General features: G+C 34.2%; 56 protein-coding genes and 1 riboswitch (2 of these 57 running past the window's edge). Of the genes, 31 read left to right on the forward strand and 25 right to left on the reverse strand.

Annotation, left to right across the window (positions count from 1 at the left end; genetic code table 11):
- The 3 genes in view from ACF91D_RS10005 to ACF91D_RS10015 are tightly spaced (at most 14 nt apart) and all read left to right on the forward strand, a layout consistent with a single transcriptional unit that may run on beyond the window.
- Positions 1–244, forward strand: partial view of an ABC transporter ATP-binding protein gene (locus tag ACF91D_RS10005; RefSeq protein WP_119624429.1) — the end only. It extends 461 nt beyond the left edge of the window; the window shows 244 of its 705 coding nt (coding positions 462–705); its start codon lies beyond the left edge, outside the window; the stop codon is at positions 242–244.
- Positions 245–246: 2 nt separating this feature from the next.
- Positions 247–1392 carry an ABC transporter permease gene (locus ACF91D_RS10010; RefSeq protein ID WP_107526778.1) on the forward strand — a complete coding sequence of 382 codons (1146 nt, stop codon included), beginning with the start codon at positions 247–249 and terminating at the stop codon, positions 1390–1392.
- 14 nt (positions 1393–1406) lie between these two features.
- Positions 1407–2066, forward strand: coding sequence for a TetR/AcrR family transcriptional regulator (locus ACF91D_RS10015; protein ID WP_107526777.1), 660 nt, complete (start codon positions 1407–1409; stop codon positions 2064–2066).
- Positions 2067–2305: 239 nt separating this feature from the next.
- Here the strand turns inward: ACF91D_RS10015 and ACF91D_RS10020 are convergent, their stop codons facing one another.
- From ACF91D_RS10020 to ACF91D_RS10055, 8 genes are all read right to left on the reverse strand, one after another.
- Positions 2306–2776, reverse strand: a complete 471-nt coding sequence (locus ACF91D_RS10020; RefSeq protein ID WP_107526776.1) for a thioesterase family protein — start codon at positions 2774–2776, stop codon at positions 2306–2308.
- A 479-nt stretch (positions 2777–3255) separates the two neighbouring features.
- Positions 3256–4098: an urease accessory protein UreD gene (locus ACF91D_RS10025; RefSeq protein ID WP_107526775.1), complete on the reverse strand. Its 843-nt coding sequence runs from the start codon at positions 4096–4098 to the stop codon at positions 3256–3258.
- Positions 4098–4712 (reverse strand): urease accessory protein UreG, encoded by a 615-nt coding sequence (ureG, locus tag ACF91D_RS10030; RefSeq protein ID WP_042740408.1) that lies wholly within the window; start codon positions 4710–4712, stop codon positions 4098–4100. The genes ACF91D_RS10025 and ureG overlap by 1 nt, the downstream gene beginning before the upstream one ends.
- A gap of 16 nt (positions 4713–4728) precedes the next feature.
- A complete protein-coding gene (locus ACF91D_RS10035) occupies positions 4729–5418 on the reverse strand; it encodes an urease accessory protein UreF (RefSeq protein WP_042740407.1) in 690 nt (229 codons plus the stop codon).
- Positions 5411–5863, reverse strand: a complete 453-nt coding sequence (gene ureE / locus ACF91D_RS10040) for an urease accessory protein UreE (RefSeq protein WP_107511703.1) — start codon at positions 5861–5863, stop codon at positions 5411–5413. The genes ACF91D_RS10035 and ureE overlap by 8 nt, the downstream gene beginning before the upstream one ends.
- Before the next feature lie 17 nt (positions 5864–5880).
- On the reverse strand, positions 5881–7596 hold the full coding sequence (ureC, locus tag ACF91D_RS10045) for an urease subunit alpha (RefSeq protein ID WP_107526774.1): 1716 nt from the start codon (positions 7594–7596) through the stop codon (positions 5881–5883).
- Complete coding sequence (locus tag ACF91D_RS10050) at positions 7593–8000, reverse strand: urease subunit beta (protein ID WP_107526773.1); 408 nt, start codon at positions 7998–8000, stop codon at positions 7593–7595. The genes ureC and ACF91D_RS10050 overlap by 4 nt, the downstream gene beginning before the upstream one ends.
- 14 nt (positions 8001–8014) lie before the next feature.
- Complete coding sequence (locus tag ACF91D_RS10055; RefSeq protein ID WP_042740403.1) at positions 8015–8317, reverse strand: urease subunit gamma; 303 nt, start codon at positions 8315–8317, stop codon at positions 8015–8017.
- A 216-nt stretch (positions 8318–8533) separates the two neighbouring features.
- Here ACF91D_RS10055 and yut point away from each other — a divergent pair, with 216 nt between their 5' ends.
- The 8 genes from yut (at position 8534) to ACF91D_RS10095 (ending at position 16277) form a co-directional block, all read left to right on the forward strand.
- Positions 8534–9451, forward strand: coding sequence for an urea transporter (yut, locus tag ACF91D_RS10060; RefSeq protein WP_119624461.1), 918 nt, complete (start codon positions 8534–8536; stop codon positions 9449–9451).
- 67 nt (positions 9452–9518) lie between these two features.
- The gene (gene nikA / locus ACF91D_RS10065) at positions 9519–10997 is read left to right on the forward strand and encodes a nickel ABC transporter substrate-binding protein (protein ID WP_107526772.1); all 1479 of its coding nucleotides are present in this window, start codon (positions 9519–9521) and stop codon (positions 10995–10997) included.
- Positions 10994–11974, forward strand: a complete 981-nt coding sequence (nikB, locus tag ACF91D_RS10070; RefSeq protein ID WP_107526771.1) for a nickel ABC transporter permease — start codon at positions 10994–10996, stop codon at positions 11972–11974. The genes nikA and nikB overlap by 4 nt, the downstream gene beginning before the upstream one ends.
- Entirely contained in the window at positions 11971–12789 is an 819-nt protein-coding gene (gene nikC, locus ACF91D_RS10075; RefSeq protein ID WP_107526770.1) for a nickel transporter permease, read from the forward strand. The genes nikB and nikC overlap by 4 nt, the downstream gene beginning before the upstream one ends.
- Positions 12782–13558 carry an ATP-binding cassette domain-containing protein gene (locus tag ACF91D_RS10080; RefSeq protein ID WP_107526769.1) on the forward strand — a complete coding sequence of 259 codons (777 nt, stop codon included), beginning with the start codon at positions 12782–12784 and terminating at the stop codon, positions 13556–13558. The genes nikC and ACF91D_RS10080 overlap by 8 nt, the downstream gene beginning before the upstream one ends.
- Positions 13555–14244 carry an ABC transporter ATP-binding protein gene (locus ACF91D_RS10085; protein ID WP_107526768.1) on the forward strand — a complete coding sequence of 230 codons (690 nt, stop codon included), beginning with the start codon at positions 13555–13557 and terminating at the stop codon, positions 14242–14244. The genes ACF91D_RS10080 and ACF91D_RS10085 overlap by 4 nt, the downstream gene beginning before the upstream one ends.
- Before the next feature lie 204 nt (positions 14245–14448).
- Entirely contained in the window at positions 14449–15666 is a 1218-nt protein-coding gene (locus tag ACF91D_RS10090) for a CynX/NimT family MFS transporter (RefSeq protein ID WP_107526767.1), read from the forward strand.
- A 197-nt stretch (positions 15667–15863) separates the two neighbouring features.
- Positions 15864–16277 (forward strand): MarR family winged helix-turn-helix transcriptional regulator, encoded by a 414-nt coding sequence (locus tag ACF91D_RS10095; protein WP_107526766.1) that lies wholly within the window; start codon positions 15864–15866, stop codon positions 16275–16277.
- Positions 16278–16521: 244 nt separating this feature from the next.
- On the opposite strand, the gene ACF91D_RS10100 is transcribed toward ACF91D_RS10095, so the two are convergent.
- A complete protein-coding gene (locus tag ACF91D_RS10100; protein ID WP_107526765.1) occupies positions 16522–17958 on the reverse strand; it encodes an APC family permease in 1437 nt (478 codons plus the stop codon).
- Between the two features lie 249 nt (positions 17959–18207).
- Positions 18208–19029 (reverse strand): N-acyl homoserine lactonase family protein, encoded by an 822-nt coding sequence (locus ACF91D_RS10105; RefSeq protein WP_107526615.1) that lies wholly within the window; start codon positions 19027–19029, stop codon positions 18208–18210.
- A gap of 235 nt (positions 19030–19264) precedes the next feature.
- Here ACF91D_RS10105 and ACF91D_RS10110 point away from each other — a divergent pair, with 235 nt between their 5' ends.
- Both ACF91D_RS10110 and ACF91D_RS10115 read left to right on the forward strand, forming a co-directional pair.
- Positions 19265–19645, forward strand: a complete 381-nt coding sequence (locus tag ACF91D_RS10110) for a VOC family protein (protein ID WP_119624431.1) — start codon at positions 19265–19267, stop codon at positions 19643–19645.
- Between the two features lie 47 nt (positions 19646–19692).
- The gene (locus ACF91D_RS10115) at positions 19693–20496 is read left to right on the forward strand and encodes a Cof-type HAD-IIB family hydrolase (protein ID WP_107526617.1); all 804 of its coding nucleotides are present in this window, start codon (positions 19693–19695) and stop codon (positions 20494–20496) included.
- Between the two features lie 63 nt (positions 20497–20559).
- Here the strand turns inward: ACF91D_RS10115 and ACF91D_RS10120 are convergent, their stop codons facing one another.
- The gene (locus ACF91D_RS10120; RefSeq protein ID WP_107526618.1) at positions 20560–20982 is read right to left on the reverse strand and encodes a universal stress protein; all 423 of its coding nucleotides are present in this window, start codon (positions 20980–20982) and stop codon (positions 20560–20562) included.
- A gap of 103 nt (positions 20983–21085) precedes the next feature.
- On the reverse strand, positions 21086–22150 hold the full coding sequence (locus ACF91D_RS10125) for a quinone-dependent dihydroorotate dehydrogenase (protein ID WP_107526619.1): 1065 nt from the start codon (positions 22148–22150) through the stop codon (positions 21086–21088).
- Between the two features lie 243 nt (positions 22151–22393).
- Between ACF91D_RS10125 and ACF91D_RS10130 the strand changes: the two genes are divergently transcribed.
- Both ACF91D_RS10130 and ACF91D_RS10135 read left to right on the forward strand, forming a co-directional pair.
- Positions 22394–23257: a fructosamine kinase family protein gene (locus tag ACF91D_RS10130; RefSeq protein ID WP_107526620.1), complete on the forward strand. Its 864-nt coding sequence runs from the start codon at positions 22394–22396 to the stop codon at positions 23255–23257.
- 605 nt (positions 23258–23862) lie between these two features.
- Positions 23863–25077, forward strand: a complete 1215-nt coding sequence (locus ACF91D_RS10135; RefSeq protein ID WP_052495470.1) for an MFS transporter — start codon at positions 23863–23865, stop codon at positions 25075–25077.
- 509 nt (positions 25078–25586) lie between these two features.
- Here the strand turns inward: ACF91D_RS10135 and ACF91D_RS10140 are convergent.
- Both ACF91D_RS10140 and ACF91D_RS10145 read right to left on the reverse strand, forming a co-directional pair.
- Positions 25587–25820 (reverse strand): DUF896 domain-containing protein, encoded by a 234-nt coding sequence (locus ACF91D_RS10140; RefSeq protein ID WP_107526621.1) that lies wholly within the window; start codon positions 25818–25820, stop codon positions 25587–25589.
- Positions 25798–26775, reverse strand: coding sequence for an LLM class oxidoreductase (locus tag ACF91D_RS10145; protein ID WP_107526622.1), 978 nt, complete (start codon positions 26773–26775; stop codon positions 25798–25800). Before ACF91D_RS10145 ends, ACF91D_RS10140 begins: the two co-directional genes overlap by 23 nt.
- A 302-nt stretch (positions 26776–27077) precedes the next feature.
- On the opposite strand from ACF91D_RS10145, the gene ACF91D_RS10150 reads away from it, so the two are divergent.
- Entirely contained in the window at positions 27078–27875 is a 798-nt protein-coding gene (locus ACF91D_RS10150) for a trypsin-like serine peptidase (RefSeq protein ID WP_107526623.1), read from the forward strand.
- 118 nt (positions 27876–27993) lie between these two features.
- On the opposite strand, the gene ACF91D_RS10155 is transcribed toward ACF91D_RS10150, so the two are convergent.
- Positions 27994–28557 (reverse strand): TetR/AcrR family transcriptional regulator, encoded by a 564-nt coding sequence (locus ACF91D_RS10155; protein ID WP_042740385.1) that lies wholly within the window; start codon positions 28555–28557, stop codon positions 27994–27996.
- A gap of 166 nt (positions 28558–28723) precedes the next feature.
- Positions 28724–29653: a DMT family transporter gene (locus ACF91D_RS10160; RefSeq protein WP_338142298.1), complete on the reverse strand. Its 930-nt coding sequence runs from the start codon at positions 29651–29653 to the stop codon at positions 28724–28726.
- 237 nt (positions 29654–29890) lie between these two features.
- On the opposite strand from ACF91D_RS10160, the gene ACF91D_RS10165 reads away from it, so the two are divergent.
- The 3 genes from ACF91D_RS10165 to ACF91D_RS10175 all read left to right on the forward strand — a co-directional run bounded on the left by ACF91D_RS10165 (position 29891) and on the right by ACF91D_RS10175 (position 33066).
- Positions 29891–31249 (forward strand): amino acid permease, encoded by a 1359-nt coding sequence (locus tag ACF91D_RS10165; protein WP_107526625.1) that lies wholly within the window; start codon positions 29891–29893, stop codon positions 31247–31249.
- 53 nt (positions 31250–31302) lie between these two features.
- The gene (locus ACF91D_RS10170) at positions 31303–32244 is read left to right on the forward strand and encodes a nucleoside hydrolase (protein ID WP_107526626.1); all 942 of its coding nucleotides are present in this window, start codon (positions 31303–31305) and stop codon (positions 32242–32244) included.
- A 246-nt stretch (positions 32245–32490) separates the two neighbouring features.
- Positions 32491–33066 (forward strand): M23 family metallopeptidase, encoded by a 576-nt coding sequence (locus ACF91D_RS10175; protein WP_107526627.1) that lies wholly within the window; start codon positions 32491–32493, stop codon positions 33064–33066.
- A gap of 85 nt (positions 33067–33151) precedes the next feature.
- Here ACF91D_RS10175 and ACF91D_RS10180 read toward each other — a convergent pair whose 3' ends face one another.
- Positions 33152–33514 carry a DUF488 domain-containing protein gene (locus ACF91D_RS10180; RefSeq protein ID WP_042740380.1) on the reverse strand — a complete coding sequence of 121 codons (363 nt, stop codon included), beginning with the start codon at positions 33512–33514 and terminating at the stop codon, positions 33152–33154.
- A gap of 126 nt (positions 33515–33640) precedes the next feature.
- Here ACF91D_RS10180 and ACF91D_RS10185 point away from each other — a divergent pair, with 126 nt between their 5' ends.
- From ACF91D_RS10185 to ACF91D_RS10205, 5 genes are all read left to right on the forward strand, one after another.
- On the forward strand, positions 33641–34066 hold the full coding sequence (locus ACF91D_RS10185; protein ID WP_107526628.1) for a 6-pyruvoyl trahydropterin synthase family protein: 426 nt from the start codon (positions 33641–33643) through the stop codon (positions 34064–34066).
- Positions 34067–34212: 146 nt separating this feature from the next.
- Positions 34213–35256, forward strand: a complete 1044-nt coding sequence (locus ACF91D_RS10190) for a PTS sugar transporter subunit IIC (protein WP_107526629.1) — start codon at positions 34213–34215, stop codon at positions 35254–35256.
- 556 nt (positions 35257–35812) lie between these two features.
- Complete coding sequence (locus tag ACF91D_RS10195; RefSeq protein ID WP_107526630.1) at positions 35813–36574, forward strand: aggregation-promoting factor C-terminal-like domain-containing protein; 762 nt, start codon at positions 35813–35815, stop codon at positions 36572–36574.
- A gap of 123 nt (positions 36575–36697) precedes the next feature.
- Positions 36698–36806: riboswitch (SAM riboswitch) on the forward strand.
- A 66-nt stretch (positions 36807–36872) separates the two neighbouring features.
- Complete coding sequence (locus ACF91D_RS10200; protein WP_107526631.1) at positions 36873–38060, forward strand: aminotransferase class I/II-fold pyridoxal phosphate-dependent enzyme; 1188 nt, start codon at positions 36873–36875, stop codon at positions 38058–38060.
- Positions 38047–39045, forward strand: coding sequence for a D-lactate dehydrogenase (locus ACF91D_RS10205; protein WP_107526632.1), 999 nt, complete (start codon positions 38047–38049; stop codon positions 39043–39045). Before ACF91D_RS10200 ends, ACF91D_RS10205 begins: the two co-directional genes overlap by 14 nt.
- Positions 39046–39108: 63 nt before the next feature.
- Here ACF91D_RS10205 and copZ read toward each other — a convergent pair whose 3' ends face one another.
- The 3 genes from copZ to ACF91D_RS10220 form a co-directional block, all read right to left on the reverse strand.
- The gene (gene copZ / locus ACF91D_RS10210) at positions 39109–39315 is read right to left on the reverse strand and encodes a copper chaperone CopZ (protein WP_042740374.1); all 207 of its coding nucleotides are present in this window, start codon (positions 39313–39315) and stop codon (positions 39109–39111) included.
- 37 nt (positions 39316–39352) lie between these two features.
- Positions 39353–41740 carry a heavy metal translocating P-type ATPase gene (locus tag ACF91D_RS10215; protein ID WP_107526633.1) on the reverse strand — a complete coding sequence of 796 codons (2388 nt, stop codon included), beginning with the start codon at positions 41738–41740 and terminating at the stop codon, positions 39353–39355.
- A gap of 172 nt (positions 41741–41912) precedes the next feature.
- A complete protein-coding gene (locus ACF91D_RS10220; RefSeq protein WP_107526634.1) occupies positions 41913–43364 on the reverse strand; it encodes a SulP family inorganic anion transporter in 1452 nt (483 codons plus the stop codon).
- 222 nt (positions 43365–43586) lie between these two features.
- Between ACF91D_RS10220 and ACF91D_RS10225 the strand changes: the two genes are divergently transcribed.
- From ACF91D_RS10225 to ACF91D_RS10235, 3 genes are all read left to right on the forward strand, one after another.
- A complete protein-coding gene (locus ACF91D_RS10225) occupies positions 43587–44348 on the forward strand; it encodes an ABC transporter ATP-binding protein (RefSeq protein ID WP_042740371.1) in 762 nt (253 codons plus the stop codon).
- A complete protein-coding gene (locus ACF91D_RS10230) occupies positions 44338–46236 on the forward strand; it encodes an ABC transporter permease (RefSeq protein ID WP_107526635.1) in 1899 nt (632 codons plus the stop codon). The genes ACF91D_RS10225 and ACF91D_RS10230 overlap by 11 nt, the downstream gene beginning before the upstream one ends.
- 313 nt (positions 46237–46549) lie before the next feature.
- Positions 46550–47419, forward strand: a complete 870-nt coding sequence (locus tag ACF91D_RS10235; RefSeq protein ID WP_107526636.1) for an SDR family oxidoreductase — start codon at positions 46550–46552, stop codon at positions 47417–47419.
- Positions 47420–47963: 544 nt separating this feature from the next.
- On the opposite strand, the gene ACF91D_RS10240 is transcribed toward ACF91D_RS10235, so the two are convergent.
- Together ACF91D_RS10240 and ACF91D_RS10245 are read right to left on the reverse strand one after the other, a co-directional pair.
- Entirely contained in the window at positions 47964–48170 is a 207-nt protein-coding gene (locus ACF91D_RS10240; protein WP_042740368.1) for a hypothetical protein, read from the reverse strand.
- Between the two features lie 131 nt (positions 48171–48301).
- Positions 48302–49723 carry an SLC13 family permease gene (locus ACF91D_RS10245; RefSeq protein WP_119624433.1) on the reverse strand — a complete coding sequence of 474 codons (1422 nt, stop codon included), beginning with the start codon at positions 49721–49723 and terminating at the stop codon, positions 48302–48304.
- Between the two features lie 151 nt (positions 49724–49874).
- On the opposite strand from ACF91D_RS10245, the gene ACF91D_RS10250 reads away from it, so the two are divergent.
- Together ACF91D_RS10250 and ACF91D_RS10255 are read left to right on the forward strand one after the other, a co-directional pair.
- Positions 49875–51068, forward strand: a complete 1194-nt coding sequence (locus ACF91D_RS10250; protein WP_107526638.1) for a DUF819 family protein — start codon at positions 49875–49877, stop codon at positions 51066–51068.
- Between the two features lie 76 nt (positions 51069–51144).
- Positions 51145–51708, forward strand: coding sequence for a sugar O-acetyltransferase (locus tag ACF91D_RS10255; protein ID WP_107526641.1), 564 nt, complete (start codon positions 51145–51147; stop codon positions 51706–51708).
- Between the two features lie 56 nt (positions 51709–51764).
- Here ACF91D_RS10255 and ACF91D_RS10260 read toward each other — a convergent pair whose 3' ends face one another.
- On the reverse strand, positions 51765–52550 hold the full coding sequence (locus ACF91D_RS10260; protein ID WP_107526639.1) for a putative hydro-lyase: 786 nt from the start codon (positions 52548–52550) through the stop codon (positions 51765–51767).
- An 85-nt stretch (positions 52551–52635) separates the two neighbouring features.
- Positions 52636–53706 (reverse strand): acyltransferase family protein, encoded by a 1071-nt coding sequence (locus ACF91D_RS10265; RefSeq protein ID WP_107526640.1) that lies wholly within the window; start codon positions 53704–53706, stop codon positions 52636–52638.
- A 326-nt stretch (positions 53707–54032) separates the two neighbouring features.
- Here ACF91D_RS10265 and pruA point away from each other — a divergent pair, with 326 nt between their 5' ends.
- Positions 54033–55577, forward strand: a complete 1545-nt coding sequence (pruA, locus tag ACF91D_RS10270) for an L-glutamate gamma-semialdehyde dehydrogenase (RefSeq protein WP_042740363.1) — start codon at positions 54033–54035, stop codon at positions 55575–55577.
- Positions 55578–55841: 264 nt separating this feature from the next.
- Here the strand turns inward: pruA and ACF91D_RS10275 are convergent, their stop codons facing one another.
- On the reverse strand, positions 55842–56393 hold the full coding sequence (locus tag ACF91D_RS10275; protein WP_042740362.1) for a TetR/AcrR family transcriptional regulator: 552 nt from the start codon (positions 56391–56393) through the stop codon (positions 55842–55844).
- A 163-nt stretch (positions 56394–56556) separates the two neighbouring features.
- On the opposite strand from ACF91D_RS10275, the gene ACF91D_RS10280 reads away from it, so the two are divergent.
- A protein-coding gene (locus tag ACF91D_RS10280; RefSeq protein WP_042740361.1) for an MMPL family transporter crosses the window boundary here: on the forward strand, positions 56557–57671 show its 5' portion. Its footprint extends 1048 nt past the window's final position; only the first 1115 of its 2163 coding nucleotides appear in the window; the start codon lies at positions 56557–56559; the stop codon falls past the right edge of the window.

Consider the following 57671-nt stretch of genomic DNA (forward strand, 5'->3'; position numbering starts at 1 on the left):
GGATGAACCAACAGTTGGTATTGATCCTAAGTTAAGAAAGGCAATTTGGCAGGATTTAAATGAAGCTAAGACAGCAGGAAAAAGCATTCTCGTAACGACACATGTACTTGATGAGGCATCACGTTGTGATAAATTACTATTGATGAATCATGGTGAAATCATTGCGTCTGGTACACCTGAAGATATTAAGCGGCAATACGATGCTGAAACGATAGAAGATGTATTTCTAAAGATGGAGGGGTAATTATGCATGCATTCCAAATTGCCAAACGTATATTTAAGCAAACGGTCAGAGATGTAAGAACTTTAATGTTACTATTAGTTGCGCCAATTCTTATATTATCGCTGTTGTATTATATTTTTACAGTGTCAGATAATGCGAATGGTCTTAAAGTAGGTGTTCATCAAGTTTCAGATTCTTATTTAGAGCAGTTACATGATCAAGATATACAAACAAAACAGTATCATGATAATAATTCTATTGGACAGAAGATTAAAGATGACCAATTAACAGGATTCATCTATGAAAAAAATCATAAATTATATGTAACATATGCGAATGATAATCCTACAGAGACAGGCACATTAGCTTCAGCCAATCAAAAGTGGTTAATACAACATAATATGGCACAGATGAAAGATAACACAGAACAACTGCAACAACAGTTAAAATCAATTCAATCAAAGTTGCCCGATAATGTTATGGATGAGCAACAAACAAACACTAACAAAGCACAAGTCAATAAACCGGTTCAAATGACATCCGATTATTTGTATGCAAACAAAGATGCAACGTATTTTGACATGATCAATCCGATATTGATTGGTTTTTTTGTATTCTTTTTTACATTTTTAATTTCTGGCATAGGCTTATTGAAAGAACGTACATCAGGCACATTAGAACGTTTGCTAGCTTCTCCGATAAAACGGAGTGAAATTATCTTTGGATATATTATGGGTTATGGTTTGTTTAGTGTGATTCAGACAGTAGTCGTTGTGATGTATGCAATTTTTGTGTTGCATATCGCAATTGCAGGTTCAATCTGGCTCGTGTTAGCAACGACAATATTAACAGCACTTGTTGCTTTGACCTTTGGAATATTATTATCAACATTTGCTTCTTCAGAGTTCCAAATGATTCAATTTATACCGCTTGTTATTGTACCGCAAGTGTTATTCGCAGGATTAATTCCAATACAGTCTATGAATACGGGGTTACAGTACTTTGCCCACATCATGCCACTATTCTATACAGGTAATGCAATGCAATCAGTAATGATCAAAGGCTTTGGAATAGGTGATGTTTATCTTGATTTATGTATCTTGTTTGCAATATTTGTGGTGTTGTTAATATTGAATATTTTTGGCATGAAACGTTATAGAAAGGTTTAAAGGTCGTGGTTAAGATGAATCATACAGTGAAAGAAATAATGTCTGAGGTAATGCCTCAATTAGAACATTTAACAGAACGACAACGTAGAGTGATTGAGAGTGCGTTGATATTATTCAGTGAACAAGGCTATGATAAGACAAGTACGAGTGATATTGCAAAGAAAGCTGGCGTAGCTGAAGGAACAGTCTATAAACAATTTAAAAATAAAAAGGCGTTACTTTATGCTGCAATCTTACCTATCATCAGAGATAATGTTGCACCGGTAGTCGTTAAAGAATTTACTGAGACTTTAGATGAAAAAGAACACTTTAAAGCGTTTATCTATGCATTTGTAGACAACCGCTCAGAGTTTTTGTTTGATAATAGAGTGCTGTTGAAAGTTATTATTAATGAAGCAATGACGAACAAAGAAATACAAGCGATTATTTTTGATATCTTTAATCAGAGGATAGTTGAAAATTTAAAGCCAAGAATCGAATGCTATATAGAACAAGGTGAGATGAGGGCAGTAGATGTTGAATATTTCTTACGTACTGTTATTGCTCAAATATTTAATTTGAATATAAGTTATATCATCGACACAAACAAAGAACGAGATAATTCATACGAAACCTTTGCTACGTTTATTAAAGAGGGCTTATATCAGATGTTTAAGGCGAACGTAATAAATTAAAATAGGATGGTTTATTTGGAATGAGAAGTAAATGATACAGCCAAATATTTTAGAATGGTAAGCAATAAAATATTATGATAATAAAGCAAAAAAATAGAGGCTAAGTCATTGCTGACTTAGTCTCTAATTTGTTAATCACTTAGGTATCCTAAGGTGTATGAGTTAATTTCATGGAAATAGTATTAAAATAGTAGATCAATTTCAGTAGCTGATTGTAATTGTCTACTATTTATTGGTTACTACCTTTTAGGTATACCAATAACATGGCCTAATTGCTTAGGACTATCAAAGTTAGGTTGTTGCTTGAAATAGTTTGCAATCTTATCAAAAACCTCATCAGGGAATGGAGTGCTTTTTCTTGTTTGGAAATCAACGCCCATCATTATTACTTCGTATGTCGCACAACGCTCATCCTCGTCGTTATACATCGTCAAAAATAAATGTACACGCTTATAATCGTAATCATAAATATGTGCCTTAATATAAAATTTTTCATGTACTAACAATTCCTTTAAAAAGGAAATATGTGCTTCTAAGCTGAATGTTGTAATATTTAAATCATTACGATAATCTGTCGATAAGCCAACTGATTTAAAGAAGTCAACGACTGAATCACTAAATAAGTCGTAGTACTTTGCATCATGTAAATGTTGGTTATGGTCAATCCAATCAGGATGGACAGTGTTTTTATAAATATATGTTTCTGTCACTGAAATACGCCTCCTAATAATTGCTATACGTACATATTATGGCATAAATAAGATATAGATTGAACAAATTAAATTGCTTATCATTTAATTAGGTGTGATAGTTGTTGAATAATTAATCAATTAAAAAATGACTGACAAACTTATAATGATTTAAAATAAAAAAGGCGTTTAGAAAATTAATACCCAGCATTAAGCCCATCAAAGATTGGTGATCTTTGATGGGCTTGTTTTTATATCAATATTTCGTATTGTTATTGCCTGCTTACCTAGGGGCTGGGTCGATCTTCGGTCTCGACACGCATACATTTAAATAGAAATTATCCCTGAGATAAAATAAGAAATGCATAACGAGTAAAGTGATGAAGATTTAAATAAAATCATAATTCAGCGATTTTATTTTAGTCTAAAAGGGTAATGTCCTAGGCTCGTTCCTATGATTAGTCAAGATATCATTGTGAAAGTTTATTACTGTATGATTATTAATACTTTCGTAAAAAGTTGATGTCACGATTAAAGATATTTTGGTTTACATACTGTTGGGTAGCAGTTAAAATACTTTCGATTTCTTGTGTTTTGTTTGATAGTATTCGTAAGCTAAAACCATGTGTTGCAATTTGCGTGATTCCGAAACGGCAATCATAATCTTGGTGATAGTGTTTCAATGTGTCATAGAGTGAATCTATGAATTTTTGATTAACTTCTGGGTGGATGAAATAACATGACCCTAAATGTGAATAGTCCTCCATGTAACCAATAGCATGTACTGAATGCTTTGCAGGTTCTAATCTCATGTGATCATAAACGACCAACGTATCATCTACATATATTTCATTTAATAAGTGCATATAATGATAACTAAATTGTTTGTCATCTTTGGAATACCCAGGTGTTAATATATCCGTGTAAAATAAACTACTTGTATTTGTTAAGTGGAAGGTATTCTGTTGATAAAATTTTGCATTTTCGAATGCGATAATAGGGTCCCCAACATATTCTAAGTGCCCTTGATCTTTAATATTAACATGTTGATATTGTTCGACGTGATCGTTAGGTGTTTTATAAATTTTGGTGGCACCTTGTGAAGTTAATATAACAGAGGCATTATCCTCAACGTTAAACTCCATTAAATAGCGATCACCGTCAAGGTAACCGCCGCCGACATTGACGATATAGAATGTTGGAATATCAGAATTGTTCAGATAAATAGGACGCATAACTTTAAGTGCCTTTTCAAAAAAGACATCTCTCGCCACAGACTTTCTACCGTTATTGAAGACAGATAACTTTAATTGACCTGTCCATGTTGGATTGGATTTAGGCATTATACCAAACCTTTTAGGAAAACGTCTTGCTCAATCCAGTTTATTACTTCGTCTAAACCTTCATCTGTCTTAAGGTTAGTAAATGCAAATGGACGAGTAGAACGAAAGGCTTTTGTATCTATTGCCATTTGTTCTAATGATGCACCAACATAAGGTGCTAAATCGGTTTTGTTAATAACGAAGAAATCTGATTTAATCATGCCTTGTCCACCTTTACGTGGAATCTTCTCACCTTGAGCGACATCGATAATATAAATTGAGAAATCAACCAATTCAGGACTGAATGTAGCTGCGAGGTTATCACCGCCAGACTCAATGAATATAAGTTCGATATCATCATTCCGTTCTATGAGCTCATCAATTGCTGCAAAGTTCATCGATGCATCTTCACGAATGGCTGTATGTGGACAACCACCTGTTTCTACACCGATAATTCTGTCTTCAGGCAGTACTCCAGAATTAACTAGAATTTTTTCATCTTCTTTTGTATAAATATCGTTTGTAATGACACCGATACTCTTTTCTGTTGACAGTCTCTTTACAATTTTTTCGATAAGTTGGGTTTTACCTGCACCAACAGGACCGCCGATACCTATTTTTATTACTTCTGACATAATTGTCCTCCTCTTTTTATGAAATAAAAATTCTTACATTTACGTTTTCATGCTCCATTTGATTTACTTCTAAACCTGGTGCTGTAAGTCCTAAATCATTTTCAGTCAATGTGAAAATATAATCACGTGTTTCTTTCATAATGGGAATCATTCGCTCAACGATTCGTTGACCAGCAGTTTGACCTAAAGGTATTGCACGAACTGCATTTTGAGTAAGACTGGACACATTTTGATATAAGTAGTAATCAATTATTGTTTCTATTGGTACACCAAAGTAATGACCTAACATAGTAAAGCAGATAGCTGGATGTAAGTGTACTTGTTTACTTTTCATTTGTTGTTGATACCAGTTAATCCATTCGCTTTGATATAGTTCAAGTGCCAATTTAACCATACGATTTCCCATTTGTTTTGCGCCTTGTCTAGTTTCTCGTGGCAAACTTTGAACGAATAGTATTTGATCTAATCGTATTATGGCTTCTGTATCTTGTGCCTCTAAGGCTTTATACACGAGACGCATAGTTAATCCATCTGAGTAAGTGAGCTGTTCATTAATGAATAAAGTTAACCAATGTTGAAAAGTTGTTTCATCGTGCACGGAACCGCGTTGTATATATGTTTCTAGTCCGAATGAGTGACTGAACGCACCAGTTGGAAATTGAGAATCGCAAAATTGAAATAAACGTAAATTTGCGTGATCAATCATGCGAATGACCTATATGTCTAAATGCTTGGTTTACCTTACGATCCTCATGTGTGTAGGGAATCCCTAAATCTTGTAAAAGGGATTCTACAAGATAATCATATTGGACTAACATTTCAGTTTCAGTAAACTGAGCGGGTAGGTGTCTATTACCTAACTGATGCGCGATATTACCCATTTCTTGCAAATTGCGTGGCTTGATGACAAGTAAATCTTCAGAATTAACATCAACAATAATCATATTGGTATCATCTTTATATAAAATATCACCATATTGTAGGTCGATCGGTTGCTTTAATCGAATGCCTAGTTCGTTACCATGATCTGTTGTTACGCGTTGAATACGTTTGACTAAATCAGAATTTTCTAAGTAAACTTTTTCAATATGCTTACCTTTTTCACTATCTGAAAGATTGGCGATATTGCCTACTATTTCTTCTACAATCATCTTAGTTCCTCCTAAAGTTAAAATAAGAAATATCTTTGTGTTAACGGTAGTGTTGTTGCTGGTTCACTTGTAATTTTTTGTCCATCAACAAACACTTCATATGTTTGCGGATCAACGTCTAATTTTGGCGTTGCACTATTGTTCTTCATATCCTTCTTCGTTAAATTACGGATATTGTGGACAGGTCTAAGTTTACGCTTTAAACCAAGCAGTTGACCGATATCATTTTCATATGCAGTAGCGGAAACAAAAGTAATCGCAGTACTTTGCATATTGCCTCCAAATTGACCATACATCTTTCTATATTTTAAAGGTTCAGAAGTTGGTATAGAGCCATTGGCATCACCATTAATCGCAGTATTAATTAAACCACCTTTAATAATTACATCAGGTTTAACACCAAAGAATGCGGGTTCCCACATGATTAAATCAGCAAGTTTGCCTTCATCTATTGAGCCGACATAATCTGAAATCCCATGTGTGATTGCCGGATTAATTGTATATTTTGCTATATATCGTTTTATTCTATTGTTATCATCATATTCACTATCGCCTTCAAGAGGTCCGCGTTGGTCTTTCATACGATGTGCCACTTGCCATGTGCGTGTTATAACTTCACCGACGCGTCCCATTGCTTGAGAATCGGAACTGACCATACTAAAGACACCCATATCTTGCAGTACATCTTCTGCAGCAATTGTTTCTTTACGTATACGTGAGTCCGCAAATGCAATATCTTCAGGTATTGCAGCGTTAAGATGATGTGTAATCATTACCATATCTAAATGTTCATCGACAGTGTTTACTGTGTAGGGGAGTGTTGGGTTTGTAGATGATGGGAGAATATTTGAATAGGATGCAGATTTGATTAAATCCGGTGCATGACCGCCTCCAGCACCTTCAGTATGATACATGTGTAACACACGGTCCTTTACTGCAGCCATGGTTTCTTCCATAAAGCCAGCTTCATTTAATGTATCGGCGTGTAATGCCACTTGTATGTCGTATTCATCGGCAACATTAAGCGCATGGTGTAAGGCAGAAGGTGTCGCACCCCAATCCTCATGGACCTTTAAACCAATAACGCCTGCATGAATTTGTTCTACTAATGCAGTTGGATTAACTGCTTGGCCTTTACCTGTAAAACCAATATTTAATGGCAATGCTTCAGCAGCTTCTAACATGCGATGGATGTGCCAAGGGCCAGCAGTAACTGTTGTTGCTTTTGAACCTTCAGACGCACCTGTACCGCCACCAATATGGGTAGTAATGCCACTTTCTAAAGCGACTTGTGATTGTTCTGGATTGATAAAGTGAACGTGTGTGTCGATGCCGCCAGCTGTGAGAATCTTACCCTCAGCGGAAATGACATCAGTAGTGGCACCGATGATAATATCAACGTTATCCATAATATCAGGATTTCCCGCTTTACCTATTGTCATGATATAGCCATTTTTTACACCAATATCAGCTTTGATAATTTTATTATAATCAATGATCAATGCATTAGTTATAACTAAGTCAGCAACTTGTTTATCATCACGTGTTACATTAGGGTTTTGTGCCATCCCGTCACGAATAGATTTACCACCACCAAAAGCGGCTTCGTCTCCATAAGTTGCATAATCTTGTTCTACTTTTGCAAATAAGTTCGTATCACCTAGTCTTACAGAATCACCTAATGTTGGGCCATAAAGACTCGTATATTGAGATTGTGTCATTTTAAAACTCATGATTTATACCCACTTTCTTTATTAGCATTTTTACTACCGTCATCCTGTACTTTAGGTACTTCGGCAGAATTAACTTTTGGTTTATAAACGCGTGATTCGTCAATTGGACCATTCACATCACCATGAAAACCATAAATTTTACGATTACCACGATATTCAACAAGTTGTATTTCCTTTTCATCACCTGGTTCAAATCGAACTGCAGCTCCAGCAGGTATATCTAAGCGTTTCCCGTACGCTTTTTCACGATCAAATTGAAGTGCAGGATTAGCTTCGAAGAAATGATAATGAGAGCCAACTTGAATCGGTCTATCACCTGTGTTTTTTACATTTAAAACGGTACTATGCAATCCTTGATTGACCTCGATATCCGTATTGTTAACAATAATTTCACCTGGTTTCAATATACATAACCTCCTTAAACGATTGGGTGATGAACAGTGATTAACTTTGTGCCATCTGGAAATGTTGCTTCGATTTCCATTTCGGTTAGCATATCAGCTACACCATCCATTACATCGTCTTCATTTAGTATTTGTTTCCCGTAACTCATAAGTTCTGCGACTGTCTTACCATCTCTCGCGCCTTCTAATAATTCAAAGCTAATGATAGCAACAGCTTCTGGATAATTTAATTTTAGACCTCTTTGTTGACGTCTACGTGCTAAATCAGCTGCAACTACAAGCATTAACTTATCTTGTTCCCTTTGAGTAAAATGCACGAAACTCACGACCTTCCAATAATAAATATTGTACACATAATATATGCATGCTCTTTTATAATAAGATGATTATCTATTTACTACAAGAATTACACATTTAATTATTAGAAAAAAGTTACTAATTGTAAATGATATAACCAATGCGTTAAGCTTTAAATCGTATAGCATTTAATATAAAATTAATAGAGTCAAGAGATAAAGAAATTGGGTGACGACATGAATACCGTGAAAATATTACTCAGAAATATTTCGCAAGTATTACTACTGGAAAATGCGATTACTGGTTTGTGCATTTTAGTTGGCTTATTTATAGGGAATTGGAAAGTAGGTCTGATGGCACTGTTGGGCAGTATTATCGCTTTATTATTAGCTAAGTGGACAAATTATAGTGAGGCAGAAATAGAAGCGGGGTTAGCGGGTTTTAATCCAGTATTAACTGCGATAGCATTGACGCTGTTTCTAGTTCCTAAATGGTATAGCTTGGTTATTGTACTACTTGCAGTTATTATCACGATGCCGATTGGCTCAGCTGTTCGTGAGTATTTTAAACCCTTTGGTATTCCGATGTTAACTATACCTTATGTATTTGTGAGTTGGTTGATATTGCTCATGTCGTTTCAGTTTAAATTTGTGAATGCAAATGTACATATTTTACCTAATAAGGTTCAAGAAATTACTTTTTCAGGAAATAGTGTGGAAGGTTTACAAGCATTTTTCACAGGATTTAGTGAGGTGTTCTTATTAAATCATGTTATTACAGGTTTCTTGATATTAGTGGGAATATTTATTGCATCGAGACGTGCGGCTGTATATGTCATCTTTGCGAATTTGATTGGCTTAGGGGCAGTGAGTTTACTTGGAGCAAATCACGACCAAATTAATGATGGATTGTTTGCGTATAATGTTGTATTGACTGTCTTGGCATTAGGTATTGCTTTTCGAACAATCATTTCAAGGACAATGAGTATCGTGCTAGGATTATTATTAACGATTATTCTACATGCCGGTATGACAACTTTATTAACACCATTTGGGTTACCAGTCTTTACATTACCATTTATTATTGCAACATGGATCATGTTGTTCGGAGGTAATCGAATGAAGTTAAATGAAATTGCAGAATCACGAAATTGATGGGTAGTCTTAAAGAATATAGTTATATTTATGGATGAATTATTTTGGTTGAAAGAAGGAAGATAGATTGAAGAAAGTATTAGGGGTTGCTGCGGCAACTATAATGATTCTCGGAGGTTGTAGTGGGACACAGAGTAAAGAAGATGGCAAGACGTTAAATGTCGAATTACCATTAAAAACAACTTCGGTCGCGCCATACAAGACAGATGTCCCAGTAAAAGTCGGTGCAGCAGAATCTTTGTTTAAAGTGAATGCAGACGGCAAGGCTGAAAAATTATTAGTCTCGGAGTATACGCAGGTTTCACCAACTGAATTGAAGTTGACAGTAAAGGATAATATAAAATTTCAAAATGGTAAAAAATTAACGGGTCAAGCAGTGAAAAATAGTTTGGAACAAAGTATACAGCAAAGTGATTTAGTCAAAGGTTCACTCCCTATCAAAGATATTAAGGTGGATGGACAGACAGTGACGATTTTGACAAAGGAAGCATATCCTGAGCTCGTTTCAGAATTAGCCAGTCCGTTTGCCGCCATATATGACACTGCAGCGCAGGGTGATATTAATAAATCACCGGTGGGAACTGGTCCATATAAGATTGTTGATTATAAGCAATCACAAAGTATAAAGCTCAACAAGAATAAAGCATATTGGCAAGGAGAACCGAAGTTAGACCATGTTAATGTGAGCTATCAAGAGGATGGTAATACACGTGCCAACGACTTGTCAGCAAATAAGGCTGATGTCATTACCGATGTTCCAGTTGAAAAGGTAGATGCACTAGATAAAGGTCAACAAACTAAGATTTCTAGTGTACCAGGTTATAGAACAAGTTTATTATTATATAATCATCAAAGTGACAAGATGAACAAGCGAGTACGTGAAGCATTAGACAAGATTATTGATAGAGAAGCTATTGCCCATAATGTTTATAAAGATTATGCTAATGCCGCTTCGGGTCCATTCAATACCAAACTTAATTTTATTAATGATAAAAAGGTCACTCAGCAAGATATTCAGCAAGCACGCAAGTTATTACAGCAAGAAGGCTATACTAAAGAACATCCATTAACATTGACTGTGTCAACGTATAATGGTAGACCAGAATTGCCAAAAATCGCACAAGTTGTACAATCAGACGCTAAAAAAGCAAATATTAATATTAAGTTACGCAATGTTGATGATATTGATGGTTACCTTAAAGATAAAAGTCAATGGGATGCTTCATTATATAGCTTTGGAACATTTCCGCGAGGCGACACTGGTTATTTCTTTAATCAAGCTTATAAAGCACAAGGTGCTATTAATGCCGGGAATTATAGCAATAATCGTGTAAATGATTTGATAGAGCAATTTAATAAAACGGTAGATAAAGCAGAACGTAATCAACTGACAAATAAAATTATCGCGTTAACAAAAGAAGATTATGCAAATAGTTATATTGCCTATAGCAATAATATTGTGGGTCTTAATAAGCATGTTACTGGACTCAAAGCTTCTCCTGAAGGCATTTATCTTATTGATTATAAGGTGAATGTTAACAAATGATAATCACGCAAATAATTCGTAGAATCGGACAAATGATCATTGTATTATTTGTCCTTTCTACTATCACATTTATCTTAATGAAATTAACGCCAGGAGATCCTGTAAATAAAATATTACATCTTGATGTTGCAAATGTATCTGCTTCACAAGTATCAGAAACGAAAGAGAAGTTAGGGTTGAATCAGCCCATTATCGTGCAATATGGGCAATGGTTAAATCAAATTGTACATTTGAATTTTGGTACAAGTTATCAGACCGGAGAATCTGTGAGTAAGGAATTACTGTACTATACACCTCCAACATTATTAATTGCTTTAGCTACTATGGTCACTGTCTTATTGATTAGCATACCTTTAGGCACTGTCGCTGCCAGATATTACCATACTTGGATTGATATGTTGATACGTATGATGACTTCTATTACGGTGAGCATTCCGTCATTCTTTTTAGGAACGTTATTAATTTATATATGTGCACAACAATTAGCTATCTTGCCTTCTTCTGGTATTGCTACACCGGCTGGCTATATTTTGCCAGTTGTGTCATTGAGCATTGGCATGAGTGCTTATTATGTAAGACTGATGCGCTCAAATTTATTAGAATTATACCGAACGCAAGAGGTACAAGCATCTAGATTAAGAGGTATGTCTGAGTCTTATATATATTGGAAAGATATATTTAAACCAGCTTTGTTGCCAATAATTACGATCATGGGTATGTCTGTCGGCAGTCTAATTGGAGGTACAGTAGTAATCGAAAATCTCTTTGGGATACCAGGTGTGGGACGCTTTTTAGTGGATAGTATAAGAGCCCGTGATTATCCAGTTATTCAAGGTGTTGTATTGATGATTGGTTGTTGCGTTATTTTCGCTAATACAGTAAGTGACTTGCTATTATTGTGGCTTGATCCAAAACGGCGCTCAGTGAAACATAAAGTGACGAAAGTAGAAGATAGATTGGATGGTGGTCCGTTATGAAATTAGGCAAACAACCTCTAATCTATTATCTATTTTTTGCATATGTTGTATGTATTGTAATGTCGCAATTGTTCGTAGTAAAGGATATGGCGTTAACTGTGCATCTCAATCGTACATTTGAAGTACCAAGTGTTCAGCATTGGTTAGGTACAGATGACTATGGTCGAGACTTATTTTCAAGGTTGATTTTAGGTGCTCGTTATACGTTGATAGTAAGTTTATTAACACTGTTACTGACTGTTATTGTTGGCGTGCCACTGGGGCTGTTAGCAGGATATAAAAAGGGCATTATCGATACGATTATTATGCGTGTGATTGACATAGGCTTAAGTATTCCAGAGTTTGTGCTGATGATTGCATTAGCAAGTTTTTTCAAACCTAGTATATGGAACTTAGTCATAGCAATTATGCTAATCAAGTGGATGACATACACACGATTGACGCGTTCTATTGTTAGTGCTGAGCTTAAAAAGCCATACATTCACATGGCAAAGATGTTAAATGTACCAAGTTACGTCATTATTTTTAAGCACTTCTTACCACAAGCAGTACCATCCATTATTGTGCTTATGACTGTAGATTTTGGTAAGATTATACTCTATATATCATCTTTATCATTTTTAGGGTTAGGTGCACAACCACCATCACCTGAATGGGGAGCGATGCTAAATGCAGGAAGAGATTATATAGAATCACACCCACTACAATTATTAGCTCCAGCTGTGATGATTACGGTCACGATATTAATTTTCAACTTAATGGGCGATGCATTAAGAGATCGACTTCTCCAAGGAAAGCGTGATAATAATGTCTAAAATGTTATCAATTCAAAATTTAAGCATTCAAAACTCAGTAAATGAGTATTTAATAAAGAATTTAAACCTGACCCTACATAAAGGACAGGTTAACGTATTGATTGGTGAAAGTGGTTCAGGTAAGAGTCTGACTGCTAAAGCAATCGTTCAACAATTAGCGCCGTCATTAAGTGTTTCAGAGTATGAAATACTTGTTGAAGGGCAAAGCGTAGTAGATATGAAATCAATGCTTGGAAGAACGATTGGATTTATTGCGCAAGATTATAGTCATAGCTTTAATGATCATACAAAATTAGGTAAACAACTTATGGCAATTTATCGTGCACATTATCAGGTGCCACGTAAAGTTGCCAAACAAATCGTATCACAATCATTAAACGTGGTTGGACTAAATGAGCGTCTCGTGTTTGAAAGTTATCGCTTTAATCTATCTGGTGGGCAACTAGCACGTGTACAAATAGCGAGTGTCATAATGTTACGACCAGAGATAATTATTGCAGATGAGCCTACTTCATCATTAGATGTTGTAAATGGTCATGAAATCATGAATTTAATTCGTCATCTTACAGAGGTGCATGAGACAACATTGTTATTGATTACACATGATTTATCACATGTGTTGAAGTTTAGTGATTGGATTGCGGTAATTAAATCAGGAGAAATTGTCGAGTACAATCATGTACAACAATTTCACGACAATATGGTGAGTCCTTATAGTTTAAAGTTATTTAATGCACGCCGTCAGTTGAGAAATGAGGGGAATGGATGATTGAATGTAAGAGAGTAACATTTAACTATAACAAGCATACTGTTTTACATGATATAAACTTAACGTTTTCCAGCCAACAGAAGATAGGCATCGTTGGAGAAAGTGGATCAGGAAAAACAACGTTAGCACACTTGATATTGGGAATGCTGAAACCGACAGCAGGAGAGATAAATAAACATGGCTTAACTATGTTACCAATTTTTCAAAATGCATATGATAGCTTTAATCCGAAAAGAACAATACAACAATCTATGGATGAAGCAATTAAGTATTATTATCAAGATGCTACCAAAGCGTTAACCCAACGATTAGACGAATTGTTAGTCCTGATGGGATTAGATTCAAACCTTTTAAAAAGGAGACCAGAAGAGCTAAGTGGGGGACAACTACAGCGTCTTAATATGATACGTTCATTTGTATTAGAACCAGATATACTAATTTGTGATGAAATTACAGCAAATTTAGATGTGATTTCAGAAAATAAAATGAAAGATATACTGGAACATTATCATCAATTGACTAGAAAAGGATTAATGATTATATCACACGATATTGCATTTCTTCAGGCATTAGTTGATCGAATTGTAGTATTAAAAGATGGTTATATCGTTGATGACTTTATGGTTAAAGATATGTTTGCGGATAGTAGAAATGCCTATACTAAAAAGCTGCTTTCTCTTTATTGAGAAAGCAGCTTTTGTTATGTGTTTTATTGTGATGTTTGTAATTTTAATTTAGGGAAATAACTTAACTTATGATGAACAAGCTAACAGAAATATTTTTATTTTATTAGCAAAATACTATTGAGCTTATTTATGCCAGTGTGATAGGGTTTTTAAATAACATAAAAATCGCGAGACATTTTTAAGAGAATTAAAAGGAGGGAGTAAATGATTAAAATAAATCGATATAAATACTTTACGATATTATTATTTTTAGCAGTACTATTTATTGGTGCGACACTACGTTCACCTATTTCCTCTATAGGACCATTAGTTCCATTTTTCAAGGAAGAATTAGGCGTTTCGAATAGTTTGGTTGGTTTGATGAATACTTTACCGCTTGTTGCATTTGGATTATTTTCTCCATTTATTCCTAAGTTGTCACAGAAATTTGGTATGGAACGCACCTTGATGTATTCGATGGTTATTTTAGCAATTGGAATGTGGTTAAGGGGAACTGGAGGCGCAAGTTTATTACTTATTGGCACAATAATTGTTGGATTTGCAATAGCAGTAGGGAATGTTATGGCACCAGGGTTGATCAAATCATCATTTCCACAACAAATGGGATTTGTTACAGGTATGTATTCTGTGACGATGAATCTTGTGAGCGCTTTGGCTGCTGGTTTATCTGTTTCGATTGCAGTGGCACCAGGGATGAATTGGCGTATTGCAATGCAAATTTGGTTGATTGTACCTATTATTGCAGCACTTGTATTAGTATTACGTATTCCATATTTGCGCTCACGTAAAAAGAAAGTGTTTGCAGAAATTGATAGCGAACCTAAACAAAGTGTTTGGAAATCTAAACTAGCATGGACAATTACCTTATTTATGGGCTTGCAATCGTTTATACCCTATAGTTTATTTGCATGGTTACCAATTATGTTAACAACTAAAGGATTTTCTGAAAGTGAAGCGGGATGGCTTGTAACTGTAAACCAGCTAGGAATCATACCAGTGGCATTTGTTGCACCTATTATTGCAGGGCGTATGAAGAAGCAAAGTAGTTTAGCATTATTTGGTGCTGGGTCCTTTTTTGTAGGGTTATTAGGTATCGCATATTTACCAAATGCTGCGATTGTACTCTACTTAATATTGATAGGTGTTGGTGCAGGAACAACATATAGTTTAGCAATGATGTTTTTTGTCTTGAGAACTCAAGATATTGAACAGTCTTACCAATTATCTGGTATGGCTCAATCCATTGGTTATTTATTAGCTGCAGTGGGTCCGGTATGTCTAGGTATGATTTCAGATATTACTGGCAGTTGGTCCGTCCCACTCATTGTACTTATGGGCGTAGCTGTATTAATAGCAATATTTGGCTTTATTTCAGGGCAACCATTGACTGTTCATCAACCGGCACATAAGCAGAATGATTAGTTTAGGCAAAGTACTACTCAAAGTCTAGTATTACAGTTAATATTGTAGTACTAGATTTTTTTATGTTTAAGCAACTTTGCTTAATTAAAATATATTGTTGTAAACATATCGGTGAGTTCTATAGCTGAAAAATGTTATTATTTATATAAAGGTTAAACCACGATTAATATGATACTTGAAAGGTTAGGAGGGATTGGATGGAGGAACAACAAAAAATTGAAAATTGGATTGAGCTAACAAAATATGTTCGTTATATAGATACAATGATAGAAAAATCATTAAAGCAACAATATAATTTAAGTTTAAAAGAGTTCTATGTTTTATATGAAATTTATAAAGCGAAGGGCAAAAAATATAAAATTAATGATTTAATAAAAATAGTGGATTTGAGTCAGAGTGCTATGTCTCGTCTTATCGTAAGAATTGAAAAAATAGCAGAACCATTAGTATTTAGACAAGAATGTGTTGAAGATCAAAGAGCTATGTATATATATTTAACGGATGAAGGTTTATCTGTCATTGAAAAAGCCATCAAAACGTATGAACAATTAATAGCTAAAGTTGATTTTTCATCTATGCACGATTTGATAACAAGGCAATATAAAGCATAGCAATGGATTAAAGGGAGGGGAACAAACTTCCTTTTTATACAAGATAAGTTGGCGATTATGTGTTGAACATGGTCGCCTATTTTTTTATAAAAACATACATAATAAGACAAAATTAACACCAGACCAACAAGAAAGATGTTGGTCTGGTGCAGAATTTATAGCTCATAGCTACTGTAATATTTTGAATTTTCCCCTGAATTCTAAAATAGAACAATAGTGCTATATTAATTATTAAGTTAATGGTTTATGACTTTGTACTTTTATGTTTTTTTGAATGACTAATACCATAAATTAGATAAATCAGTAAACCTATGATGAACCAGATTAATGTATATAATTTGGCTTCTCCACTAAGCCCCCAAAATACAACAGCAACACTGATAAATGCTACAATTGGTAGCACTGGGTAGAATGGCATTTTAAACGCTGGTACTGGAATATCCTTTCCTTCTCGAGGGCGTAAGCCAAACATACCTAATGAAACAAACATAAATGCAACGAGTGTACCTGCAGATATTAATTGTGCCAAGAATGCAAATGGGAACATTGAACCAATAATCACGGCAATAATTGTTAAGATGAACAATGAACGGTTTGGTAATTGCTTATTATTTAACTTACCTAACCATGAAGGTAATAATCCGTCACGACCAAATGAATAAAGTAAGCGTGAACCTGCTAACATCATACCAATCAGTGCAGTAAACATACCAATAACTGAAATAGCTTGTACAATCGCGGCTACGACACCAAATCCACTTTGTCTTAATGCCCAACCTACAGGCTCAGCATTATTTGCATAATCTGAATACTTAAACATCCCAACCAGTACAAGTGCAACAGCCACAAACAGAATCACGGCAATTAACAATGATCCCAGTATCCCTCTAGGCATTGTCTTCTGCGGATTGATTGCTTCAGCAGAGTTTGCAGCGATTGAATCAAATCCAATATACGCTAAGAATATCATAGAAACACCAGCATAAATCCCTTGCCAACCACCAAATGCGCCAGCTTCAGTTGCTTTATATTCTGGTATGAAAGGTACATAGTTACTACCTTGTACTACAGTTAAACCAACTACGATAAATAATAGAATTGCTAATACCTTCAATACAACTAAGATGTTCTCTATACGCGCAGCGGATGATGCACCACGAGCAAGTAACAATGCTGTAAGTAGTATAACGATAGCAGCGACTAAATCGATAACGCCACCATCAGTACCAAATGTATTGGATAGTGCTTTAGGTAATTCAATACCCAAAGGTGAAACTAAACCACGTAAATTAGCTGAAAAACCAGAAGCCACAAAGGCGACAGCGATAAAATACTCAGCCAATAATGCCCAACCAGCTATCCATCCAAAAACTTCCCCAAACACGACATTAATCCAAGAATATGCAGAACCAGCAAATGGCATGGCAGATGACATTTCAGCATATGCAAAAGAAATCAAACCAGCAACAATCGCAGCAAATAGAAAAGATAATGCCACGGCTGGACCAGTATGTTGCGCAGCGACTACGCCTGGTAAGGTGAAAATTGATGTAGAGACGATTGTACCGACACCTAAAGCTAGAAAATCTTTAACCTTTAATGTGCGATTCAAGTGCGCATCTTTTACTTGATAGACAGAGGGGTCCTCTTTCTTTAATAGTTTTTGAAAAAATCCAGTCATTATAAACCACTCCCTAAAACTCATTTCACAAAATTTAATAACGTTATTAATATAATCCATATCATAGCATATATCAATCAGAATATTTAGATAATTTCGAAAAAATAAAACAAATATTTGTCGTGTGACAGAAAATCGATAAAATTACGACAAATATTTAGTCATATCATGAATTGTTAATTGGGAACGAAAGTAACTGTCATATAATATAGACCGTTTATAAGTGCTGATTATAGGCCGACACGATTGCTATAGATTAATGATTTGTGGCTTGATATGTGGATCGTGATTGGCGATTGCATCAATACAATTCGGATTTGTTGCTTGTACTTTAACCCAATTTAAGGAATTGATAGTTGCATCCTTATCGTCAACATATTTAGGTAAAATACCATGTCGCCAAGATGATTTTGCATAACCTACATTTGATGTTAGTAATAAAAATTGATCCGCTTCCTTATGACGTTTGATACGGGTGACACAATGTCCAGGGCTATGTCCTGGTGTATGGATAAATTCCACAGTACCGTCGTTAAATAAATCATAAGATTTACCGGTAGGGCCGATGCCTTTATGTTCTAGAGGAAAAGTATCAATAGGAATATTTTGGCACATACCTAATTCATAATTATTATTGTTATTTGCAGCAGACCATTCTTCATCACTGACCATAATATGATGAGCTTGTGCCACATGTGGTAAACCTGAGACGTGGTCATTGTGTAAATGACTTAAGATGACATAATCTACATCAGTTATTTGGTAGCCTAGTTTAGCAAGATGTTCATGAACTGCTTGTCCTTTAGGTAAAATAGCTTTCTGAGAAAGTGAAGCTGCATTTTTTGAATAATCGTGTTGGCGATTTGATTCATGCCATCCTGTATCTATCAATACAAGTCCTTTAGGATGTTCGATTAAGTAAATAGAAACGGGTAAACAAATGTGCTTACTTCGTGTTTGAATAAAACCACTCCAAGAAAGTGGTAAATTTTTTTTATGATTAAAAGGTAAAGCCGAGTCAACAATAACTGATCCTGTATGTAATATATGTACATTAATATTACGTGTCATTGATTGTAAACCTCCAAATTTAGGCGTGCATGGCCTTTGTATTTAAATATAAGTTATTATAGTAATTGTGAAATGAAATATATTGAATTTAAATTAATCTTTTATTTTATAATAAAGATGGTAAGAACTTTATCTTAATAAAATAAATGTGTCAAATGTATCGTAAGTAAAAATAAAGTGCTTTTTGTGTTAAATTATAAATGTGAAAGAAACATAGACATTGGGGGAAATGATGATGAATGTTAAATCAGCGTGGTTAAATTTACCTGTAGTCAATTTAGAAGCGAGTGAAGATTTTTATCAACGAATCGGCTTTGAAATTAAAAAATCGGATGACATGATGGATAAGATGAGAGGTATTGCTACATTAGATAACACGGTCATTATGCTTATCGAAACGAAACAATTTAAAAAAGTGTCACGATTATCAAAAATTGGTAATAACGAAGCATTAATATCACTATCATTAAATACTAAAGCTGAAGTTGATCAACTGTTAGATTTAGTAGAAAGTGCGAATGGCACAGTAATAGAAAGAGGCACGATGCATGAAGGGTTCTATGGGGGATTATTTAGCAACATAGATGGTCATTTATATAATATTATTACAATGTAGGACGCAAAGCGTTAAATTGAAATACTAAGATGTTGGAGGCAGGTAAAATGGTTAAAGCGATTGCTGTAGACAAAGATGGAACGTTAATGAGGTCTGATCACACTTTGGATGAAATATACTTTGAACAATTGTTCCAAACAATGATGAAGCAAGACATAAAATTTATCGTTGCGAGTGGAAATCAATATGCACAATTAAAGTCATTGTTTCCTGACAAAGTAAATGATATTACATTTGTAGCTGAAAATGGCGCCGTGACTTATTATCAAGACGAAATTCTAGATGCAAATTACTTTGATAAGACAGTATTACAACAGATTTTAGGTGATATCATTGATAAGCATAAAGTAACTGATTTGATATTAAGTGGTGTGCGTACTGCATATGTATTACCAAATGTGACAGATGATTTTACGGCGTATTTTAATCATTATTATTATGATGTTCAACAGGTTAAACACTTTGATGATATTAGCGATGATGATTTTGTAAAGGTAGCAATGCGCATCAAAGACACAACGGTATTAGAACAAGTGAAAGCGGACTTAGAAACACAGTACCCTCAATATTTAAGGGCAGTGACTAGTGGTAATGACAGTCTAGATTTGATTTTGCCGAATGTAAATAAGGGAGTAGCTATCCAGTCATTATTAGCACGTTGGGGGATAGCCGAGGAAGATTTACTAGCCTTTGGTGATGCCGATAATGATATTGAAATGCTCAGTTTGACGCCTCACAGTTATGCCATGGCAGAGTGTAGTGAGTCATTAGCCTCTGTAGCCAACCACAGAGCACCGTCAAATAATGATTCTGGTGTATTAAAGGTAATTGAGCACTTTATAACTTCATGATAATTAAAAGAGGTTGTATCCATTTACAATATAGTATTGTAGTTGGTACAACCTCTTAATATTTTATTTAATAATTAACACAGGAATGTGTGCATGGTTGGCAATTTTATGTGTGACATTACCAAGTACATTCTTAATATCTGCTTTCGCACGTTTATTACTCATGACGATAATTTCATAATCGTGTTCTTCTATTTCTTCTAAAATGGTATTTCGAATTTGACCTGTACCGAATTTTACAGTCACATTCAAATCTAATTTTTCTAATTCATCAATAAAAGGTTGGATTTCTTTCCCTTTAGATTCGGCTAATTGTTCAAAATGAATGTCATTGTACCTAACAGATGTTTGGAGTTCGCTTTCTGAGATAACATTGAACACTGTGATCTCAGCTTCTTGTGAACCAGATGTTAGACGGACTAATTCTTGAGGCACATTTTTAAACGTGTTATCGAAGTCATAGGCCACTAATATTTTTTTATACATAATAGCACCTCCCTTAATATATGCATACCCTAATTAAGTAAAGCTAAAATTTTATTTATTAATTATCAACTTGAAATTTTAAAAGATTCTCACTGATTGTGATTTATGCATCTAATCCAATGATATCTTGAACGTTTTGGTAACCATTTTTATTAAGGTATTGCGCTAGCGCTTTATTTAATTTACTTGTAAGTCCTGGTCCTTCAAATACTAATGCACTATATATTTGAACAAGTGATGCGCCGCTTCTTAACATTGTAATCACATCTTCAACTGTGAAAATACCACCTGTTCCAATGATTGTAAATGTACCATTTGTTTCCTTGTAAGCATGTTTGATGAGTTCAAGGTTACGTTCGAATAATGGGCGACCGCTTAATCCTCCTGTTTCAATACGATTTTCAGATTTTAATCCATCACGTTGTTGCGTAGTATTAGCTAAAATAATACCATCAAAGGTCTTGGTAATTAGTGGTAACATATGTCCTAAACTAGTTAGATCTAAATCGGAAGTTAACTTGATAAATATTGGAACAGTGATGTCATTTTCTGCTTTAAATGATTGTATTGCTGTGCAAAGCTGTGAAAATTCACTTTCATCATGGAATTTCTGTAAATTTTCAGTGTTAGGTGAGCTGATATTTACTGTGTAGAATGTGACATCATTTTTAAAGGTATCAAGCACCTTTATATAATCTTGATAACGATCTTCGTAAGGGGTACTTTTATTAACGCCAACATTTAAGCCTACTGGAATGTTATAACTATATTTACGTAAATTACTAAGTGCCTTATTCATTCCAAGGTTATTGAAACCCATTCTGTTTATTAACGCTTGGTCTTCTACTAAACGATACATACGTGGTTTAGGATTACCAGGCTGTGGTTTTGGTGTAATACCACCGAGTTCGATTGAGCCAAACCCTGCATATTCTAAGGCTTTTGGAACTTCGCATGATTTATCGAAACCTGCTGCAAGACCAATCGGATTAGTGAAACGAACACCCGACAATTCTTGTGTGAGAATATCATTCTCATAATGGAAGAATTGTTTGATTAAAGGTAATGTTTTAGGATATCTTTGGACAAATTTTAAGGCATCGATTGTCATACCATGTGCTTGTTCGGGATCGTACTTGAATAAGATAGGCTTGATTAATTTGTACATGAAATTTTCGCTCCATTTTTTAATTTTGTAATTAACTTAATTATAAAAAACAATCAGTTAAGAAAAAAGAGATAACTCATTTGAATATCATACTTATATTGAAAGTATTGTCTTTAATAGACTAGCATTTTAGAAGGTTTATGCCTAGAGTGAATCACTGAAATTATAATTGAGGAATGCTTAAAGTGGTATCGACATGGATATAATATGAAAGACAAGTATGTTATTTTGGAGTGATAAATATTGGAAACTAAATGGAAAGAACAATTACCAATAACAGGTATTAAAGCTATTACCCCTGTAAGTGGTGGGGATGTAAATGAGGCTTTCCGAATAGAGAGTAAAGACGGGGTATATTTTTTATTGGTACAACGTAATAAGTCTGAATCATTTTATGCGGCTGAGATTGAAGGATTAAATCTTTTTGAAGCTGCAAACGTGACAGCACCTAGAGTTATAGATAGTGGAGAAATAGCAGGTGATGCTTACTTGATATTATCATTCTTACATGAAGGGACTAAAGGTAGTCAACGTCAATTAGGTGAGCTTGTTGCAAAACTGCATAGTCAACATGAACCAGAAGGAAGATTTGGGTTTGATTTACCTTACCAAGGTGGAGATATTTCTTTCGACAATAATTGGTCTGATAATTGGACTACGATATTTGTTGAACGACGTCTAGATCATTTAGTTGAAACTTTATTGGAGAATGACCAATGGACGCTTGATGACAAGAAACGTTATGAGCAGGTGCGTAAGATTATTGTAGATGCATTGTCTAATCATAAGAGTAAGCCATCATTATTACATGGTGATTTATGGGGTGGCAACTATATGTTTTTAGAGGACGGAACACCAGCATTATTTGATCCTGCACCACTATATGGTGATAGAGAGTTTGATTTAGGCATTACTACTGTATTTGGAGGATTTACGCAAGATTTCTATGATGCATATGAGCGACATTATCCTATGGCAAAGGGTGCAGAACAACGATTGGAATTCTACCGTTTATATTTATTGATGGTACATTTAGTAAAATTTGGAGGACTCTATGCACGTAGCGTAGATCAATCTATCTCTAAAATACTAGCCGATGCTAAATAGTGTTATAAATTGATACAAAATATGATACTTGATGAATGCAGTGTTGCAATATCGAAAAATTAAATAGTTGTCTTATTAAGCAATTTGATTAAAGTAAAAATGTCATTTTCTATTCTAATAATAGAGAGTGACATTTTTTTGTTATGGAAAAATTTACATTGTACGTACTATACAATCCAATATTGTCTAAGAAAGAAGTTTATTTAGGCCATAATTATTCATGTGTTTCACAAGTCATTTTCTGAAACGGCTAATGATGTGATGAATAATATTGATGAATTTATATTAAAAGAAAATTACTATTTAATTAGAAATTTGTTATTTTTTAATTTATATTTGTTATACTGATAACAAGTTGTAAAAATAAATATTATATTAAGTATAATAAAGATGTTTGCATTGTATTATTTAAGGTATTCATCCTTTGAGACGAGTAGAAATGGTGTAAATGATGTATGAAGTACTGTTGAAAATGATTTGAGATGTTGTTTGTCTGCAATAAATTGTCTTGAATCAATAGATACATAGTGAGCGTATTATGTGAGAAGAAATCCTTTGAGAATCGAATAGTATAAAGAAGATATTGAAACATAGGGGGCTAAAATTTGAGTACATCTAATAAACTGTTATTCAACCGTACATATATGTTAATGCTATTAGCAGGCATCTTTGCTATGGTTGGTTTCAGTACAATTTTAACGACAATAACCTGGTATGCTGTAAAGGAATTACAATCGTCGATGGCATTAGGTTATATATTAGTTTCAGCTACAGTACCCAGGTTGATTATGATGACATTTAGCGGTATGGTTGCTGATAAATTTAAGAAAACAACTGTTATGTATTATTCAAATATTGCAGAATGTTTGGTACTTGTGATTTTGTATTTTTTAATTATAAATCAACAACTATCACTGATTCCGCTGATGATCTTAGCAGCATGTTTTGGAATGTTGGACGCATTTTTTGGACCAGCAAGTACATCATTAATACCTAAGGTAGTCACGCAAGCGCAATTACAGCGTGCCAATTCATTATTCCAAGGTGGGACTCAAATTTCCTTTATATTTGGACCTATTATTGCCGGTGTGATTATGGAACATTATTCAATTGCGACAAGTTTTTATATTTCTTTAATATTTGTATTTTTATCTGCTATATTTGTCTTTCCGTATTTTATTGATGAAGCGGATGTTAAAGAACGTTCTGATAATACGCCAATCAAAGATATTGTCGAAGGTTTTCGTTATGTTAAGTCATCCCGTTTTTTAATTACAGGGATTATTATTTTGATTACTGCCAATTTCTTTGGACTAGGTGCGTTAAGTGTTGGGATTCCGATTATAGTAGAATCACTTGGTGGCACACCGATTAATTTAACGTATTTGCAGTCTAGTTTAGGTGTGGGGATGTTGGTAGGAACAGGATTGCTTAGTATTATTACGTTCCAAAAGGGACGAGGTAAGTTGACGATATTTACATTGTTGATCATGATTGTGCTATTGATTATCTTCACGCAAGTTACGACATTGATATTACAAATGCTATTACTTCTCCTTATTGGTGTTACTTATACCTTTGTTTACATTCCATTTATTACAATGGCACAAGAATTTACAGATGAACAAGTAACTGGAAGAGTGATGAGTTTAATATTCCTTGCTATGACAGGGTTTGATCCAATTTCTTATGTAGTGATCTCAGGTCTGAATACAATGGATATTTCAATATTTAATGTTCTTGCTATTTCTGCATTTTCTAGCTTATTTGTATGGGTATTAATTCTTTTTAATTCTAAAAATTATAGACAGCTTAATTAAGTATTTAAAATTTGGGACATAATTTCCAGAAAAATAGCACTCAGATGAATGAATTCAATTTATCTGATTGCTTCTTTATTATTCATATTTCGTATTGTTGGCTCGCTTTCCTAGGGGCCAGCTTCAGCCTGTAGTCTTCAGCTTGTCCTGTTCCCACAGGAGTCTCGCCAACATACGTAGAAAACATTTGTGACTGTTAAATTACCATCCACTTAAATGCTTGTATTCAGTTTGTCTAGTAAGTGATGGTATATCAATCATTATGTAAATAATACTTCAGCTGTTGGTTTAATATTCATATTTCATATTGTTGGCTCGCTTTCCTAGGGGCCAGCTTCAGCCTGTAGTCTTCAGCTTGTCCTGTTCCCACAGGAGTCCGCCAACATACGTCATTGTAAGATCTGAGTGTGGATTAAAACACATAAAAAAGGCAATTTCTATATTACTTCAATAGAAATTGCCTATTTCACTTATATAAGCACTTTACGTTCTATACGATTGCGCTATGGTTAATTCAAATCTAATGTTCCCATTTCTTTTCTAAGTTTATAAACTTTATCAGGTGTTACATCTTCACCTAATGGATCTACAACTTTTAATGTTGAAAAGGTATTGATGACTTGTCCTCGAATCATTTTAAGGTATTCTTGTCTCAATGTTTGTTGTTCTTGTTTTTCTGTTGTTGTTAGTCCTTGTGCTTTTTCTTTATTTGCTAACATATTAATTCTGTCCAATAATTTCATTTTTCTGTACCTCCTTGGTTATATGTGGTGGGAAATAGGGGATAATTTCTTTTCCTATTTCTTGTAACATATCTTCGTATGTTCTATTTGCCGATTTTAAGTTTAATATGATGTGATTTGTTCCGATTCGTTCATAGGCGCTTAATATATTTAATAAAGTCTTACTCCCCAGTCGATATCCACCCTTAATTGGTGAAACAAGTTCATTTGGATTATTTGATAAATCGATGACGAGAGGATGCATAAATGGTTTGAATTTGTTGTTATCATGCCACTGTTCAAGTAGTTTCTTTTGCGCTTGAAAGGCTTGTGGATAGAATAACCACCCATCCATATGCTGTTTAATCCAGTCTATGCTTTGTTTGGCATAACCAGTAGCAAACACTGGGATTTGTTGGTGTTTGGGTAATATTTGTAATCCAGAATCTTCAGTTAGTTGGAATTTTGTATTTGATAAGTCTGGCGAGTGTGATTGCCATAATGCCTTTACAGCGTATATCGTTTGTTGATATCGTTCTGATAATTGATTTGTCTCTATATTGAATGCTGGAAATTCAAATTGTCTATCTCCTGTTGCCATGCCGAGTAACAAGCGTTCATTAGAAATTAAATCTAATGAGGTAGTTGCTTTAGCTATATGAATAGGATGTCTTAACGTCGCAACAATACTAGCAGTACCTAATGCAATGTTTGAAGTTCGACTACTTATATAAGTCAAAAATACAAATGGGTCATAATTTGTGGTTATAGGACCTAACTTAGGACTATAGAGTGGACTATCCCTAACGAATAAACTAGTGAACCCAAGTGTTTCGGCATATTTTGCCAAGTCTCCTTGTTCAGAAAATGATAATGCATTATGCTCGGCATTATCAAAAGGCATCATTAACCCAAGCGTTAAATGTTGTGCTTTAAAAGCGTAATGAAAACCACTATGTGATTGTATTGTTGAAATATTAATCCCTCCTTTTTCTATATACTAAGCAACAGTTATTAATTAAGTAACACCTGTTGTCTAGATAAGATTGTATGACCATTCTGTGCATAATGCAAACGACAAATTGTTTAATTTATTGGCTAAGCAACAATTTGTGCAATGTGTTGTGAATTCATCATCATTACGATATAAAGCATTTATAATTTTTAGAATAAAATTGTATGAAAAATATTAATTTTAGGAATTTTTATTATTATTTGATTATTTTTCTGAATTTCTTTAAATTGAAGAGGACAAATATTATTTTTTGGAGGTAATTTATGTTTTTGAGAAAAGTATTAAGTAGTATTACTTTGTCACTAGCTTTAATTTTAGCAATAGCGCCATTTAGTAGTTTTGCCAGTTCAGATAAACAAGGAAATAATGAAGAGATTCAAGACTCGAATGATACGGCTCAACAAAATGAAAATACTGCTAACCAATCACCAGAAATATCACAAAAAGTTATATTGCCAAATGAAGATAGAAAACAAATAGATAATACAACGAGTGGTCATTACCAATCTATTGGTTATATTAGTATGGGAGACAGTATTGCTACTGGTGTTGTAGTTGGTAAAAACACTGTACTAACAAATAAACACGTAGCAAACCTTTCTGACGGTAATATGCAATTTTCACCGGCAGCAAAGGATGAAAATACATTCCCGTATGGGACATTTACAGAAAAAGATATTAAACCATATCCAGGTGACGCAGATTTAGTCGTTGTTCATTTTAATCCTAACAGTAAGGGACAAACAGTTGGTGAAGTAGTACAACCAGCTACTTTAAAGGACGCTGCAGCGACATCAAAAGGGGATCCTATGACAGTGACAGGTTATCCTGGTGATAAACCTTTAGCGACAATGTGGGAAAGTACAGGAAAGATTATAGGTAATCAAGGTACAGAGTTAACTTATGATGCAAGTACTTTCGGAGGAAATTCAGGATCACCAGTATTTGATAGCAATAATCAATTAATCGGATTACATCACGGTGGTGTTGAAGGTGAAAGTAATAATGCAGTTGCTATAACTGGAGATGTATTGAAGTTTATCAATGACAATAATGAATAGTACATATTGTGAGTAATTAAATTTCAGGAATAACAAAAACTCCCTAATTGTTAAGTGGAAAGGTAGGATGTGTTTGTAAACACTGTTCCATTTTCAACTCAACTTAGGGAGTTTTACTTTAATATGCTAGATGATTCACTAAAAAAGGTAATGATTTTTTTATATAGTCTTCTGCGGAAACGGTACTAGTTTCAAACCAATGTTTCGCAATACCGTATAATCCCCAAGCAAGAAACCGCGCACTAGATGCAAGCATTTCACGATCTTGATTTGGGTTGCTATCTTCAATTAATGTAAGAAAGATATCTTCTAATTCTTCTTTGACACGTTTTTCAACAACTTCTCCATATGCCTTACTATTTAACTTACATTCATTATGTGTTTCCTCAATATAGCTAGTTATTTTAATAAATAGTGTGTGTAAAGTGGATTCATCTAATTTCTCAGCAATATCTAATGTTTCATTTAGATTATTGAGTATTGTCTCAGAAATAGTGTAATCCATGATGTCATATTTATCATAAAAATGCGCGTAAAATGTCGCTCTGTTCACTGTAGCTCGATCGGTAATATCCTTCACGGTAATGGCATGTATTTTTTTCTCTTTAGCAATTTCACGAAATGCGTTCATCAACAGACTTTTCGTTCTTGATACACGTGGATCTGTATATGTGGTTGGCATTACTTGTGCATCTCCTCTACTCAATACTTTATTATAAGCATATAAATTATCTATGCTAGTTGAAATTATGTCAACGTGAATAATTGATATGGCGTTAAGGTCTAGTTAATTAAAAGTGGTGTAGTCTTACATAAACAGTTTGATTTTATATGGAACGAATATAGAATTAATTAACGTCTGCTTGCTTTTCCTTAATAAAGGTACTCATAAAACTATAAATACAAATACCTAGTGTAATCAAGACAATACCAATAAGACTAATCGTATCTGGTAGTGGAAGGCCCAAGAAGAGCATTTCTCCTATTAAGGTAAAGATAATTTCTGTAGCCTGCGTAGATTCAACTGCTGCCAGGGTAGCTTGGTTATCCTTGACCATATTTGTAGCATAGAAAAATAAAGCGGTCGCAATGATACCTGAAAAAATAGCTACTGAAAAGGTTTGTAAGACCTGACTTGAAGAGGGTAAACCATTTGTTAAGACGCCAATTAAGAATATGATGATCCAGATTGGCAGTGTAACAAAGGTCATCCCGTAGATACGTTCAATCGTAGTGAGTTCATTGTCAACGAGTTCCATCATTTTACGATTACCCAAAGGATAACAAAAGGCAGCTAGAACCAATGGTACAACGGACAAAATAAATGTTTGAATTTGTATATTAGAAATTTGTGGAATCTGTACTAATATCACGCCAAAAATCATAATACTTGAAGTTGCAAGTGATCGCCAAGATATACGTTCTCTAACCTTTATAATTTGATTATTATATTCGATGAGTTCGTAGAATAATGGTGCTAATAATAAGCCGCAAATAATTGTTAATTGCCACGTTGCTGAAATGAGCCACCCTGGGCTAAAGTTTGATACGAAAGTGATAGGTATGTAAAAGAAGACAAATCCCAAGGTGCTCCAAATGAGCCAATAGATGTAGTGCGCTTTAATATGTTTGATAATAACGTTGTGACGTTTTTGTATCCAGACAAATATAAAAAGAAATGGAAACATGAATATAAAGCGTAAAGATGAACTGAAAAGCCAGCTACCACCTGAATCTGACATTGCATGATTTAAGATAAAGGTAACAGAGAAAAACATTGCCCCCAAAATGCCAATTAATATTGCTTTCATGTTATTCCACCTTCCTAAAAATTTTTTAATAATTTTAATTTAACAGTTTTTTAAATATTGGCAAGGGTAAACTATTATTGTATATTGTTGTATTTTTTAATCATTAACAATAATAAAAACCTAATATGTTAGGAGAAATTAGATACTATGAATGGGACATAGTATGATTAAAGAGTATAATTTCAAATTTAAGGGGTTGGAATTATGGCTGATCAACTAAGGAGAGAATTAAGTAACAGACATATTCAATTGATTGCAATTGGGGGAGCAATTGGTACAGGTTTATTTCTAGGTGCAGGACAGTCGATTCATTTAGCTGGTCCGTCTATATTATTGACTTACATAATTGTTGGATTTGCATTGTTTATGTTTATGAGAGCGATGGGAGAGATGTTGCTTTCTGATACGAAATTTAATTCATTCGCAGATATTACAAATGAATATGTAGGATCACTTGCAGGTTTCATTACAGGTTGGACATATTGGTTAACATGGATTATCTCTGGTATGGCAGAGGTTACAGCGGTGGCGAAATATGTATCGTTTTGGTTTCCACAAATTCCCAATTGGCTATCAGCTTTTTTGTGCGTACTCCTATTGATGTATTTCAATTTATTGAGTACACGATTATTTGGTGAGCTAGAATTCTGGTTTGCATTGATTAAAGTAGGTACGATTATCGCGTTGATTATTGTGGGATTGGCCATGGTTATCATGGCTTACCAAACACCGTATGGTACATCTTCATTTTCTAACATATATGCACATGGTGGATTGTTTCCAAATGGTGCTGCTGGTTTCTTTATGTCTTTCCAAATGGCGATATTTTCCTTTTTAGGAATTGAGATGATTGGTATCACTGCAGGAGAAACTAAGAATCCACATAAGACACTTCCTAAGGCAATCAACAGTGTGCCCTTTAGAATTTTATTGTTCTACATTGGGGCAATTGCTATTATTATTTCAATTGTGCCATGGAATAAACTTGATCCAGAGGATAGTCCGTTTGTGAAATTATTTGCGCTTGTAGGTATACCATTTGCAGCAGGAATCATCAACTTTGTGGTATTGACTGCAGCAGCCTCAGCTTGTAACAGTGGTATATTTGCTAATAGTAGGACGTTATTTGGCTTGGCAGATAGACAACAAGCACCACCAAGTTTTCAGGTAACAAATAAGAAAGGTGTACCGATCACTGCGATTTTAATTACAAGTTCATTTTTATTTATTGCAGTGTTATTGAATTATTTTATTCCTAATGCGACAACCGTCTTTGTCTATATTAGTACTGTATCAACAGTGTTGAATATATTTTTATGGACCTTAATTACCATTGCATACTATAGATATACAAAGCAAAGACCTGACCTGCATGAGCGAAGTAATTTTAAATTACCAGGTGGTAGTAAAATGGCAGTGTGTATCATCGTATTCTTTATCTTTATATTTGGTATTTTATTGGTGAATCCGGAGACTAGAATCGGTGTGTTATTAGCGCCATTATGGTTGATAGTCCTAGCATTGATGTATCGACAATATAAAAAGCATACACGACAAAGATGATGACTCAAGTTTGAAATCGTACGCTATAATCCTGTGATTTGGAGTGAAGAAAAATGACTAAAAAAATTATTATGGATTGTGATCCGGGCCATGATGATGCAATTGCATTAATACTTGCAGGAGCCAAGCAAAGTCCATTAGATATCATAGCAGTTACGACTGTTGCAGGTAACCAATCTGTTGAAAAGAATACTAATAATGCTTTAAATGTATTGGATATTATGGGCCGGTTAGACATTGAAGTGTCTGTTGGTGCATCTCGTCCGTTAATAAAAGATGCGTCATTTGCATCAGAGATACATGGTGAGACTGGATTAGACGGACCCAATTTACCTAAAGTACCTGCATTAAAGCCGACGACTGTGCATGCTGTAGATACAATAATTGAAAAAGTGAGCCACAGTGATACCAAAGTGACCATTGTAGCGACGGGACCATTAACAAATATTGCTATGGCAATGAATAAGGAACCCAATATTGTACAAAATATCGAATCTATTACAATTATGGGTGGCGGTACATTCGGTAACTGGACACCAACAGCAGAATTTAATATTTGGGTTGATGCCGAAGCGGCGAAACGTGTATTTGAAAGTGGTGTGATGATTAATGTGTTTGGTCTAGATGTCACACATCAAGTGCTGGCAACAGATGAAATTATCTCACGCTTTAAGGGTATTGATAATGAAATTGCCCGTTTTGTTGTTGAGCTACTTGAATTTTTCAAATCCACATATAAGACACATTTCAATATGGATGGCGGACCCATACATGATGCTTGTACAATTTTATATTTATTGCAACCCGAATTATTTACGATGCAATACACGAGAATCGATATTGAGTGTCAGAGTGATTTAACTTATGGCACAATGTCGGTAGATTTAAACGATATTACGCAAAAGGAAAAAAACGCCAATTTTGCGATAGCTGTTGATGTAGATGACTTGTGGGATTTAGTTGAAAATATTTTACAAAGTTACAATAAATTATAATAAATGCGCTATTGTTAGATTAATTACTAGATTAAAGATGATGAGACAGAGCTTTATAAAACGATTCCTTCAATGGAAATGGTTTTATAAAGCTTTTTATTTATGCTGTTATTTGGTAGATACATCATTGCAACTTATAGATATATTATTTTTATGAGAGCGTTGTGTAAACGAATTGTTCGCATTCATGTTGATGAGTGCGTATAATAATTACACAAATTTATTATTTAAGAGGTGTTACCTTTATTGAAGAAATTATTAAAATACTTAGCTATTTGTATCGTGATTGTAGGAGCGATAGTATTTTTTGTACAGTATAATGAAGAAATTAAACAAACCGTGACTAAATTATATACCAACCAAAGTCATGAACCAGAAGAGTCAAATAATGACTTTGAAGCATTATTTAATCGTAGTAGAGAAACAGAAACTTTCGGTGAATATCAATATAGTGATTTCGATGGTAAACATTACGGCATTGATTACGATTTACCTGAAGATACACCAGTTAAAGCAGTGACCGATGGCGTTGTGACGAGAACCTTTAATAATAAATTAGGTGGAAAAGTCATACAAATTCAAGAAGATAATGGTAGATATCATCAATGGTATATGCATTTGAATACATTTAAAGTAGCGAAAGGTGACCGTGTGAATGTAGGTGATACCATTGCGCTCTCTGGTAATACTGGTGAACAAACGACAGGTTCGCATCTTCATTTTCAAAGAATGAAAGATGGGGTGGGCAATCAATTTGCAATAGACCCCAAATCTTTCATAGATAAATTACCTAACGGCGAAAAGAGTTTGTATGAATTGTAACCGACTGAATGGGTTGTATTGTAATGTAGTATGCGCTACCGATAGGATTGTGAATATATATGCTAAGCTAATGCCTTGAAGCGTATTAGCTCAATAAAGATTGAAGTACAACGGCTTGATTATGTTGAGTATCTTTGGCGCCGAATAACAAGACGACCGGTTTATCACTTTCATCAACCCATTGTTTTAATTGTTTAAATGCTTTAGCTTGGTCGTCATTATCAGTTAATTCTTGTTGGTATTTCGATTTGAACTCTGTGAATTTTTCTGCATCGTGATCGAACCATTTCCTTAACTCTGTAGAAGGTCCAATATCCTTTAACCAATGATCGATCTTAGCTTGTTCTTTAGAGATGCCTCTAGGCCATACACGATCTACTAATATGCGTAATCCAGTTACTTGTTGATTTTCACTTTCATCATAAATACGTTGAGTCTTGATTGACATTAAAATCACTCCTGTTTTAAATATATATCACTTTCATCATTGCCAATAACTGTAAATTAAAAACATCGTAGTTTGAAGTTATTTTTTAGAAAAAGGGTAAAACAAATAAAAACAGGAGGTTTTATGATGAATAAGTTTGATCATGTTCAGCCACCGAAAACGTATCAATATAGAACGAACAATGTGTTAATCAGAAATAGTTTCCAATTTCAGTGTGATAATAGAATTTATTTTTCTGAAACATTGCATAAAGATTTAAAAAATCAGCTATATCGTTTTAATGTAGAGATATTATCACCTATTGATGATTATGGGTTGGCATTAGATTTTAATGTTGTAGACAAATTATATGATGAACACATTGCACCTTTTTTAGCAGATCAGTTATTAAATGACACATTACCAGCTATGAATACGACTGCAGAAAATATTGCGTTTTGGATATGGGAACAGTTTGAGCAATACCTTCCAAATGGAAATACACTTTATAAATTAGAGTTTTACGAAAATGATCGCCAAGGTCTTGTATTGACTGAAGCATTCATGCAGTAACATGAAGTAGATTTAGCGTATCGTTTTCAAAATATGATGGAATTTATAGATAATGCAAAATTAAATGGCTAAAACAAAAATTAATATTCTGAAAATTTGGAAAATATGATATATTAAGTACCTACTACAACTAAGGAGGAACTTCTATGATCAAGGTAAGTCCAAAACAGTTTATTAATAATGTATTATCAGGCGTGGCAATCGCAATTGTGGCCGGACTGATACCGAATGCAATTTTAGGAGAATTATTTAAGGTTTTTGCACCGAAATATCCCATCTTTCAAACGTTATTGCAAATTGTTGAAAGTATACAATTTACAGTACCAATCTTGGTAGGTGCATTAATAGCAATGCGTTTTAAATTATCACCTTTAGCGACAGCCGTAGTAGCAAGTTCGGCATTTATTGGTAGTGGTGTTGCGCAATTTAAATCAGGTACATGGGTATTAATAGGTGTAGGTGATTTAATTAACACGATGATAACTGCAGCTATTGCAGTGTTTATTATATTAGTGATTGGTGAGTGTTTTGGTAGTCTCACGTTAATCATATTACCAACTTTTGTTGGAGTTATTGCAAGTTTGTTAGGTGTTTTATTGTTACCTTATGTGAAAATGATTACCACAGGTATAGGGAATTTGGTGAATTCATTTACAGAACTGCAACCTATTTTAATGTCTATGTTAATCGCACTTGTATTTAGTTTTATTATTATTTCACCTATATCAACCGTTGCAACTGCATTAGCAATAGGTATTAGTGGTTTAGCTGCTGGTTCAGCTTCACTTGGAATAGTGGCATGTGAAGCAGTACTTGTTGCTGGGACTGTTAAGGTCAATAGAGCAGGTGTGCCGATTACTATATTTTTAGGTGGCGTTAAAATGATGATCCCTAATATGGTGCGTCATCCCATCATATTATTGCCTATTTTTACTACTGCTTTAGTCACAGGTTTTGCTGGAGCACTTATCGGCATTGGCGGTACTAAAGAATCTGCTGGATTTGGTATTATTGGACTAGTCGGTCCGATTAGTGCATTTAGGTTTATGGAACATTCACCACTATTGAGCCTGTTGATGGTATTTATTGCATTTTTTGTAGTGCCATTTACAATTGGTTATATTATTAATACCTTCTATATGAAAGTATTGAAATTATATGATCGAGATATTTTTAAATTCTTAGCATAATGAAAATAATTTAAAATACAGCTTAATAAAGTTAACATTTAATTGAGTCGTCTACAGGAATAATAAAAGCTGTAGACGATTTTTTCGGTAAAGTTAAAGTTGAATACCGTCATGAAAGTAATAGATAGTTAGCGATTGAATTTTCAGAAAAAACAAAAATTACAAGTTTTGCCCCAATAAATATATTTTTTAACGGTTTATATTGTTACAAAAATATTACAGAAAGGATACTTGTAATAATTCAGAAAATAGTCGTAATGTGAAAAAAGTAGTAAATTACACTGTTATCACAACATTTTACTCTAAATGTTAGCGTTATCTTTGATAGTTTATGCGTAACAAAACAAAACAAAAAGATTGCAATGTTACATAATGAGCTTGTTTTTGTAAAGTTTTGTTATACACATGTAATATAAAAACGAGAAATTTATGGTATATTATTTGTGGTCAAAAAATTAGACATAAATTTTAAACAATATTAGCAGATACGATAATTTTATTAACGAAAATATAATTTACTTTTAGAAAAGAATTAAATTTGGAGGATTTTTTTATTATGAAGAAAACAATTTTAGCATCATCTTTAGCAGTAGCATTAGGTGTAACTGGATACGCAACTCAAGCAGATCAAAATCAAGCGCACGCTTCTGAGCAAAACATCGACAAAGCACACTTAGCAGAATTAGCTCAAAACAATGCTTCAGAATTAAACGAAAAACCATTACACGCTGGTGCTTACCACTATGACTTCGTATTAGGCGGATTCGAATATAAATTTGATTCAGATGGTCAATCATGGTCTTGGAGCTATGACGTTGCAGGTTCACAAAGTGCATCTACAAACGTTTCATCAAACTCAGCTCAACAAGATGTAAGTGCACAAGCATCTACAAACACTAACGAAAAATCATCTAACGAAGTAAGTTCACAACAACAATCAAGCAATGTAGAAGTTCAAGCAGTTGAAGCTCCTAAAGCTTCTTCAAACTCAAACGTTCAAACTGCTCAAACAAGCACTGCAACTAAAACATACGAAGCTGCAAAAACACAAGCTGCTTCAACTGGTGGGTCAGTTAAAGCTCAATTCTTAGCTGCTGGTGGTACTGAAGCTATGTGGAATACTATCGTATTACCTGAGTCAAGCGGTAACCCAAATGCTGTTAACGAATTAGGATACAGAGGTTTAGGTCAAACTAAAGAATCTTGGGGAACTGGTTCAGTTGCTACTCAAACTCAAGGTATGATTAACTATGCTAAACAACGTTATGGTTCAATCGATAATGCATTAGCTTTCCGTGCAGCTAACAACTGGTGGTAAGATTTAATTAAACAATTAAATGATTCAACACTATATATAGAGCGACTCATTAGAGTCGTTCTTTTTTATTGCATTGACAAGTTTGAATATTCTGATAAAATAATTAGTAATTTAATATGAAGCAACTTATCTAGAGAAGTTGAGGGAATTGGCCCGATGATACTTCAGCAACAGACGTGATTGACGTACTGTGCTAAATCCAACAAGCAGTATTTGTCTTGAGAGATAGGTGACATATGATATGACTATATGCCGCTGAACTTCGGTATATAGTTTTTTATTTAAGGAGGGCAGTTTTATGGTAATGTCAGAAAGATTATCACAGATACCTGACAGCTATTTTGGCAAGACAATGGGACAAAAAGTAGAACATGGCCCCTTGCCATTAATTAATATGGCAGTGGGTATACCTGATGGAGAAACACCTGAGGGCATTTTAGATTGTTTTAGTAAAGCAATACATATACCAGAGAACCAAAAATATGGTGCATTTCATGGAAAAGTTACCTTTAAACAAGCGATAGTTGATTTCTATCAACGTCAATATCAAGTAGCGTTAGATAAAGAAGATGAAGTATGTATTTTATATGGAACGAAAAATGGTTTAGTTAATTTACCACAGTGTATTGTTAATCCAGGAGAAAGTGTGTTGTTGCCTGACCCAGGATATACAGATTATTTAGCTGGCGTAAAATTGGCTGATGCAATTCCGGTACCACTGGTATTGAATTCTCCGGATTATTTACCTGAATGGGATAAGGTGGCACAGTCAGTCTTAGATAATACTAAATTGATTTATTTAACTTATCCAAATAATCCGACGGGATCCGTTGCGACACAAAATGTATTTGATGAAGCTATACAGCGTTTTAAAGGGACAAAAACTAAAATTGTTCATGATTTTGCATATAGTGCCTTTGGTTTTGATCATAAAAATCCGAGTATATTGCAATCACCACAAGCCAAAGATGTAGCGATTGAAATATTTTCACTATCTAAGGGCTATAATATGTCAGGATTTAGAGTTGGTTTTGCAGTAGGTAATAAAGAAGTGATTCAGGCGCTCAAAAAATTCCAAACACATACACATGCAGGCATGTTTGGTGCGTTACAAGATGCTGCAACATACGCTTTAAATCATTATGATACATTTTTAGAGGAACAAAGTGCTACCTTTAAACGCAGGAGAGATCTTTTTGAAGCAAAATTGACTGAAAAACACATTCCATTTGAACCAATGAAGGGTGGTATATTTTTATGGTTAGCTACTCCGGAAGGTTATGATGGTGAGCAATTTGTTAAGTATTTATTAGAGGAGCAATCTATTTTAGTAGCTCCTGGCATCCCATTTGGCGAACATGGGCGTAATTATGTCAGGATTTCACTAGCATTGAACGATGCACAACTCTTAGAAGCAGCTAATCGTTTACAATCATTAAGTGCTTTATATCATAAAGAAAGAAGTGTTTGCGATGACAAAAATTAAATTGTTTGGTGTAAGAGAGGAAGATATTCCTTATATTGAAGCGTGGTCAGCACAACATAAAGTATCTGTAGATTTAGATAGTCAATTATTGACTGAATCCACAGTAGATAGTGTGCGAGGCTTTGATGGTGTGTCTGTATCACAACAAATCCCTCTGCCTGAAGTGGTTTACAAAAAATTGAATGAGTTTGGAATAAAACAAATTGCCCAAAGAAGTGCGGGATATGATTGTTATGATTTTGAATTGGCGAATAAATATAATTTAATCATTTCAAACGTACCTTCATATTCACCTGAGTCAATTGCAGAGTATACTGTGTCCCAAGCATTAAATTTGGTGAGAAACTTTAATGATATTCAGCAAAAGACCGCAGAACAAGATTTTCGCTGGCAACCTGCCATCTTATCGCGCTCTATTAAGGATTTAACAGTAGCAGTGATTGGTACAGGACGTATTGGTAGTGTTGTTGCGAAAATATTTGCAAATGGTTTTGGTGCTAAGGTAATTGCGTATGATATTGTGAAAAATGAACAATTACAATCTATCGTGAACTATAAAGATACAATTAAAGAAATAGTGGAAGTAGCTGATATTGTTACGGTGCACGTGCCAGCAAGTGATGAAAATCATTATTTATTTGATGAATCATTATTTAATAGTTTTAAAGAAGGTTCAGTATTTATAAATTGCGCTCGTGGGTCGGTCGTGAATACCCGTGCTTTAATTGAAGCTATTGATAAAGGTATTATCAAAGGGGCAGCATTAGATACATATGAGGCTGAAAAGGGTCTATTTCCTAGTGATCAACGTGGTGTAATATTAGAAGATGAATTATTACGTTCACTTATTGAACGTAAAGATGTTATTTTATCTCCGCATATTGCTTTCTATACGGATGCTGCTGTTGAAAATTTAATAGTTGATGCTTTAGATGCAACTATGGAGGTATTACAAACAGGAGATACATCATTACGTGTAAATTGATTATAATAAAATAGAGGCTCATATCATCAACGCACTTTGATGATATGAGCCTCTATGATTGTACTATTTTACATCATATCCTTGGTCTTCAATAGCCTCTTTCATGTTATCTGTTGTAACTTGTGTTTGATCGTAATCGACTGTGACATTTCCAGCTTCAAGGTTTACTTCAGCAGTTGTAACACCATCTAGATTTGTTAGTGCTCCTTCAACAGCTTGTTTACAATGATCACAACTCATACCTTCTACTGCAATGATTTCTTTAGCCATAACATTCACCTCCTTATAAATTTTTGTATAGGGTTAACTATAGTTTCATTCTTTTTAAACGTAAAGCATTTGTCACTACACTGACTGAACTTAATGCCATTGCTGCGCCAGCAATCCAAGGAGCTAATAATCCTAATGCAGCAATAGGAATACCTGCTACATTATAACCCAATGCCCAAAATAGATTTTGACGGATATTACGGATAGTATATTTACTTGCCTTTATGGCTTTAGGTATTAACAATAAATTGCCTCCGAGGATAGTAACATCTGCTGCTTCAATAGCAACTTCGGTACCTGTACCTATTGCAATACCTATATCTGCTTGTACTAGAGCAGGTGCATCATTTACACCATCTCCTACCATAGCTACTTTATGCTGATTTGTTTGTTGAATTTCTGCAATTTTTGCTGCCTTTTCTTCCGGTAATACTTCCGCAATAACGGTATCTATATTTGCTTGTTTGGCAATAGCATGAGCTGTACGTTCATTGTCGCCTGTTAACATGACGACGTTGATGCCTAAATCATGCAATGCTTGAATTGCTTCTCGTGCATTTGATTTCACAGTATCTGCAACGGCAATTATGCCATTAATTTGATTGTCGACAGCTACAAACATAGCAGTATGACCAGCTGTCTCGTAGCGTTGCAATTGTTCTATCTGCTCAGTTGTATCAATATTATATTCTGTCATTAATTGTTGATTACCTGCTAAGATATGACGATTATGAATGATAGCTGAAATACCTCTGCCAGGTATAGAAGTGAAGTGTTCAGGCTCTAACAATTTAATATCGTTATTAACAGCATGTTTCACTATAGCATCGGCTAAAGGATGTTCGGATCCATTTTCTGCAGATGCAAGTAATTGTAGCGTCTCGTTATTACCATTGAATGCAGTAACTACTGGTTGACCATTTGTAATTGTCCCAGTTTTATCTAAGACTACAGTATCAATTTCATGTGTTCGTTCAATATGCTCTCCGCCTTTAAATAAGATGCCATGTTCAGCAGCTTTACCAGTTCCTACCATTATAGAAGTAGGAGTAGCAAGACCTAATGCACAGGGGCAGGCGATGACTAATACTGCAATAGCAGCAACGAGCGCAGGTTCAAATTCACCAGGTTGTACAAGTGTAATCCAAAAAATAAATGTGAGTAAAGCAATGGCTACAACAATTGGTACAAAGTAACCAGATATAATATCTGCGAGTCGTTGGATAGGCGCTTTAGAACTTTGGGCAGCTTCTACAGTTTGAATAATATTCGATAAAGCCGTATCCTTGCCGATTCTTGTTGCTGCAATAGTAATGGAACCATGTTTATTCATCGTTGCACCTATGACTGTATCATTCACATTCTTTTCAATTGGAATTGATTCACCAGTCAGCATAGATTCGTCGATTGATGTTGTTCCTTTAATTATTGTACCGTCAACGGGTATCTTTTCTCCTGGCTTGATAACTAAATAATCGCCAACTTTGACTTCGTTTAAAGGTACCATGATTGTTGTGTTATCTCTGATGATTCGTGCTTCTTTAGCTTGTAAGTTGACTAATTGACTTAATGCATTTGTTGTCTGTGCTTTAGCGCGTGTCTCTAAATACTTACCTAATAATATTAGTGTGATTAATACTGCACTTGTTTCAAAATAAAGATGAGGAGTGATTTGTGGTTGAATTAACCATTTAATCATTTCATAGATACTATAAAAATAAGCAGCGCTTGTACCTAAAGCAACAAGTACATCCATATTTGCTGATTTGTTTTTAAGATTTTTATAGGCACCAACATAAAATTGCCATCCAATAATGAATTGGACAGGTGTTGCAAAGACGAACTGGAACCAAGGATTCATTATAATATGTGGTAAAGGAATGCCGAATAAATGAACGAACATTGTTAGTAATAAAGGAGCAGTTAGGATAGCTGAAATAATCAGTTTGAATCTTTTTACCTTTAATTCTTGTTCCTTTCTAGATGCTTTTTGTGTTTCATCTTGTTTAGACTGTGCATCATAACCAATCTGTTGTATTCTGCTTATTATATCATCGACCGTAACAGTGTTAGGGTTATAGTCGATAGCACCACTTTCTGTAGTGAGATTAATACTTGCGTTACTTATGCCATCCATACGATTTAATACCTTTTCGATACGATTTGAACAGGCTGCACACGTCATCCCGATAATATCTAAATCAGTGTGCTCAGTAGACACGCCATAACCAGTTTTTTCAATGCTTTCAGTAATTTGTGTTTCAGAAGTGCTTTGTGGGTCGTATGTTACGGTTGCTTTCTCTGTCGTTACATTAACATTTGCAGTAACATCATTGAGTTTATTTAAGTTCTTCTCGATACGATTTGCACAAGCTGCACAAGTCATCCCTGTAATATCATAGGTCGTTGTTTTTTGTTGTGACATAATATAAACCTCCCTTTTTAATTTATGTATCTTGGAACACTAATATCCGGTAGTAGTGCAAATCATTCATCTACAATATACCCCCTACCCGTATATATGTCAATGATTAAGATTTAAAAAAAGCCAATGCGCAGTAAATACATGCGCATTGGCTTTTGTGTGAAATAACGGCTTATAATAAATGTTGATGATTAATTTCTGTAAGTTCAGTAACTATTTTTTTACTATCCTTATTTAAATGTTGAACATAAACGGTATTGTGCTTTTTATTATAATTTTCAACGAGTGTATCAATGGCATTAACTGCAGAATCATCCCATAAGTGTGCTTGTTGGAAATCTAAATATATCGTCTGATGTTTCAAATCTAAGTCTAATTGATTCATCATTGTATCTATTGATACAAAGAAGATTTGACCTGAAATTTTATAATAAATGGTTTGTTCATGTGTCTCTTGTTCAACTTTAACCTTAGATATTTTAGTGGCAAAGCATAATGCACTAACAATGACTCCGACAATGACGCCTAAAGCTAAATTGTTAGTCAACAATACAATCGCGACTGTTAAGATCATTACAAAGGCATCTGTACGAGGTGCACGTTTGATAAATTTGAAAGATTTCCAATCAAATGTTCCAACTGAAACCATAACCATGATTGCAGCGAGAATAGGCATTGGAATTTGTACTACCCAATCACCAAAGACAATAATTAAAATGATTAAAAATACTCCGGCAGTAAAGGTAGACAGACGCGTTGTAGCACCAGAACGTACATTAATAACGGATTGGCCTATCATGGCACAACCGCCCATAGAACCAAAAAAGCCTGTTATAAAGTTTGCGATACCTTGTCCGCGTGATTCTTGATTTTTATTACTATACGTATCAGTCGCTAAGTCAACAATACGAGCTGTCAGTAAGCTCTCAACAAGTCCAACAATAGCCATAGATAATGAATAAGGTAATATGATTTTCAAAGTTTCAAAGGTGTAAGGTACATCTGGTAAAAGGAAATGTGGTAATGTACGTTTAATATCACCTAAGTCTCCGACTGTTTTGACATCTGCATGTGTGTAAATCGAAATGACAGTTAATAACACAATGGCAATAAGTGGAGCAGGTATTCTGTTGAAAACACGTGGTAATAAGTAAATAATCAGTAAGGTAATGATGACAAAGATGTAAGTTGGAATAGATATACCAAAGATATGTTTAATTTGCGTAGTAAATATCATAATGGCTAAAGCATTGACAAAGCCAATCATGACAGAATTTGGTATGAATTTCATCAAATGTCCGACCTTTAATATGCCGAATATGACCTGAATCAGACCCATTAATATAGTGGCAGCAAGTAAGTATTGTAATCCGTAATCTTTAACTAACGGAACGACGACTAGGGCGACGGAACCTGTAGCTGCAGAAATCATAGCAGGTCGACCGCCTACAAATGAGATGACTACTGCAATAATAAAAGATGCATAAAGACCGACCATTGGATCGACTCCAGCTATAATTGAAAAAGAAATTGCCTCTGGTATTAAAGCTAAGGCAACAACAATACCTGCTAAGATATTTGTCCCTGGTGCAGTTAACCATTCGCTTTTTAATTTAGTTAGCATTTATATACTCCTTAATAATATTTTAACTAAATTATTATAACATAGTATTTTGAGTACAAAGTTATTAAAATTCAATGTAAAGTATAATTGAATGCGCATAAAATTATACCTGTGTGACAAAGTTGTTATTTTAATAACTATGTTTGTTAGTTAAAACAAACGCCAGTGTTAGGCTGATTCGTTACAATTGGATTATAAATAAAGTAACTAGGAGTGAAAAGTATGCCAATTTTAAAAGTTGAAGGTTTAACTAAAAAATATGGTAACAAGCACCAACAACAAGAAGTGTTAAAGGGGATAGACTTTTCAATTGAAGAAGGTGAGTTCGTCACAATTATGGGACCATCTGGTTCTGGTAAGACAACTTTGTTGAATGTTATAAGTTCTATTGATTATTTAACCAGTGGTACAGTCGAAATTAATGGCAATCAGATAAATAAAATGAGCAATAAAGCATTAGCAGATTTTCGAAAAAAAGAGATAGGATTTATCTTCCAAGATTATAGTGTATTACATACGCTAACGGTTAAAGAAAACATTATGTTGCCATTGTCTATACAAAAGATGTCAAAAAAAGAAAAAGAAGCCAATTATAATGAAGTAACTGAAGCACTTGGGATCAAAGCATTAGGTAATAAATATCCTAATGAAATATCTGGTGGACAACAACAACGTACAGCAGCTGCACGTGCCTCAGTGCATAAACCAGCTATTATCTTTGCCGACGAACCAACAGGTGCACTTGATTCTAAAAGTGCGCAGGATTTATTAAATCGTTTAGAAGAAATGAATAAGAAAATGAACGCCACGATTGTAATGGTTACACATGATCCTGTAGCGGCGAGTTTTTCTAATAGAGTGATTATGTTAAAGGACGGTAATATACATTCTGAAATTTATCAAGGTGAAGATACGAACCAAGCCTTTTATAAGAATATTATTCATATGCAAACGGCTTTAGGTGGTGTGACACATGAGCTTTAATCAGATTGTACTAAAGAATTTCAAACAGAATATTCGTCACTATGCGATGTATATATTTTCGTTGATAGTTAGTATTGTCCTTTATTTTAGCTTTGTTACATTAAAATATACCAACAGTATTAATAATGATAATTCTATGAAAGTAATCCAAGAAGGATCAAAGGTTGGCGCCAATTTTTTGTTTATCATTATATTGATCTTCTTAATGTATGCGAATCAACTATTTATAAAAAGACGTACACGTGAATTCGCGCTGTATCAATTAATCGGGTTAACAAGAAATAATATAATGCGTATGCTATTGATAGAACAAGTAACGATGTTTATCTTTACCGGTGTGTTAGGTATGATCATTGGTGTATTTGGTTCTAAAATATTATTGATGGTTGTACTCAAAATCTTAAGTGTTAAGACCAGTGTATCATTAACATTCCAACCGCCAGCAGTAACGCAAACGATTATTTTATTATGTTTATCATTTGTATTAATTTTAATACAAAGTTTTTGGTTTTTACGTAGACGGAGTATCTTAACGATGATGAATGATAATACTAAGACTGAGGTCAATAAACCTAAAGTGACGATATTAGAGTTTATTTCTGGAATTATCGGTATCACGATGATTATTTTAGGTTATTATTTTTCGACCGAAATGTTTGGTAAATATAGCGATGCAATCATGTTTTTAGTCTTTGCTATTTTATTCTTAACCACAGTAGGCGCCTATTTATTCTTTAGGAGTTCGGTTTCGTTAATCTTCAAAAGTCTTAAAGGACTAAAGCAAGGCAAGATATCTATTACGGACGTCGTTTTTACATCCTCAATTATGCATAAAATGAAGAAGAATGCGTTATCTTTGACTATTATAGCTACATTATCTGCTGTGACGGTCACTGTGTTATGCTTTGGTGCAATTAGTAAATCATCTGTTGATGACAATATTTATGAATCATCACCTCAAGATTTTAATTTAAATTCAGAAAAGCAGGCACAGCAATTTGAACAAAAATTAGAACAAGCGCATATACCATTTAAACCTGTTTATAAAGAGGTAGCTAATTTGAAAATAACAAAAGATGATTTCTTTGTTAAACAAGGTAATTCTTTAATGAACAAACCTAAGGAAATGTTTATAACAAGTAATGAATTTTTTAAAGATAAAGATGTTTCTGGAAATAATGCTAAGTTGATTAATGTTTCTACAATTGGTGGTAGTTTAGTTAAATATAATATCGACAAGACAATCCAATTTAAAGGGCAAGGTTTTGCGCCATTTAAGGTGACAGCAGATCAACGAACAGTAGATTTTAGGGCAGATGTTTCTTATGGCCAACCGGTACTATTAGTCAGCACTGATAAATATGATGAACTAAGTCAACACAGTAAAGAAATTAATAAGCAATATGGCTATGAGTTATTAAATAAAAAGGATTGGCCAGCTGCTAACAAAATATTAAAACAGGTAAATCCTCATGTTGAATCACAAAAGGTTATACGACAAAGCATGGATAATTCTATAGGTATCTTATTGTTTGTAACATCATTTCTTGGATTAGCATTTTTAATAGCTGCTGGTTGTATTATCTATATCAAGCAAATGGATGAAACAGAAGATGAAATGTCTAATTATAAAATTTTACGTAAACTTGGATACACGCATAGAGATATGTTGAAAGGTTTAACGTTAAAGGTAATCTTCAACTTTGCTTTACCGCTAATCATTTCATTATTACATGCATACTTTGCAGCTAAAGCATATATGAAGATTATGAACTCTATAGATATGCTGCCAGTTTATGTTGTTATGGTAGTTTATTCTATTATCTTTATGATCTTTGCAATTATGTCCATCATACATTCGAGTCGGATTGTTAAACATTCAATCTAACAGGGTCTAAGTCAGCCGAATAGTGCTATACACGAAGTGACAGCAAAATAGTTTGCCTGTTACTAACAGTGTAGATTGATATGTGTGGTCGGACGTTTGTTAATGGTACGACGTTCTTGTACGAGAAATTCAATTGATTGAGTATGCTTCATTTTATAATATTTTAATAATGCAAGTGGATTGGATAATATAGTCTATAGTTTTAAATAACTTAGTATTACTATTTCCTGGGAAATAGACGCCACATAAAGTGAGAATGTTTCATAATGCAAAATGGTGGTACTGGCAAATAAGAATACTAAGGAGTGATTGGATGAATTTAACTGAATTTCACAAACAAATAACAGGCTATACACAAAATCGACAACCAGGAATTGAAAAAGAGATGAATCCTAGACCAATTTCTGTATTAGATTCGTATCGTAGTGGCGGAAAGCTGGCAGGCAAAGTTGCACTCATTACAGGTGGTGATTCGGGTATAGGTCGTTCCGTGGCATTATTATATGCGAAGGAAGGGGCACAGGTTGCTATCGGATATTACGATGAGCACGAAGATGCAGATGAAGTTGTTCAACAAATAACAGAGTTAGGTGGTAAAGCGAAAGCTTATGCCCATGATTTGAAAAATATTAACGATTCTAAACAACTGATTGCATCAGTCATTGATGACTTTGGTGATCTGAATATTTTAGTAAACAATGGTGGTGTTCAATTCCCAAGAGATCAATTTGAGGATATAACGCCAGAGCAGGTTAAAGAAACATTCGAAACCAATATATTTGGAATGATATTTCTTTCGCAAGCGGCTGTACCTTACTTGAAGGAAGGCGATGCGATTGTTAATACAACGAGTGTAACTGCATATCGTGGCTCAGGTCATTTGATTGATTATTCTGCGACGAAAGGCGCAATTGTTGCCTTTACAAGATCGCTAGCTACTACATTAATCGATAAAGGCATTAGAGTAAATGCTGTCGCACCAGGACCTATATATACACCATTAATTCCTGTTACATTTACTGCAGATAAAGTTGAAAACCAAGGGTCTGATACAGCAATGGGACGCCGAGGTCAACCAGCAGAATTAGCACCATCTTATGTGTTTTTAGCATCATATGCTGATAGCTCATATATCACAGGTCAAGTGATTCATGTAAATGGAGGAGATTATATAACATCTTAAGGTCGATTTATAGTTCTTGTGTTGTGAATTGAAGAGAGATAAGTGTTTAGTAGTAGTCAATATATATAAAAATACTTTTCTTTGAAAATACAATAGAGCAAGGTATAAGTACTTTATTGTTGAAAGCAAAGTGTTGAATGTAGGGAATTGTAAGCGAGAGACTAGATATCGTAAGAGGTGCGTCGGATACGTAGTCAGAAAACAAATCTCCTCTGACTAGATAAAAGGGCAATATCGCTTCATAATATAAAGGGAGTTCCCCAAAGGCTTTGTTCTTTTGGGGATTTTTTCATGCTTAATGTAATAAGCTTGTATCTTAAACAGTTAAGGGCTATAGAACAAAACAACATAAATGATAACAAAAAAGTCGGTTGAAAGGAACATCAATTCAACCGACAATTTTTATAGTCTGGAGTATATAAAACAATATGTTGAGTACTTAGATACAAATAATACTATTGTACGAAAGGCAATCAATAATAATATTTGTGTGTATAAACCGAGTCTATTGCTAATCTAGTTATACATTATAACGAGCTAAACTTTAAAAGAAATCTGAAGGATTAAGGTTATCAAAATTGATATTTTTTAATGAGTCGAAATTAATGTTTTCAATATTTTGCAGTACTTCGCCATCTCTAAATTGTTGATAATAATTTGTCGCTTCATTCGTTAAATCATGGTCTTGAAAGGTCTTAACAACACCTAAGATTAATAGGATGGCAATAGCTCCTTTGATTAATGTCTTCATAATAACTGCTCCTTTTATAAGTTTATATACTTATTATAATGTGTATCAGTGTATTTGACATGCGTCCGTAGTATAGATATTACATCATACCTAAGCCGTAGCGATTTGACGATTATTGTTATATATCAAACTTATATGCCGAATGCGATTGGTAACCAGAAATAAGCAAAGAGTGATATAACGATGATAGCAAAAATATTTAAGATGAATCCTGCTTTCACCATATCTTTCATTTCTAATTCATCAGAACTAAATACTGCAGCATTTGGTGGTGTGGATATTGGTAACATAAATGCGCAAGTAGATGATAGTGCGACGATTCCCATAATGATAAATGGATCTTTACTTATTGCAGCAGCAAAACCAATACTTATTGGCATCAACATATTAGAAACAGCAGTGTTAGACATGACTTCGGTTAAGAATAAGATACCTGTTGTGATTACGATTATGATTAGAATCAATGGTAATGGTTTGACGATACTTAACATGCCACCAAACCATTTTGTCAGTCCAGAATCTTCAAATGCGGCTGCTAATGATAAACCGCCACCAAAAAGTAATAATATTCCCCATGGTAATTGGGACATATCATCCCATACAAGGAGTCCACCTTTGTGTTTAGTTGATGGTATTAAGAATAGTAATACTGCACCTAATATGGCAATGACGGTATCTGAAACATGAATAGAATCAGGTATCAGACCACCGAATATCCATAGCAAACTTACTAATAAAAATACCGATCCTGTCAGTTTTTCTTCGCGACTCATAGGACCTAAATCATGTAAGGCCTTTTTGGCAAAATCAGAAGAAATTTTTTCGGCATCGTCAACCTTAAATAGCCATTTTGTTAACATGAAATATAGGATAACAAGTAATATGATAGTCACAGGCACCGCAAAAATCATCCACTGAGCAAATGAAATTTTTCTATCTAAACTAGAGGCGGCTACTGCAGCGAAAACAGCATTTGGTACTGAACCGATTAAAGTAGCCAAACCACCAATTGACGCTGAATAAGCTACAGTTAATAATAAAGCTTTGCTAAATTTATGTGTTGATTCTGGTTTTAAAAATTGTGCTTCTTGAATTTCTTGTATCAAAGCAAGTGCAATGGGTAACATCATAAGTGCAGTTGCAGCATTAGAAATCCACATAGAAATAAAGGCAGTAGCAATCATTGTCCCCAATATAATGCGATTACTATTTGCGCCCATCATTGAAATAATAGTCATAGCAATACGCTTATGTAAGTTACATTTCTCAATGGCCAATGCGATAATAAATCCACCCATATACATAAAGACGATAGGGTCTGCATAGGCACTTGATGCAATCTTTTCATCAGTGCCGCCTGTTAACGGTAGTAATAACAATGGTAATAATGAAGTAGCAGGGATAGGAATGGCCTCAGTAATCCACCAAGTCGCTACAAATAATGTAACTGCGAGAACTGCTCTTGGTGCATCATCTAGACCTGTAATCCCAGGAATGAAGTAAAAAATGATAAATAATAGTGGTCCGAGAATAAGACCTATTCTTTCTTTCATATTACGTCCCCCTTGTTTGATGCATTCTTAAAATAAGAATATCAGTAACCGTACATTTAGACAATTTATTTTCTGAAAATTTAAAAAATATATTGAGTAAATGATTATCGTCATTTAGTATTTTGACTATAAGCTCAATGGGGGGATTAAGATGGTAGTAGGAACATTAGTAGCAAAAGATGATACCTGGATATTGTGGGCGATTATTATAGGTTGGGCAACTATTAGTATATTTTTAGAAGAACGATATCGTTTTGCGAGTATTATTTCTGGTGCGATTATTGCACTAGTAGGGGCAATGTTATTATCAAACTTTCATATTATACCAACCAGCTCACCGGTGTATGACACGGTATGGGACTATGTCGTCCCTTTATCAATACCACTATTATTATTTAGTTCGAACATACTAAAGATCTGGAAAGAAAGTAGAAGGCTATTAATCATATTTATGATTGCCTCGATAGGAACAATGGTAGGTACGATAGTTGGTTTCTTAGTGTTAAATCAATGGATACCGCATTTAGCAAAGATTGGCGCAATGATGACTGGGAGTTACATTGGTGGAGGTGTTAACTTTGCAGCGTTAAGTTCTAAATTTGCAACACCGAGTGATATGATTTCATCGACTGTTGTAGCTGACAATAGCATAATGGCATTATATTTTATGTTATTAATTGCATTGCCTTCACTACCTTGGATAAAAAGATATTTCAATACGGACTATGACAGTTCTAACACTAAGACAGAGGAACAGCGCTTTGCACCTCAAAAGATTGCCTTAATCGACATTGCCTGTTCAGTAGCCTGTGCAGTGACTTTAGTAGCGATAAGTTTTAAATTATCAGAGCTTATTCAACATTGGATACCGAAATCTAATATTTTATTAACGTTAGTCGTGTCATTCTTTGGTGATTCATATTTATTATTAACGACATTGACTTTATGTGTTGTTGCACTATGGGGTGATTTCTTTGAAAAATTGTCAGGGGCTTCAGAAATAGGTACATTCTTAATTTATATCTTCTTTGTGGTTATCGGTACGCCAGCATCATTTGTCACTATTATTAAAACAGCACCATTGTTATTTATCTTTGTTATGATAATATTGATATTTAATTTAGGTTTAAGTTTATTGTTAGGCAAGTGGTTGAATTTTAAAGTAGAAGAAATATTATTGGCAAGTAACGCAACGGCAGGAGGTCCCACAACTGCAGTTGCACTAGCTATAGGCAAAGGTTGGTCTAAGCTAGTAGGTCCCATATTAATCATTGGAACATTGGGCTATGTCATTGGAAACTATGCAGGGACGCTTATGTATCACATACTAATGCAAATTAAATGATGTTAGGATACGAGTTGTGTGCCTTTAGTCAGATTCATATGAGGTAAGTGTTCGTATATTTTAAGGAGGAATTATGTTGACTGAAAAAGAGAAAATGTTAGCGGGTGAATGGTATGATGCTAACTTTGATGAGTCATTAGGTGAGGAAAGGCTTAAAGTTAAGGATCTATGTTGTGAGCTTAACTATACCAAGCCGAGTGAGGTTGAAAAGCGTCACATATTATTACAAAAAATATTTCATTATGAACCACAGCAATTAGAATTGTTAAGTCCATTTCAAGTGGATTATGGATATAATGTAAAACTAGGTAAACAAGTTTTTATAAATCATAATTGCTATTTGATGGATTGCGCTGCAATTAATATTGGAGATAATGTCTTTATCGGTCCAAATTGTGGTTTGTATACTGCCAACCATCCACTAGAAATAGCTGCACGCAACAGTGGTATTGAACAAGCGTTGCCGATTGAAATTGGAGATAATGTTTGGTTAGGCGCCAATGTCGTCGTTCTACCTGGTGTCAAGATTGGTTCGGGAACAGTTATTAGTGCGGGAAGTGTTGTAACTAAAGACATTCCTGAAAATGTCTTAGCTGTTGGAACGCCCGCTAAAGTAATAAAAACTATAAATAATGAGTAATAAAAAATGCGTTGCCATAATAATAAGGGAACGCATTTTATTAACGAGACATTTAGTTAATTTCTAAGTTGACTATCTAATACATCTGTTATAAACATATGGCCAGGTGCATGAGTAATCATTAACTCAGGTTTCGCTTCTAGTGCAACTGATTGTGGTGTGACACCACATCCCCAAAATACAGGTACTTCACCTTCCTTTATTGTGACAGGTTCGCCGTAATCTGGTTGCGTAATATTATTAATACCTATCTGTTCGGGGGAACCAATGTGAATTGGTGTGCCATGAACATCTGCATAATGCGTTGTAATATCAGTGGCTTGTATTGCTTGATTCATTGTCATAGGGCGCATGCTAACAGTGATATTACCTGAAAATTGACCACTTTGATTTGCCGGGATATTAGTTACAAACATGGGTACGTTATGATTTTCTTCAATATGACGAACTGGAATGCCAGCTTCGATTAAGGCATGCTCGAATGTGAAGCTGCAACCAATTAAAAAGCTAACCATGTCATCATTAAATAAGTGATCAATACGGTTAGGTTCATCAACTAACTGACCGTGTTCATAAACTCTATAAGATGCTACTTCAGTTGTTATATCTGCTTGTGGTCCATAGAAAGAAAAGGATTTGCTTCCTTTTTCAGAAACATCCAATAATGGACATGTCTTCGGATTTCTAAAGCAAAATTTCAAAAAATCATAGGCATACTGAGAAGGTAAAATGACAACATTGGCTTGCACGTAACCCTTTGCCATACCACTTGTATGCTGAATCAGTTCATTATTACTAATCATAGTTCTCAAAGTGCTTGGTGATGCATCACGTAAATTCATTATAACACCCCCTTGTTTAAACTGAATTATTTATATCTTAGCAGAATTTCCCCTTTGTCATTAAAAAATGACCAATTTTTAATGTTTAATCCATTTTACCGTGTTTATAGCTTTCATAAACATGATCATATTGTACATTACCAATACCACCAACGATATACTTACCAAATTTAAATAAATTTAATATATAAGCTAAACATATAGATACAGCCAAGGTGATGATAAAGTTAAATGTAATATTAAGTACTGCACTATCTTGGCGCAATAGACCTAAATTATGTACAAAGAAATAATGAATTAAATAAATACAAAAGGAGTAATTACTAATAAATAGAATAAACTTTGGTACATATTTGAAATAAGATGAAAATAAGAAAAAGACCAATATAACCATTGTTACATAAAAAGGAATATCGAATCGTTTAGATTCTACCCAAGTACTGATACCGATGAGATAATTACCGACCATAATCACAATTGAAAGTACCGCACCTAGTAAGATAGCCCAGGTATAATTTTTGATTTTTTTCATAAACGTTTCATAATACACTCCAGTATAAAAACCGAGTAAGAAATAACTAATCCAACCTAAAAACAACATCCAGCCTTCGCGTTCCCAAAATAATCCTAATACAGGATTGTCTGATTGAGGAACGAATTGGCGAAATGCCCAGTAAAGCGTTGCGAATATAGTTGCTCCAATAATTACAGGGATAGGTTTCCATTTTATAAGGTACTTAGAAAATAAGTAATGTAATATGTAAAATTGGAAAATAATTACAATGAAATATGTGACAGCTGCACCATGAAACATTGTTTCGCTTAAATAATGTAGAAAATCACTGAAATGCTTAGGTTTAAAATAAAAGAACGAGATACCAATATTTATAAATAGGTACGGAATACCTAGATAAATTAATTTGTTTTTAAAGAAACCAGGTTTTGTTTTAACGTGATAATTTTTCGCCAATAAGAATTCTGAAATGAATACAAATAATGGCGTACTGAACATAAGTAAAAGCTGAATAATGCGGATCAGTGTACTATGTCCTACAAAATCCATCTTACTAAATGTAGTCGTTATTGAATGGATAAGTACGATACTTAAACAAGCAATCGTGCGCATCCAAAAAATAACAGAGGTATATGTTTTCATTGTGCATGTTTCCTTTCATGTTTCTCTGTTTATATGATTAGAAATTAAAGCGTATACGCAAATGTAACATATCTGTTTATAAGTGAATGTAAATTTTAAGTTACAAATTGTTAAAAAATTTTGATGTTTATTTTTATTAAAATATGGAAATATTATGGAATATAATAACAAAGTACAATAAAATATGCGAATTAGACGATATACTATTTATTTTCACAAAAATGGTTGTAAGCGATTGCATTTGTTGTGCTATACATATACAATGAAAAAGAATGGATTGTTTCCATTTCAGTTTTCTATTTACAAACGAACATGGGGGTAGAAAAATGGTAGTTAATTATCACAACGAGCCAGGCATTGACTTCACTGATGGTAGCAATGTCGAAGCATTCAAAGAGGTTTTAAAAAAAGTTAAAGGTGAATTAAATCAAAAAATTCCATTAGTTATTAATGGTGAACATAAATTCACTGATGACACGTATCAGTCTATCAATCCTGCCAATACTAGCGAAGTAATTGCAGAAGTCTCTAAAGCGACTAAAGCAGACGTGGATAAAGCGTTTGAAGCTGCTAATGAAGCTTATAAATCATGGAAGAAATGGACACACAAAGATCGTGCAGAATTTTTAATTAGGGTTGCTGCAATTATCAGACGTCGCAAACAAGAAATTTCAGCCTTAATGGTTTATGAAGCAGGTAAACCATGGGATGAAGCGGTTGGCGATGCTGCAGAAGGTATTGATTTCATCGAATACTATGCAAGATCAATGATGGAATTAGCAGATGGTAAACCTGTATTGGATAGAGAAGGAGAGCACAATCATTACTTCTACAAACCTATTGGTACTGGTGTTACGATTCCACCATGGAACTTCCCATTCGCAATTATGGCTGGTACAACATTAGCACCGGTTGTTGCAGGGAATACAGTATTGTTAAAACCGGCAGAAGACACACCATTAACTGCCTATAAATTAATAGAAATTTTAGAAGAAGCTGGATTACCTAAAGGTGTTGTAAACTTTGTACCTGGTGACCCTAAAGAAATTGGTGACTACCTTGTAGATAGTGTACACACACACTTTGTAACATTTACAGGTTCACGTGCTACTGGTACACGTATCTTCGAAAGAGCTGCTAAAGTTCAAGAAGGTCAACAGTTCTTAAAACGCGTGATTGCTGAAATGGGTGGTAAAGACGCGATTGTTGTCGATGAGAATATCGATACTGATTTAGCGGCTGAAGCAATTGTTACTTCAGCATTTGGTTTCTCAGGTCAGAAGTGTTCTGCATGTTCACGTGCAATTGTACACAAAGATGTATATGATGAAGTATTAGAAAAGGCTGTTAAATTAACTAAAGAATTAACAGTTGGTAATACTGAAACAAATACGTACATGGGACCAGTAATTAATAAGAAACAATTCGATAAGATTAAAAATTATATAGATATTGGAAGTAAAGAAGGTAAATTAGAACAAGGTGGCGGAGCAGACGATTCTACTGGTTACTTTGTTGAACCTACTATTATTTCTGGTTTGAAATCAAGTGATCAAATTATGCAAGAGGAAATCTTCGGACCAGTGGTTGGTTTCGTTAAAGGTAACGATTTCGAAGAATTACTTGAAATCGCAAACGACACAGATTACGGTTTAACTGGTGCAGTTATCACGAACAATCGTGAACACTGGATCAAAGCAGTACAAGAATACGATGTAGGTAACTTATACCTTAACCGTGGATGTACTTCAGCCGTTGTAGGTTACCATCCATTTGGTGGTTTCAAAATGTCTGGTACAGATGCGAAGACAGGAAGTCCTGACTACTTATTAAACTTCTTAGAACAAAAGGTAGTTTCAGAGATGTTCTAAATTTAGCTATTGCTAAATTATAAAATGATATACACAAATAAAGAGGGCACATCCGTTTCTATGACGGTTGTGCCCTTTTTATTTGTGGCATTTTGGGGGTGTTGAACATATAAGTTTGCTAAAGCATATAGATTAAAAAATACAAAGAAGATGACCGTTGCTCATACCTTTATATTAAAACGTATAATGTTGTTGTTTAATTTGATAGTTGTTGCTGTTAATAGAGAAGGCGGAAGGTTCTTAATAACTAATTATCAGGACACTTTAGTCCTTTATTTTAATGTTAATTAATTTATGAAAATAATCATCAAGCGCTTGTGCAGTACAGTTGGCATTATTTTCACGTGACCATTCCATAATACCGAAAAGGCTAGAACCATAAATATAAAAAATTAAGTCCTTTGGTATCGTTGGATCAACTTCAATTCGATGTATGTTTTGTTTAATATCTTCTTGGATTACTTTAATAAAATGATTCCCAGTAGTTCGTTCAAATTCTTTATCCCCTTGTTGAAAATCACCAATTTTTTTCAATTTATCAATGTGGTTAATCGTTTTTTCCATAGTGCTAAAGGGGCTATTGATACGTTCCTTTAAATCTATAGAAAAATAGTCTTTGGTTAAATCAGTGATTAAATAAATGAGTAAATCATATTTGTCATAGAAATGTTTGTAAAATGTTGTTCTATGAATTAACGCATTTTCACATATTTGATTTACTGATATTGATGAAAATAGTGTTGTTTCCAAAAGCGTATAAAAACTGTGACTTAAGGCGCGTTTCGTTTTAATCACACGTAAATCATTTTCATTCATTCTACAATTCTCCTTATGTGTAGTTTAAATATACAGTTCTATATAATTAATTCTTTATAAAAGAATTAAAAATGATTAGTATGTTACTATGAATATGTAAGATACAGATAATCTACATAATATATTTAAAATATAACGTTGATTAAATAGGGAGGCAAATAGTTTGGCAAAATTTTTGTATAAGTTAGGGTCTTTTGTCGCAAAACATAAGTGGTGGAGCATTATTGCATGGCTTATCCTGCTGGCTGCGATTATTACACCGTTGACATTAAATTCACCCAAATTTGATAATGACATCACGATGAATGGCCTGAAATCATTAGATACAAATAAAAAAATTGAAGATGAATTTGGGCAAGATAGTGAGAAAGCTCAGATTAGAGTTGTATTTAAAAGTGATGCCGATAATGGCATTGTTAAACCCCAAGTTACAAAAGATATTAAATCTGCATTAAAAGATATTAAAGATGATGATAAAGATGTTAAAAATGTAACTGATCCATTTGAGAGTAAACAGATTAGTAAAGATAAAACGACTGCCTTTGCAGACGTAAACTACGATGTTTCTGCAACGAATTTATCTGATAAATCTAGAGATAATGTCAAAGATAAAATAGACAAAATTGAAAAAGAACATAATGTCCAAGTCGAGCGCATGGGAACAGGTATGGAAAGTACAGAGATTGGCGGCTCTTCTGAATCAATTGGTATTATTGTTGCGTTTGTCGTATTATTTATTACATTTGGTTCGTTCATTGCTGCAGGTATGCCAATTGTCAGTGCTATTCTAGGTCTTGGTACCGGTGTCGGAATTATTTCATTGTTAACTTATGCCTTTGATATTCCTAATATAACATTAACATTAGCTATTATGATTGGTTTAGCTGTTGGTATCGATTATGCGTTATTTATTCTATTTAGATATAGACAGATTATGAAGACGGAAACAGATCATGTGAAAGCAGTTGGTTTGGCTGTAGGTACTGCAGGGAGTGCGGTTATCTTTGCTGGAATCACTGTAATTATCGCTGTATGTGGTTTATCACTCGTTGGAATCGACTTCTTAGCGGTAATGGGATTTGCATCCGCTATTAGTGTGTTAGTTGCTGTATTAAGTGCGCTTACACTATTACCAGCATTAATTAGTATATTCCATAAACAAATTAAACCTAAGAAAACAAAGTCAGAATTCAAAAATGATGTTGATACATTTTGGTCTAAATTTGTTGTCGATAAAGCATTTGTAGCAATTTTAATTGGTTTAATTATTCTTGTCTT

The sequence above is a fragment of the Staphylococcus sp. 231237_7MaSpsaltlick genome, assembly GCF_043107035.1.

Bases quoted from the DNA above. Each gene is read 5' to 3' on its own strand.
- ACF91D_RS10010 (WP_107526778.1), top strand. From the start codon at position 247: ATGCATGCATTCCAAATTGCCAAACGTATATTTAAGCAAACGGTCAGA.
- ACF91D_RS10015 (WP_107526777.1), top strand. From the start codon at position 1,407: ATGAATCATACAGTGAAAGAAATAATGTCTGAGGTAATGCCTCAATTA.
- ACF91D_RS10025 (WP_107526775.1), bottom strand. From the start codon at position 4,098: ATGCCTAAATCCAATCCAACATGGACAGGTCAATTAAAGTTATCTGTC.
- ureG (WP_042740408.1), bottom strand. From the start codon at position 4,712: ATGTCAGAAGTAATAAAAATAGGTATCGGCGGTCCTGTTGGTGCAGGT.
- ACF91D_RS10035 (WP_042740407.1), bottom strand. From the start codon at position 5,418: ATGATTGATCACGCAAATTTACGTTTATTTCAATTTTGCGATTCTCAA.
- ureE (WP_107511703.1), bottom strand. From the start codon at position 5,863: ATGATTGTAGAAGAAATAGTAGGCAATATCGCCAATCTTTCAGATAGT.
- ureC (WP_107526774.1), bottom strand. From the start codon at position 7,596: ATGAGTTTTAAAATGACACAATCTCAATATACGAGTCTTTATGGCCCA.
- yut (WP_119624461.1), top strand. From the start codon at position 8,534: ATGAATACCGTGAAAATATTACTCAGAAATATTTCGCAAGTATTACTA.
- nikB (WP_107526771.1), top strand. From the start codon at position 10,994: ATGATAATCACGCAAATAATTCGTAGAATCGGACAAATGATCATTGTA.
- nikC (WP_107526770.1), top strand. From the start codon at position 11,971: ATGAAATTAGGCAAACAACCTCTAATCTATTATCTATTTTTTGCATAT.
- ACF91D_RS10080 (WP_107526769.1), top strand. From the start codon at position 12,782: ATGTCTAAAATGTTATCAATTCAAAATTTAAGCATTCAAAACTCAGTA.
- ACF91D_RS10085 (WP_107526768.1), top strand. From the start codon at position 13,555: ATGATTGAATGTAAGAGAGTAACATTTAACTATAACAAGCATACTGTT.
- ACF91D_RS10090 (WP_107526767.1), top strand. From the start codon at position 14,449: ATGATTAAAATAAATCGATATAAATACTTTACGATATTATTATTTTTA.
- ACF91D_RS10095 (WP_107526766.1), top strand. From the start codon at position 15,864: ATGGAGGAACAACAAAAAATTGAAAATTGGATTGAGCTAACAAAATAT.
- ACF91D_RS10100 (WP_107526765.1), bottom strand. From the start codon at position 17,958: ATGACTGGATTTTTTCAAAAACTATTAAAGAAAGAGGACCCCTCTGTC.
- ACF91D_RS10105 (WP_107526615.1), bottom strand. From the start codon at position 19,029: ATGACACGTAATATTAATGTACATATATTACATACAGGATCAGTTATT.
- ACF91D_RS10110 (WP_119624431.1), top strand. From the start codon at position 19,265: ATGAATGTTAAATCAGCGTGGTTAAATTTACCTGTAGTCAATTTAGAA.
- ACF91D_RS10115 (WP_107526617.1), top strand. From the start codon at position 19,693: ATGGTTAAAGCGATTGCTGTAGACAAAGATGGAACGTTAATGAGGTCT.
- ACF91D_RS10120 (WP_107526618.1), bottom strand. From the start codon at position 20,982: ATGTATAAAAAAATATTAGTGGCCTATGACTTCGATAACACGTTTAAA.
- ACF91D_RS10125 (WP_107526619.1), bottom strand. From the start codon at position 22,150: ATGTACAAATTAATCAAGCCTATCTTATTCAAGTACGATCCCGAACAA.
- ACF91D_RS10140 (WP_107526621.1), bottom strand. From the start codon at position 25,820: ATGAAATTATTGGACAGAATTAATATGTTAGCAAATAAAGAAAAAGCA.
- ACF91D_RS10150 (WP_107526623.1), top strand. From the start codon at position 27,078: ATGTTTTTGAGAAAAGTATTAAGTAGTATTACTTTGTCACTAGCTTTA.
- ACF91D_RS10155 (WP_042740385.1), bottom strand. From the start codon at position 28,557: ATGCCAACCACATATACAGATCCACGTGTATCAAGAACGAAAAGTCTG.
- ACF91D_RS10160 (WP_338142298.1), bottom strand. From the start codon at position 29,653: ATGTTTTTCTCTGTTACCTTTATCTTAAATCATGCAATGTCAGATTCA.
- ACF91D_RS10165 (WP_107526625.1), top strand. From the start codon at position 29,891: ATGGCTGATCAACTAAGGAGAGAATTAAGTAACAGACATATTCAATTG.
- ACF91D_RS10170 (WP_107526626.1), top strand. From the start codon at position 31,303: ATGACTAAAAAAATTATTATGGATTGTGATCCGGGCCATGATGATGCA.
- ACF91D_RS10180 (WP_042740380.1), bottom strand. From the start codon at position 33,514: ATGTCAATCAAGACTCAACGTATTTATGATGAAAGTGAAAATCAACAA.
- ACF91D_RS10185 (WP_107526628.1), top strand. From the start codon at position 33,641: ATGAATAAGTTTGATCATGTTCAGCCACCGAAAACGTATCAATATAGA.
- ACF91D_RS10190 (WP_107526629.1), top strand. From the start codon at position 34,213: ATGATCAAGGTAAGTCCAAAACAGTTTATTAATAATGTATTATCAGGC.
- ACF91D_RS10195 (WP_107526630.1), top strand. From the start codon at position 35,813: ATGAAGAAAACAATTTTAGCATCATCTTTAGCAGTAGCATTAGGTGTA.
- ACF91D_RS10200 (WP_107526631.1), top strand. From the start codon at position 36,873: ATGGTAATGTCAGAAAGATTATCACAGATACCTGACAGCTATTTTGGC.
- ACF91D_RS10205 (WP_107526632.1), top strand. From the start codon at position 38,047: ATGACAAAAATTAAATTGTTTGGTGTAAGAGAGGAAGATATTCCTTAT.
- copZ (WP_042740374.1), bottom strand. From the start codon at position 39,315: ATGGCTAAAGAAATCATTGCAGTAGAAGGTATGAGTTGTGATCATTGT.
- ACF91D_RS10215 (WP_107526633.1), bottom strand. From the start codon at position 41,740: ATGTCACAACAAAAAACAACGACCTATGATATTACAGGGATGACTTGT.
- ACF91D_RS10220 (WP_107526634.1), bottom strand. From the start codon at position 43,364: ATGCTAACTAAATTAAAAAGCGAATGGTTAACTGCACCAGGGACAAAT.
- ACF91D_RS10225 (WP_042740371.1), top strand. From the start codon at position 43,587: ATGCCAATTTTAAAAGTTGAAGGTTTAACTAAAAAATATGGTAACAAG.
- ACF91D_RS10230 (WP_107526635.1), top strand. From the start codon at position 44,338: ATGAGCTTTAATCAGATTGTACTAAAGAATTTCAAACAGAATATTCGT.
- ACF91D_RS10235 (WP_107526636.1), top strand. From the start codon at position 46,550: ATGAATTTAACTGAATTTCACAAACAAATAACAGGCTATACACAAAAT.
- ACF91D_RS10240 (WP_042740368.1), bottom strand. From the start codon at position 48,170: ATGAAGACATTAATCAAAGGAGCTATTGCCATCCTATTAATCTTAGGT.
- ACF91D_RS10245 (WP_119624433.1), bottom strand. From the start codon at position 49,723: ATGAAAGAAAGAATAGGTCTTATTCTCGGACCACTATTATTTATCATT.
- ACF91D_RS10250 (WP_107526638.1), top strand. From the start codon at position 49,875: ATGGTAGTAGGAACATTAGTAGCAAAAGATGATACCTGGATATTGTGG.
- ACF91D_RS10260 (WP_107526639.1), bottom strand. From the start codon at position 52,550: ATGAATTTACGTGATGCATCACCAAGCACTTTGAGAACTATGATTAGT.
- ACF91D_RS10265 (WP_107526640.1), bottom strand. From the start codon at position 53,706: ATGAAAACATATACCTCTGTTATTTTTTGGATGCGCACGATTGCTTGT.
- pruA (WP_042740363.1), top strand. From the start codon at position 54,033: ATGGTAGTTAATTATCACAACGAGCCAGGCATTGACTTCACTGATGGT.
- ACF91D_RS10275 (WP_042740362.1), bottom strand. From the start codon at position 56,393: ATGAATGAAAATGATTTACGTGTGATTAAAACGAAACGCGCCTTAAGT.